Raw genomic sequence first — 47,919 nt, 5'->3', positions numbered from 1 at the left:
CGCTCGGCCGAGGCGGCCAAGGAGATCAAGCAGCTGATCGGCGCCAGCGTGGACAGCGTGCAGGCCGGCTCGGCGCAGGTCGAACAGGCCGGCCAGGGCATGCACGGCATCGTCGAGGGCGTGCGCCGGGTGGGCGAGCTCATTGCCGAGATCACGGCGTCCTCAAGTGAACAGGCCAATGGCATCGGCCAGGTCAACCAGGCGGTGGCGCAGCTCGACCAGATGACGCAGCAAAACGCGGCGCTGGTCGAGCAGTCCAGCGCGGCGGCGGCGGCCATGCACGAGCAGGCGCAGCGCCTAGCGCAGGTGGTGGCGGTGTTCAACGTAGGTGCGGCGGATAGCCAGACAGCAGCAGCTGTGGCCACCACGGCGGCGCTGGCGCGCGCGCGAGCCCAGGACGCGCGGCCGGCGCGCGCCGCAGCGACGGGCCTGCAGCCCGTAGCTGGCGTGCAGCTGGCACCGCCGGCGCACACTGCAGCGCCCAGTGCCGCAGCCCTGCGCACTGCGGCGTCTGCGCGCGTTGCGCTGGCCGCGTCCGCGGCCACGGCCGGTGTCCAGGGCGACGATTGGGAAAGCTTTTGACGGCGCTACAGGTTTGATGGCTGGTGGCGTTTGCCGGGCAAGGGCCAGAGGCCGAAAACGCTATAAACCCAGCGCCTCGGCCAGCGCGTCCATGCGCGCCTGCACGGCAGCGTTCATGGCCATCGGCCGGCCCCACTCGCGCTGGGTCTCGCCGGGCCACTTGTTGGTCGCGTCCAGCCCCATCTTGCTGCCTAGGCCGGCCACGGGCGAGGCGAAGTCCAGGTAGTCGATGGGCGTGTGCTCGATGAGGAGCGTGTCGCGCGCCGGGTCCATGCGCGTGGTCATGGCCCAGATCACGTCGGGCCAGTGGCGCGCGTCCACGTCCTCGTCCACGACGATGATGAACTTGGTGTAGAGGAACTGGCGCAGGTGGCTCCATACGCCCATCATCACGCGCCGCGCGTGGCCGGGGTAGGCCTTCCTGATGCGCACCACCGCCATGCGGTAGCTGCAGGCCTCGGGCGGCAGGTGGAAGTCCAGGATCTCGGGGAAGGCGCGCTGGATCAGCGGCACGAACAGCTCGCCCAGCGCCAGGCCCAGCATGGCCGGCTCGTCCGGCGGCTTGCCGGTGTAGGTGCTGTGGTACAGCGCGCCTTCGCGCTGCGTCATGCGCTGCACGGTGAGCACCGGGAACTCGGCGCGCTCGTTGTAGTAGCCGGTGTGGTCGCCGTAGGGCCCCTCCAGCGCATGCTGCCAGCCGCTGGGGTGCTGCGCGTCGGGCAGGATGTGGCCCTCCAGCACGATCTCGGCGTGCGCCGGCACCTTCAGCGGCACGCCAAGGGCCGCCGCCACCTCGGTGCGCGCGCCACGCAGCAGGCCGGCGAACTGGTACTCGGACAGCGCATCGGGCACCGGCGTCACCGCGCCCAGGATGGTCGCCGGGTCGGCGCCGATGGCCACCGCCACCGGATACGGCTGGCCCGGGTGCTGGCGGCAGTGCTCGGCGAAGTCGAGCGCGCCGCCGCGGTGCGGCAGCCAGCGCAGGATAAGTTCATTTTTCGACAACAGCTGCTGGCGGTAGATGCCCAGGTTCTGCCGGCGCTTGTGCGGCCCGCGCGTGATGGTCAGGCCCCAGGTGACCAGTGGCGCCACGTCGCCCGGCCAGCAGTGCTGCACCGGCAGGGTGTGCAGGTCCACATCGCCGCTCTCGACCACTACCTGCTGGCACGCCGGGCGCTGCACGGTGGACGGCGTCATATGCCACAGCGAGCGCACCAGGTCGCGCCGCTGCCACAGCTCGCGCACGCCGCGCGGCGGCTCGGGCTCCTTCAGTTGCGCCAGCACCTCGCCGAAGGCGCGCACTTCGGTCATCTCGCGTACGCCCATGGCGCGCGCCACGCGCGCCACGCGCGCCGGCGTGCCGAACAGGTTGGTCAGCACCGGCATGTGGTGGCCGGTGGGGCGCTCGAACAGCAGCGCCGGGCCGCCGGCGCGCAGCACGCGGTCGGACAGGGCCGTCATCTCCAGGTGCGGCGAGACCGGCTCAGCGATGCGGCGCAGCTCGCCGTCCGCCTCCAGCTGGGCCAGGAAATCGCGCAGGTCGCGGTAGGGCATGGGTCGTGAGGGGAGGGGGATGCGGCGCAGGCTCCCTCACCTGGGCGGTGAGGGCGAAGGGGGGGTGGTTCGGGCGGGGCGCCCGGCTCGGGCAGGCCCTCACCCCGGCCCTCTCCCGCGTGCGGGAGAGGAAGTGATGCACGGAAATATCAGATTTTTGATCAAAATCCTTGAAAGCCCATATGGATAAAAGGATGGGGGCTATGTTTTCAATAGCGCCGGCTCGGCCGGCAGGCCCTGCCAGCGCGGCGACAGCGTGTGCTCCACGCCCAGCAGGTCCAGCGCGCGGCCGACACAGTGGTCGACGATCTCGCCGACGCTGGTTGGGCGCTGGTAGAACGCCGGCATGGGCGGGCAGACGATGGCGCCCATCTCGGTGGCGGTGGTCATGTTGCGCAGATGCACCAGGTGCAGGGGCGACTCGCGCGTCATCAGCACCAGGCGGCGGCGTTCCTTCAGCGCCACGTCGGCGGCGCGCGTCAGCAGGTTGTCGGCCAGGCCGTGGGCGATGGCCGCCAGCGTGCGCATGGAGCACGGCGCCACCACCATGCCGTGCGCGTTGAACGAGCCGCTGGCGATGCTGGCGCCGACGTTGTCCAGCTCGTGCACCACATCGGCCAGCGCGCGCACCTCGGGCGGCTCCATGTCCAGCTCGTGGCGCAGGTTGCGCCAGCCGGCGCCGGACACCACCAAGTGCGACTCGACATCGGGCACGTCGCGCAGCGCCTGCAGCAGCCGCGCGCCATAGACGGCGCCGCTGGCGCCCGAGACGCCGACGATGATGCGGCGGGGGGAAGGGGTCATGGTGATCGCTCGTCCTGCAGGGGGTGGGCACGCAGCTGGGACTCTACCTGCTGCAATACCTGCTGCGCCTGCGCGGGGTCGAAGTCCTGATGGCTGCGCTTTTTCACACCGTATTCGTGCAACTGGTAGTGCCGCGCCGGCGCCAGGCCGTGGCGCGCCAGGGTGCTTTTCACGCACACCAGCGGGCAGCCGTCCAGGGCCACGATGGGCCGGCCAGATTTCGCCAGCTTCACCAGCTTGGGCACGTCGCCGCCGACGCCGGCGATGCACGACATCTCGGCCACGCCGCGCCGGTCCAGCTGCAGCGCGACATGGTTGGCCAGCTGCGCGGCGCTGGAACAGCCCGAGCAGGAATAGACCAGCGGCAGGGCCGCCGCCGCGCAGGGCTGTTGGTCGTCCGGGACCGGCTCGGCGTCGCCGGTCATGGCTGCTGGCGCAGGAAGGCGGGCAGCGGTGGCAGCGGCAGGCGCTGCGCCAGGCGCGGCGCGCGGCGCGCCAGCACGGCGTGCGGCGTCCAGTGCGCGGGATCGAGCACCGGCAGCTCCAGCGCGTCCAGTGCGTTCTTCACCAGCAGGCCCAGCTCGGTGTCGCCCTCCATCACCAGGCGGCGGTTGAAGAACAGCGTGTCCGGGTCCTGGCGGCGCTGCGCCAGCAGCACGAAGTCCTGCGCGTTGGCGCTGATGGCCAGGTCGGGCGTGGCGTGCGGGCGGCTGGCGGCGAAGCGGGTGCCGTCCCAGGTGAAGTCGAACGCCACACGCGCGTCGCGCACGCGGATCGAGATCTTCCTGCCCTGCAGCAGCGTGCGCACGTCGTCCGGCAGGTGGCGCGCCAGCGCCAGGTTGATGGCCGCCACCAGCAGGCGCGAGCCGGGGTAGGCAGGCAGGCGCGCCAGCGCGGCGCCGACCGGGCGCGGCAGGGTGTAGGGGGCAGGTGGGGTGGTGTGCATGGGCGGGGTTCCTGGGGTGTGGCGCGGCAGAGGGACGACAGACAAGGGGTGGCGAGGGGGCTGGGATCGGGTAGCTGGGTGCGGCAGAACGCGGGCGGCGAAGCGTGCTGCGCGCCGTGCCTCAGGCGCCCGCCGCGTCCTCGACCAGTTCCAGCCCCGGCTTGCCGTGCCAATAGCCGTTGCACGGCGCCTCGGGCATCAGCGGGCGCAGGCGCTGCAGCGCGCCGGCGTCGGGTACCGCGGCGCGGCGCGCGGCGTCGAATTCGGCCACCACCTGCGCCATGTGCTGCGACTGCGGCGACAGGCGCAGGATGTCCACGCCCGCGGCGGCCAGGGCGGGCACTTCCTGGATCAGGTTGTGCACGCGCGCCGACTGCGTCTGGATGCCGTTGAGCACCAGGAAGGCCTCGCCCTCGCGCGTCGTCAGCAGCTGCCCATCAGGATGGTGGATGCAGGAAAAGCCGCAGTCGTCCTTGGGCAGGTTGTAGTGCCGCGCGGTGAAACAGCGCGCCGAGAACGCCAGCGGCATGCGGCCGTAGGCGAACACCTCGGCCTGCAGCCCCGCCGGGCGCTGCGCCAGCAGCGTGGCCACGTCGGCGCCGGTCATCTCCAGCGGAGCCACCCAGCGCTGCGCGCCCAGCCCGGCCATCCATTCCAGGGCATCGGCGTTGAACAGGTTCAGCTGCGGCCCGGCGACGAAGGGCGCGCGGCGCTGGTGCAGCTGGTGCACGGCGCCCATGTCGTTCGCCTCGACCAGGAAGTCGCCCTGCTGGGCGATGCGGCGCATCACGGTGACATCGGCGACCGACTCCAGCAGCACCATGGTCGAGAGCACCGGCTGCTTGCCGGCGTCCTGCAGCAGGCGCGCCACGTCCAGCCAGTCTTCGGCGCGCAGCTCGTGCCGGCGCGAGCACACGGCCTCGCCCAGGTACACGATGTCCAGCGGCATCTCGGCGACCGCCTGGTAGAACTCGAACACGGTCTCGCGCGGCCAGTAGTACAGCAGCGGGCCCAGGGCCAGTTTCATGGGAGAGGTGTAGGGCATGGCTTTGTTTCTTTGATAGCAATCGGCCGTTGTTCCATCAGGGCTTCAGCCGGTTTTGCTCCCTCTCCCCCGTGGGGAGAGGGCCGCGGTGAGGGGTGCGTTCGAGCGCAGTGCCCTGGCCCAGCGCCCTCACCCCGGCCCTTTCCCGCGCGCGGGAGAGGGAGAAGGAAAAGAGGGCGCACGGTGTGGCTGCCTGGCCCCCTCTCCCGCTGGCGGGAAAGGGGGGTGAGGGCGGTGGTTCGGGCGCTGCGCTTCAAACAAACCCCCTCACCCCGGCCCTCTCCCGCACGCGGGAGAGGGAGGATAAGAGCGCGGCGCGCGCTGGAGCGGTCGCGGCGCATCACTTCCACGGCCGGTGGTAGGCCCCCAGCGTGTGCTGCTGGCCTTCCGCCAGTTGGTCCAGGCTGGCCATCCAGGCGGTCTTGGGCGTATACAGGTGCCCCTGCGCCAGGCAGTGGTCGATGGCCTCGCGCCACACGCGCGTCACCTGCGCCACGTAGGCGGGGCTGCGCTGGCGGCCCTCGATCTTGAAGGCGCGCACGCCCATGCGGATCAGCTGGGGCAGCAGCTCCAGCGTGTTCAGGCTGGTGGGCTCCTCCAGCGCGTAGTAGTTCTTCTCGCCGTCCACGTCGAAGCGGCCCTTGCACAGGGTCGGGTAGCCGGCGTTCTCGCCCGGCGTGTAGCGGTCGATCAGCACGCCGTTCAGGCGCGCGTGCACGCCCTGCGGCGTTTCCTGCCAGCGCACGGCCTTCGGGGGTGAGCACACGCCGTGGGTGTTGGGCGACTCGCCGGTGGCGTACGACGACAGCGCGCAGCGCCCCTCGACCATCACGCACAGGCTGCCGAAGCCGAAGACCTCGATCTCCACCGGCGTCCTTTGCACCAACTGGCGCACCTGCTCCAGCGCCAGCACGCGCGGCAGCACCGCGCGCTGGATGCCGAACTGCTGGTGGTACAGCGCGATCGCGTCGTGGTTGGTTGCCGAGCCCTGCACCGACAGGTGCAGGCGCAGCTGCGGGTGTTGGTCGCAGGCATAGCGCATCAGCCCGGGGTCGGCCAGGATGACGGCATCCACGCCCCAGGCGGCGGCGCGGTCCAGCGCGCGCCGCCACGGCGCGGGGTCGCGCGCCTGCGGATAGGTGTTGAGCGCCAGCAGCACCTTGCGGCCCCGCTGGTGCGCATAGGCGATGCCGCTTTGGATGGCCGCCTCGTCGAAGTTCAGCCCGGCGAAGTTGCGCGCGTTGGTCGCGTCGCGCAGGCCGAGATAGACGCAGTCGGCGCCGCCGTCGATGGCGGCCTTCAAAGCGGGCAGGCTGCCCGCGGGGCAGACCAGCTCGGGCGCGGCAGGGGCCGGGGCGGTGGTGGGGGAGGGGTTCAGCGAAGCGGCAACAGCAACCATCGTGGGGTGGCCCGCCAAGGCGGTCGGTCAATCGTTGTTCGGTCAGTAAAGAGGGTCAGGCGCTCGCAGAGCGCGACCCGAGCGCCGCACCTTAGGCCGCCGCAGGTGCCAGGCTCTGACATTTCTCAAGCAGGCGCGTGCATGCCCGAAGCAAACGCCTAGGTCTTGACGCCGATCGACTGTTTTGCCCCTGCGTTGCAAATAACCGACACCACGACCTGCTGGCCCGCACTACCTTGCGCGCCATCGTCCGCACCTGACCTTGAAAGGAACCCCATGCCCAAGACCCTGATCGAGCCCTTCCGCATCAAGAGCGTCGAGCCCATCCGCATGACCACCCGCGCCGACCGCGAGCGGCTGCTGCAGGAAGCGCACCTGAACGTCTTCAAGCTGCGCGCCGAGGACGTGCTGATCGACTGGCTGACTGACTCGGGCACCGGCGCCATGTCCAGCCGCCAGTGGGGCGCCATCATGGAAGGCGACGAGAGCTACGCCGGCGCGCGCAGCTACTACCGGCTGGAGAAGGTGATCCAGGACATCACCGGCATGCCGCACTTCGTGCCCACGCACCAGGGCCGCGCGGCCGAGAAGGTGCTGTTTTCCGCCGTCTGCAAGGCGGGCGACGTGGTGCCGAACAACTGCCACTTCGACACCACGCGCGGCAACCTCGAGTTCATGGGCGTCACCGCGCTGGACCTGGTGATCGCCGAAGGCCTGCAGCCGGCGACCCTGCACCCGTTCAAGGGCAACATCGACCTGGAACGCGCGGAAAGCCTGCTGAAAAGCGAAGGCGCGCGCATCCCGTTCGGCATGCTGACGGTGACCAACAACACCGGCGGCGGCCAGCCGGTGTCGATGGCCAACATCCGGGCGTATTCGCAGCTCCTGAAAAAGTACGGCAAGCCGCTGGTCATGGACGTGTGCCGCTTCGCCGAGAACGCCATGTTCATCAAGATGCGCGAGGCCGGCTACGAGAACACGCCCATCCCCGAGATCGTGCGCGAGATGTTCTCGTACGCCGACGGCGCCACCATGAGCGCCAAGAAGGACGGCATGGTCAACATCGGCGGCTTCATCGTGCTGCGCACGGACGAGTGGCTGGACGGCGTGAGGAACGGCCTGATCATGATGGAGGGCTTCCCGACCTACGGCGGCCTGGCCGGGCGCGACCTGGAGGCGCTGGCCGTCGGGCTGCAGGAGGGCATGGAGGAAGACTACCTGCGCTACCGCCTGCGCACCGCCGAATACCTGGGGGAGCGGCTGGAGGCGGCCGGCGTGAACTTCGTCAAGCCCACCGGCGGCCACGCCGTCTATATCGACGCGCGCAGCGTGCTGCCCGACATGCCCATCGCGCACTACCCCGCCTGGGCGCTGTGCAACGCGCTGTACCTGGAGGGCGGCATCCGCGGCGTGGAGATCGGCTCGGTGATGTTCGGCAAACGGCTGGAGGATGGCACCGAGACCTTCCACAGTATGGAGCTGGTGCGCCTGGCCTTTCCGCGCCGCATGTACACGCAAAGCCACTTCGACTACGCCGCCGAGGTGATCGCCGAGGTCAAGGACAGGGCCGCCAGCATTCGCGGCGTGAAGATCACCAAACAGCCGAAGTTCTTGCGGCACTTCACCTGCGAGTGTGCGTGGGTGTGAGGCAATGGGCCATGGCAGGGTGGTGCTGGTGTCGCAGGACGAATGCGCGGGCGGCCTGAAGCGCCCACCGTGCGCGCCCCTGCCCATAATCGCCGCCAGCCCCCGTCCAGTCCCCACCCGCGCCCATGACCGACTTCAGCCTCGCCACCCCTGCCAGCCTTGATGCCGACCGGCCCGCCGAGGACGCCGCCGCCCACGCCTTCATCGCCCGCTGGCAGGGCGTGGCCGCCAGCGAGCTGGCCACGGCGCAAAGCTTCGTGATCGAGCTGTGCGAGCTGCTGGGCGTGCCGCGCCCGCACGCCACGCCCGAGCAGGACTACATGTTCGAGCGCCCCGTCACCTTCCAGCACGGCGACGGCAGCACCAGCAGCGGGCGCATCGACTGCTACCGGCGCGGCTGCTTCGTGCTGGAGGCCAAGAAACTGCGGGCCGCCGGCCATACCAAAGGTTTTGACGACGGCATGCTGCGCGCGCACAGCCAGGCCATGGGTTACGCCCGCGCGCTGCCCGTGGCCGAGGGGCGCCCGCCGTTCGTGCTGGTGGTGGACGTGGGCCACGTCATCGAGCTGTACGCCGAGTTCAGCCAGAGCGGCGGCGCCTACACCCCGTACCCGGATGCGCGCAGCCACCGCCTGGCGCTGGCCGACCTGGGGGATGCGCGCGTGCGCCAGCGGCTGCGCCAGGTGTGGCTGGAGCCGCACCGGCTCAACCCGGCGCTCATCAGCGCCGAGGTCACGCGCACCGTGGCGGCGCTGCTGGCGCGCCTGGCGCGCTCGCTGGAGGCCAGCCTGGGTTTTGAGTCAAATCGGCCTCAAGCCTATATAAACAAAAGGCATGCAGCTCCTGAAATAGTAGCAAACTACCTGACCCGCTGCCTGTTCTCGATGTTCGCCGAGGACGTGCAGCTGCTGCCCGAGGGCAGCTTCCAGGGCCTGCTGCAAAAGCACCGCGATCATCCCGCCCGGCTGCGCGACGTGCTGCGCGCGCTGTGGTGCGACATGGACCGCGGCGGCTTCAGCGGCGTGCTGTCCGAGCATGTGCTGCACTTCAACGGCAAGCTGTTCAAGGGCGCGGACGAGGACGGCTACAGCCTGCTGCTCACCCCCGAGCAGGTGGACCTGCTGATCGAGGCCGCGCGCGCCAACTGGCGCCAGGTCGAGCCGGCCATCTTCGGCACGCTGCTGGAGCGCGCGCTCGACCCCGCCGAGCGCCACGCCCTGGGCGCGCACTACACGCCGCGCGCCTACGTCGAGCGGCTGGTGCTGCCCACTGTGATCGAGCCGCTGCGCCGCCGCTGGCAGGACGCGCGCGCTGCCGCCCTGGTGCTGGCGCGCGAGGCCGCCGCGCTGCAGGGCAAGGCCGCGCAGACCAAACTGGAGCAGGCCCGCGCCGAGCTACGGGCCTTCCACCACCACCTGTGCAGCGTGCGCGTGCTCGACCCGGCCTGCGGCAGCGCGAATTTTCTGTACGTGACGCTGGAGCATTTGAAGCGCCTGGAGGGCGAGGTGGTGGACGCGCTGCAGCAGCTCGGCCAGACGCAGGACCAGCTCGGCTTCGAGGGCGAGACGGTGACGCTGCAGCAGCTGCTGGGCATCGAGCTGAACGCGCGCGCCGCCGCGCTGGCCGAGCTGGTGCTGTGGATCGGCTGGCTGCAGTGGCACATCCGCGCCCGCGGCCGCGCCAGCGTGGCCGAGCCGGTGGTGCACGCCTACGGCAACATCGAGTGCCGCGACGCCGTGCTGGCCTGGGACACGCGCGAGCCCGCGCTGGACGCCGCCGGCCAGCCCCTGAGCCGCTGGGACGGGCAGACCTTCAAGCCGCACCCGGTCACCGGCCAGGCCGTGCCCGACGAGGCGGCGCGCGTGCCGCAGTGGCGCTATGCGGGCGCGCGCAAGGCGGCATGGCCGCAGGCGGATTACATCGTGGGCAATCCGCCGTTCATCGGAAAACTGCGCATGCGCGAAGCCCTGGGCGACGGCTATGTCGAGGCGCTACGCGGGGCTTGGCCCGAAGTACCCGAGAGCGCGGACTTCGTCATGTACTGGTGGCAGCACGCCGCCGCGCAGGTGGCGGCGGGCCGCACGCAGCGCATGGGCCTCATCACCACCAATAGTGTGACGATGATCTTCAACCGGCGCGTGGTGCAAACGGCTTTAGATGCGGGCACACACTTGGTAATGGCCATTGCCGATCACCCTTGGGTGGATGGCAAAGGCGGAGCTGCTGTGCGCATTGCCATGACCGTTTTGGCTGCCGGGAGTGACGAGGGCGAGCTTCAAGTGGTACGTGCTGAAATGCCACAAGAGCACGGCGAGATGGCCGTTGATCTCAATGCTCAACGGGGTGCGATCCACGCTGATCTGAAAATCGGCGCCAATGTCGCTGCTGCACTGCCCTTGCGCTCCAGTCAGCGCTTGTCAAACACAGGTTACCTACTGGGTGGTCGGGGTTTCGTGTTGACCGCTGAAGAGGTGGCGACGTTGGTAGCTCGGCCAGAAAACGCGCCTTGGATATTCCCGTTGTTTAACGGAAAGGACATCACTGGGATCCCTCGGGGTTACTCAGTCATTGACGCCCACGGCGCCAGTTCAGAGAGTTTGCGCAGCGACGCGCCGCAAGTCTGGCAGAGGCTGCATGACACCGTATGGCCTGAACGGCAGGTCAACCCCGATCCCAAGGTTCGCGCCAATTGGTGGCTCTTTCGCCGCAGTAATGAGCAACTGCGCGCTGCAACGCTCGGCTTGCAGCGGGTAATTGTCACCGTCGAGACGGCGAAACATCGCGTGTTTAGTTTCATCGCTGGCAATAGCCGCCCGGAGCACAAGCTGGTAGTCATCGCGCTGGACGACGCCTATTCGTTAGGCGTGCTTTCCAGCCAGCTGCATGTGGATTGGGCAATGGCGACTGGTGGTCGGCTGGGTGTTGGGAACGATCCCGTCTATAGCAAATCCCGCTGCTTCGAAACCTTCCCCTTCCCCGCCGACGACACCGGCCTGACCGAGGCCCTGCGCCAGCGCATCGCCGCCCTGGCCGGGCAGATCGACGCGCACCGCAAGCAGGTGCTGGCCGCCGGCCACGCCGGCCTGACGCTGACCGGCCTGTACAACGTGCTGGCCGCGCTGCGCGAGGGCCGGGCGCTGAACCCGAAGGAGCAGGCGCTGCACGCCCAGGGCCTGGTCGGCGTGCTGCGCGAGCTGCACGACGAGCTGGACGCCGCCGTGCTCGCCGCCTATGGCCTGCCGGCCGCTGCCGACACGCAGCAGGTACTGGCGCATCTGGTGCAGCTGAACGCGCGCCGCGCCGCCGAAGAGGCCGCCGGCCAGGTGCGCTGGCTGCGCCCGGACTTCCAGAACCCACAGCAATCGCTATCGAATCAGGAGCTGGAGGCCGTTGAATCCAAAGGGCTGGAGGCCGATTTGGCTCCAAACCCCGCCGCCGCCCCGGCCGCGCCCGCCGCCCAGCCCTGGCCCGCGTCCCTGCCCGAGCAGGTGCGCGCCGTGGCCGATGTGCTGGCCGCCAGCGGCGCGCCGCTGCGCCTGGCCGACCTGGAGGCGCGCTTCAAGGGCCGGGGGCCGTGGAAGAAAGGCCTGCCCCTGCTGCTGCAGACGCTGGAGGCCCTGGGCCGCGCGCAGGCCGTGGCGCTGCCTGGCGGCGTGGCCGCCTGGCGCGGCTGACACCGCGCGCGAACGACCGGGCGGCGCCCTGCCGGGCGGCAGGGCTACGGCCTGGCGTGCGGGCTTCAGCGCGCGCTGCCCGGCGGCGCCGCTGCCGCATCGGCCGGCAGCGCCTCGCGCACCAGCCGCAGACCGACCAGCGGGTAGCGCGTCTGCGGCGTGTTCCAGTTGCGGAACGCGCAGCGCGCATACAGCGCCCAGGTGTGCCACGAGCCGCCCCGGCGCACGCGCACCTGGCCCTGCGCCGGGCCGGTGGGGTCTTGCGCGGGCGATTGCGCATAGGCCGTCTCGCCGTACCAGTCGGCGGTCCATTCCCAGGCGTTGCCCAGCATGTCGTACAGGCCGAAGGCGTTGGGCGCGAAGCGGCCTACCGGGGCGGTGAAGGCAAACCCGTCGCGGCCGGCCAGCGCATGCGCGCGCCAGTGCGGCCAGTGCGCGGCGCTGTCCGCATCGAACGTGTTGCCCGCGCCCAGCAGCCCGGCCGGGTCGTCGCCGTGCGGGTGGCGGGTCTCGGTGCCGGCGCGGCAGGCGTACTCCCACTCGGCCTCGGTCGGCAGGCGGTAGCGCACGCCCTCGCGCGCGCTCAGCCAGGCGGCCAGGGCCTGCGCATCGTTCCAGGTCACGTTGACCACCGGGTGGTCGTCCCCTTGTGCGAAGCCGGGGTTGCGCCAGGAGTAGCGCGGCGAGCGGCCCTCGAAGGCATCGCCGCGCGCGCTGGTGGCCGGGTCGTACACCGGGTTGAAGCCGTAGCCGCCGGTGCCGTCGGCATCCGCCTCGGCCACATGGCCCGACTGCTCGACAAAGCGGCGGAACTGGCCCACGGTCACCTCGTGCCGGCCCAGCCAGAAGGCGCGGGTGATGCGCACCCGGTGGCGCGGCGCCTCGTCGGCCAGGGCGGTGAAGCGGGCGCGCTCCAGGCCGGGGTAGTCGCGCACCAGGGCGTCGGGGCGCTCGTCGCTGCCCATCCAGAAGCTGCCTGCGGGGATCAGCACGAACTGCATGCCCAGGGTGTTGGTGAGTACCAGCGGCGACGGCTGTGGCGCTGCGCAGGCGGCGAGCAGCAGCGCCAGCGCGCCCGCTGCCATGCGTGTGGCGTGCGCGGCGGCACGGTGAATGGGCGAGGGCAGGGGCATGGCGCCTTCCGAAGGGGCAGCGGGGCCGGCCAGCGTAGCGCCGGCGCGCCGGTGCGGCAACGGGGCCGGCCCGGGGCAGGAGGGCCCTGCCCTGGCAGCGTTGTCAGCGGCCCGCGCCCGGGCGTTCGAAGGCGTGAAAGAACACCCAGGCCGCGCAGAAGTACACCAGCGGGTAGCCCAGCACCCAGCCGGCCAGCGCCAGCCAGGCGGCGGTGCGATCGGCGGCCACGACCACGGCATGCGCCAGGGCCAGCGCCAGGCCGGCGCTGTAGCCCAGCAGCGCCAGGTAGGCCGCGGCGGCCGCCACGCCCCGCAGCGTGCGCCGCCCTTGCGCCAGCCGCAGGCTGCCGCGCGCCATCTGCCGCGCAATGCCGACCAGGCGCCGCAGCGCCAAGGCGAAGACCAGGGGGAGCAGCAGCAGGAACACCATGGCGCAGGGACGGAAAGAAAAAAGCCCCGCGCCAGGGCCGCTGGCGGCAGGGCTGGGAGCCGGGCAGGGCAGGCCAGGCGCCCGCGTCAGCTGAAGAAGCTCTTGAGCTTATCGGTCCAGCTGTCGGTCGAGGGTGAGTGCTTGGCGCCGCCTTTTTTCAGCGACTCGTCGAACTCCTTGAGGATCTTGCGCTGGTACTCGGTCAGCTTCACCGGCGTCTCGACCACGATGTGGCAGTACAGGTCGCCGGGGTAGCTGGACCGCACGCCCTTGATGCCTTTGCCGCGCAGGCGGAACTGCTTGCCGGCCTGGGTGCCCTCGGGGATGTCGATGGCGGCCTTGCCCTGCAGCGTCGGCACCTCGATCTCGCCGCCCAGCGCGGCGGTGGTGAAACTGACCGGCACCTCGCAGTGCAGGTCGTCGCCGTCGCGCTCGAAGATGTCGTGCTTCCTGATGCGGATTTCGATGTAGAGGTCGCCGGGCGGTCCGCCATTGGTGCCGGGCTCGCCGTTGCCGGTGGAGCGGATGCGCATGCCATCGTCGATGCCGGCGGGGATCTTCACCTCCAGCGTCTTTTGCTTCTTGACTTTGCCCTGCCCATGGCAGGTGGTGCAGGGCTCGGGAATGATCTTGCCCGTGCCGCGGCACTGCGGGCAGGTCTGCTGCACGCTGAAGAAGCCCTGGCGCATCTGCACCGCGCCGGCACCCTGGCAGGTGCCGCAGGTCTTGGCGCTGGTGCCCGGCTTGGCGCCCGAGCCGTGGCAGGTCTCGCAGCTCTCCCAGCTGGGAATGCGGATCTGCGCCTCCTTGCCGTTGGCGGCTTCCTCCAGCGAGATGTCCATGGCATAAGACAGGTCGCTGCCGCGGTACACCTGCCGCCCGCCGCGCGCGCCGCCGCGCTGGCCGCCGAACATGTCGCCGAAGATGTCACCGAAGGCCTCGGCAAAGCCGCCGAAGCCTTCGCCGCCCATGCCGCCGCGCATGTTTGGGTCCACGCCGGCATGGCCGAACTGGTCGTAGGCTGCGCGCTTTTGCGGCTCCGACAGGATCTCGTAGGCTTCCTTGGCTTCCTTGAAAGCTTCCTCGGCCTTCTTGGCGGCATCCCCCTGGTTGCGGTCGGGGTGGTGCTTCATGGCCAACTTGCGGTAGGCCTTCTTCAGCTCGTCGTCCGAGGCGTTCTTGGGAACACCCAGCACTTCGTAGTAATCGCGTTTGGACATGGTGTAGTGACTTCAACCCAATAGGTGCATACCGATGTACGCCGGCCGGCATGTGGCGCCGCCGCGCCAGCCCGCGCCGGTGACGGCGGGGGCTGGCGCGGCGGCGGGTGGCATGCGCCTGCGGCGCCTGAACGGCGCGCCGGAGAAAAAGGTCAGTCCTTCTTGACTTCCTTGACTTCGGCATCGACGACATTGTCGTCATCGCCGCCACGCGAGGCGGAAGACTGGCCGCCGCCGGCAGATGCGCTGCCTGCGGCGCCCTGCGCGGCGCCAGCGTCACCGGCTGCGCCCTGGGCGGCGGCCTGCGCATCGGCATAGACCTTCTCGCCCAGCTTCTGGCTGGCGTTCATCAGCGCGGTGGTCTTGTCGTCGATGGCGGCCTTGTCCTCGCCCTTGAGCGCGTCCTCCAGCTCCTTGACGGCGGCCTCGATCTTTTCCTTCTCGCCGGCCTCCAGCTTGTCGCCGTGCTCGGAAAGGCTCTTGGTCACCGAATGCACCGCCGCCTCGCCTTGGTTGCGCGCCTGCACCAGTTCCAGCTTCTTCTTGTCGTCAGCGGCGTTCAGCTCGGCATCCTTGACCATCTTCTGGATCTCGTCCTCGGACAGGCCGGAGTTCGCCTTGATGGTGATCTTGTTCTCCTTGCCCGTGCCCTTGTCCTTGGCGCCGACGTGCAGGATGCCGTTGGCGTCGATGTCGAAGGTCACTTCGATCTGTGGCGTGCCGCGCGAGGCCGGGGCAATGCCCTCCAGATTGAACTCGCCCAGCAGCTTGTTGGCGGTGGCGATCTCGCGCTCGCCCTGGTAGACCTTGATGGTCACGGCCGGCTGGTTGTCCTCGGCGGTGGAGAAGGTCTGCGCAAACTTGGTCGGGATGGTCGTGTTCTTGGCGATCATCTTGGTCATCACGCCGCCCAGGGTCTCGATGCCCAGCGACAGCGGGGTGACGTCCAGCAGCAGCACGTCCTTGCGGTCGCCCGACAGCACTTGGCCTTGGATAGCGGCGCCCACGGCGACGGCCTCGTCCGGATTCACGTCCTTGCGCGGCTCCTTGCCGAAGAACTCCTTCACCTTCTCCTGCACCTTGGGCATACGGCTCATGCCGCCGACCAGGATCACGTCGTTGATGTCGGACACGCTGATGCCCGCATCCTTGATGGCGGTGCGGCAGGGCGCCAGCGTGCGCTCGATCAGGTCGTCCACCAGGCTCTCCAGCTTGGCGCGAGTGAGCTTGATGTTCAGGTGTTTCGGACCCGAGGCATCGGCGGTGATGTAGGGCAGGTTGATGTCGGTCTGCGCGCTGTTGGACAGCTCGATCTTGGCCTTCTCGGCGGCTTCCTTCAGGCGCTGCAGGGCCAGCACGTCCTTGGACAGATCGACGCCCTGGTCCTTTTTGAACTCGGTGATGATGTAGTCGATGATGCGCTGGTCGAAGTCCTCGCCGCCCAGGAAGGTGTCGCCGTTGGTGGCCAGCACCTCGAACTGCTTCTCGCCATCGACATCGGCGATCTCGATGATCGACACGTCGAACGTGCCGCCGCCCAGGTCATACACGGCAATCTTGCGATCCGCCTTGTCCTGCTTGTCCAGGCCAAAGGCCAAGGCCGCGGCGGTGGGCTCGTTGATGATGCGCTTGACGTCCAGACCGGCGATGCGGCCGGCGTCCTTGGTCGCCTGGCGCTGGGCATCGTTGAAGTACGCGGGCACGGTGATGACAGCCTCGGTCACGGGCTCGCCAAGATAGTCCTCGGCGGTCTTCTTCATCTTGCGCAGCACCTCGGCGCTGATCTGCGGCGCGGCCAGCTTCTGGTCGCGCACCTGCACCCAGGCGTCGCCGTTGTCGGCCTTGACGATCTGGTAGGGCATCAGGTCGATGTCCTTTTGTACTTCCTTTTCGTCGAACTTGCGGCCGATCAGGCGCTTGGCAGCGTAGATGGTGTTCTTGGGGTTGGTGACCGCCTGGCGCTTGGCAGAAGCGCCGACGAGGATCTCGCCGTCGTCCTGGTAGGCGACGATGGACGGCGTGGTACGCGCACCTTCGCTGTTCTCGATCACGCGCGTGGTGTTGCCTTCCATGATGGCCACGCAGCTGTTGGTGGTGCCCAGGTCGATACCGATGATTTTTGCCATGTTCTCTCTCCGCTGTCTGTATTAGGAATGAAGGGGGAATGTTCGGACCAGTGGTTACATGTGGTTAAGGCGCCGGTCTTCAAGCGGCAGGGCACGGGAAATCCCTGAAATCCGCCAGGCGCGCTTATCCGCGCAGCCTTACTTGGGCGCGGCCACCGTCACCAGCGCCGGGCGCAGTACCCGGTCGAAGATCAGATAGCCCTTTTGCAGCACGCCGACGATGGTGTTGGCTTCCTGCTCGGCCGGCACCATGCTGATCGCCTGGTGCTGGTGCGGGTCGAACCTGGTGCCAGGCTCGGGATTGACCACGACCACCTTGTTGCGCTCGAGCGCGCTGATCAGCTGGCGGCGCGTGGCATCCGAGCCCTCGCGCAGCTGCTCGGCGGTGGCGCTCTCGATGGCCAGCGCAGCGTCCAGGCTGTCGCACACCGGCAGCAGGCTTTCGGCAAAGCTCTCGATGCCGAACTTACGCGCCTTGGCGACCTCGTCGTCGGCGCGGCGGCGGGCGTTCTCGGCTTCGGCCTTGGCACGCAGGTACTGGTCGGCCAGGTCGGCGCTCTTGGCCTTCAGCTCCGCCAGTTCGCCTTGCACGCGCGCCAGCTCGTCGGCGGCGTTGGTGGCCATCGCGGCCTCGAGTTCTTCGGGAGCAGGGTTGGTTTGGGGCTGATCGGACATGTGCATGTTGTAGGAAGGGTTGAACACAAGGGTATGCGGCGGGAGGTGGGTGCGGGCGGCGCGGTTTTCAAGCGCCGGGCACTGACACAGGTGCGGGCGCGCTGCCACGCACGGCGGCAGCAACCCACGCGCCGCAGGCCTTCATGCGGCGGGCAGTGTACAAGGCCGGGCAGGGCGTCATATAATCGCGCGTTTTGCCTTGCCATACTGCTTGCCTGGAAGGGGTCTGCTCTTTCGGCTGACGCGGCAGGTGGCTTCATCCAAAAGGAGTGTGCATGCGTCACTACGAAATCATCTTGTTGATCCACCCGGATCAAAGCGAGCAGGTCCCCGCCATGCTCGAGCGCTACAAGGGCATGATCACCGCCGGCGGTGGCCAGATCCACCGCGTGGAAGACTGGGGCCGCCGCCAGCTGGCCTACCTGATCAACAAGCTCGCCAAGGCCCACTACCTGTGCCTGAACATCGAGGCCGATCAGGCCGTGATGGCCGAGCTGGAGCACGCCTTCAAGTTCAACGACGCCGTGCTGCGCCACCTGACGGTACAGCGCAAGCAGGCCGACACCGGCCCGTCCTCGATGATGAAGACCGTCGAGCGCGAGGAAGCCCGCAAGGCCAGCCAAGCCGAAGCCGCCGCCGCCGGCGAGCGTGGTGAGCGTTCCGACCGTGGCGAGCGTTCGGAGCGCGGCGAGCGCGCTGGCGCCGAGCGCTGATCCGCCCGGCAGGAGTGGACACCAACCAGCTGCACCTGCACGCGACGCTGGCCGAGGCGCAGCCGCTGCGCTACACGCCCGCCGGTCTGCCGGCCATCGACATCGTGCTGGCGCACGAGTCGGTGCAAAGCGAGGCCGGCGGCCCGCGCCAGGTGAAGCTGACCGCCAAGGCGATCGCCTTCGGCACGTTGGCCGAACGGCTGGCGCGGCAGGCGGTCGGCAGCCAGTGGCGCTTTGGCGGCTTCATGGCCGCGGGGCGCAACGGCAAGGGGCTGGTGTTCCACATCCAGGACATGCAACAGGAATAAATTTTCAAGAGGTCCAATATGGCCACGTTCAAGAAATTCAACAAGGACAAGCGTCCCAAGCGCAACACCCAGTCGCTGCTGTTCAAGCGCAAGCGCTTCTGCCGCTTCACCGTCGCCGGCGTCAAGGAAATCGACTACAAGGATGTCGACACCCTGCGTGACTTCATCGCCGAGAACGGCAAGATCATCCCCGCGCGCCTGACCGGCACGCGCGCCATCTACCAGCGTCAGCTCAACACCGCCATCAAGCGCGCGCGCTTCCTGGCCCTGCTGCCGTACTCCGACCAGCACAAGATCTAAGGAGCACGCACCATGCAAATCATCCTGCTCGACAAGGTCCAGAACCTGGGCAACCTGGGCGAGATCGTCAAGGTCAAGGACGGCTACGCCCGCAACTTCCTGATCCCCACCGGCCGCGCCCGTCGCGCCACCGCCGCTGCCAAGGCCGAGTTCGAAGCCAAGCGCGCCGAACTGGAAAAGGCTGCCGCCGAGAAGCTGGCAGCTGCCCAGGGCGAAGGCGAGAAGCTGGCCGGCTCCACGGTCAAGCTGACGCAGAAGGCCGGCGTCGACGGCCGTCTGTTCGGCTCGGTGACCAACCAGGACATCGCCGAAGAGCTGAACCGCCAGGGCTACAAGCTGGTCAAGAGCCAAGTGCGCCTGCCCAACGGCCCCCTCAAGACCACTGGCGACACGACCATCAACGTGGCACTGCACACCGACGTGGTGGTCGAGGTGACTGTGGCCGTGTACGGCGAAACCGCCTGAGTCGCGCGTCCTCCGCGTGCCTTCGAAAAAACCGCCTTCGGGCGGTTTTTTCATTCTGGGGCCGGGCAGTTGTGCACCCTGCGCCCACCGCTTGTCCACAGGGTTGTGCAATGACGCGCGGCGCCAGCCTCGCTAGCATCGCGTTCCCTTCGTTCCTTTGTGCGGTATGTGCCGAGTGTTCCCCGGCCCCCGCCTGCCTGCCAGCCCTTCATGTCCGCCGTCCTGTCCATTCCCGCCGCCGACTACGAATTTCCTCCTCCGCTGGACCAGGAGGTGGCGCAGTTGCGCGTGCCGCCGCATTCGGTCGAGGCCGAATCCAGCGTGCTGGGCGGTCTGTTGCTGGACAACATGGCCTGGGACCGGGTGGGCGACTTGCTGAACGAGGGCGACTTCTACCGCCACGAGCACCAGCAGGTCTATGGCGCCATCAGCGCGCTGGTGAATGCCGGCAAGCCGGCCGACGTGATCACCGTGCACGAACACCTGCAAAGCCTGGGCAAGGCCGACGGCATGGGCGGGCTGGCTTACCTGAACGGCCTGGCGCAGTATGTGCCCAGCGCCAGCAATATCCGCCGCTACGCCGAGATCGTGCGCGAGCGTGCCATTCTGCGCAAGCTGGTCACGGCCAGCGACGAGATCGCCACCAACGCCTTCAATCCCCAGGGCAAGGCCGTCGAGCGCATCCTGGACGAGGCCGAGCAGAAGATCTTCGCCATCGGCGAAGAGGGCTCGCGCATGAAGCAGGGCTTCCAGCCGCTGGACACGCTGGTGGTGGACCTGCTGGACCGGGTGCAGGAGATGGCCGACAACCCGATGGACGTAACCGGCGTGCCCACCGGCTTCGCCGACCTGGACCGCATGACCAGCGGCCTGCAGGCGGGCGACCTGGTGGTGCTGGCGGCGCGCCCATCCATGGGCAAGACCTCGTTCGCGGTGAACATCGCCGAGCACGTGGCGCTGAACGAGGGGCTGCCGGTGGCGGTGTTCTCGATGGAAATGGGCGCGGCCCAGCTGGCGGTGCGCATCGTCGGCTCCATCGGCCGGGTGAACCAAGGCAACCTGCGCACCGGCAAGCTGACCGACGACGAATGGCCGCGCCTGACCGAGGCCATCGAGCGGTTGCGCAACGTCTCGCTGCATATTGACGAGACGCCGGGCCTGACGCCTTCGGAATTGCGTGCCAACGCGCGCCGTCTGGCGCGCTCGTGCGGCAAGCTGGGCCTGATCGTGGTCGACTATCTGCAGCTGATGAGCGGCTCGGGTGCCAGCAGTAGCGAGAACCGCGCCACCGAACTGGGCGAGATCTCGCGCGGGCTGAAGATGCTGGCCAAGGAGCTGCAATGCCCGGTGATCGCGCTGTCGCAGCTGAACCGCTCGGTCGAGCAGCGCACCGACAAGCGGCCGATGATGAGCGACCTGCGCGAGTCCGGCGCCATCGAGCAGGACGCGGACATCATCATGTTCATCTACCGCGACGATTACTACAACAAGGACTCCAAGGAGCCCAACGTCGCCGAGATCATCATCGGCAAGCAGCGCAACGGCCCCACCGGCACCGTCAAGCTGTTCTTTCAGAAGAACCAGACGCGCTTCGAAAACCTGGCCATGGGCTACGGCGGCGACGATTATTAAGCGCCAAAAATGGCGCAGGCCCTTTATATCAAAGGGTCTCCAGCTATTGTTTAAATAGCAAAATCAATGCGACAGCACCCAGGCCAACAGGCCGGTGCTCGCCACTCCCAACAGGGCACAGGCCAGCGCCAGCCAGCGCGACCGCACGCGCAGCGCCTCCACCGCCCGTACCACCTGCGCGTTCTGCTCGGCCAGCGAGCGGATCAGCACTGCACTGGCGCGCTGTTCCTCCTGCAGCTGATTGACGCGCTGCTGCAGCGCCGCCAGCTGCTCGCCAAGAACATCACGCGGCTCGCCGCCCAGATGCACCGCCGCCGGCGCGGCAGGTGGCTGGGGAGTGTTCTCGTCGCCGCGGCGCATGAGCTTGCGCGCGCCCTGCACGATCTGCGGGGCGGCGTCGATGACCTGCCCCCAGGGTACGAACTTCAGCGCGGACAGCCAGCCGGCCATGCCTACAGCACCTCGCTGGCGAAATCGGCCAGGCGCGAGCGCTCGCCGCGCGCCAGCAGGATGTGGCCGCTGTGCGGCCAACCCTTGAAGCGGTCGACCACGTAGGTCAGGCCCGAAGAGCCTTCCGTCAGGTAGGGCGTGTCGATCTGCGCCAGGTTGCCCATGCAGATGATCTTGGTGCCGGGGCCGGCGCGGGTGATCAGCGTCTTCATCTGCTTCGGGGTCAGGTTCTGCGCCTCGTCGATGATGACGTATTTGTTCAGGAAGGTGCGCCCGCGCATGAAGTTCAGGCTCTTGATCTTGATGCGGCTCCTGATCAGCTCGTTGGTCGCGGCGCGGCCCCACTCGCCCGCGTTGCCGCCATCGCCCTTGGCGAGAAATTCGAGGTTGTCGTCCAGCGCGCCCATCCACGGGCCCATCTTCTCTTCCTCGGTGCCGGGCAGGAAGCCGATGTCCTCGCCTACGCTCACGGTGGCGCGGGTCATGATGATCTCGGTGTAGCGACGCTCGTCCAACACCTGCGTCAGGCCGGCGGCCAGCGCCATCAGCGTCTTGCCGGTGCCAGCCGTCCCGGTCAGGGTGACGAAGTCCACTTCCGGGTCCATGAGCAGGTTCATGGCGAAGTTCTGCTCGCGGTTGCGTGTGTTCACGCCCCACACCGTGTGCTTGGACGAGCCGTAGTCCTTGAGTGTCTCCAGCACCACCGTCTTGTCGCGGATCTCGGTCACGCGCGCATACAGGCTGGGCTCGCCCGGCGCCTCGAAGTACACGAACTGGTTGATCATCAGCTGCGCCGCCAGCGGGCCGCCGATGCGGTAGTACGTATGTGCGCCGCTCTGCCAGCTCTCGACCTTCTTGCCGGCCTTGTTCCAGAAGTCCGGCGGCAGCGCCAGCGCGCCGGTATAGAGCAGGTCGACGTCGTCGATGGTCTTGTCGTTCTGGTAGTCCTCCGCCACCAGGCCCAGCGCACGCGCCTTGACGCGCATGTTGATGTCCTTGGACACCAACACCACCTCGCAGTCGGTGCGCACGCGGCGCAGTGCGGCCACCACACCCAGGATCTGGTTGTCGGCCTTGCCCTGGGGCAGGCTGGCGGGCAACTCGTAGTCCAGCGGCTCAGTCTGGAAGTACAGGCAGCCCCCCGCCGCGGTATGACCGGTGGCGTTCAGCTTCAGGCCTTCGACGATGTCGGCGCTCTGCGCATCGACCAGCGCATCCAGCGTACGGCTGGCTTGGCGGCCGTTGCGCGCCACCTCGGTCATGCCCTTCTTGTGGCCGTCGAGCTCCTCCAGCACCACCATGGGCAGGAAGATGTCGTGCTCCTCGAAGCGGAACAGGCTGGTCGGGTCATGCAGCAGCACGTTGGTGTCCAGCACGAACATCTTGCGCAGGCCGCTGGCCGCGCGCTGGCGCGTGGCCGGCTTCGGCGTCGCCGTCTTGACGGGTACAGAGGCAGCCGGTGGCGTAGCAGCGGTTGGCGCTGCCACGGGCCTGGCGGCGGCAGGCTTCGGCGCCGCGGTGCGCTTGGCTGCCGGAGCACGGGCCGGTGCTGCCGGCGGCGGGGCCGGCACGGCCGTGCTGGCCTGCTCCTGAGTAGCGGCAGGGACTGTCGCCTTGGCGCGTGTCTTGCGTGCCGGGCGGCCGGCAGCGGGCTTGGCGGCGCTGGCCGTCACCTCGCGGGCGGGCAGCTCCTCGGGCTCATCCTCGCCGACGGTCTGGCGATAGGCGCTGGGCGCCAGCAGGGCGGCACGCTTGTTCGGGGCAGGGGGCAGGGGCATGGGGAAACAGCCTGGGAAGAAGAAGGGGCGCGACGGGCGGGGCGGCGGAGCCTGGGCTTACGCCTCTCGCAGGTGCAACCGGGCGCAAAAAAGCCGCCCGGCGAACCAGGCGGCTTGGCGTGAAAGGGTAGGGGTAGCGCAGCGGTCCGTCAGCGGCATTGAACCATTATGCATGCTGCCCATGGCGCCTCCTGTCGGCGCGCCGTCACTCTCGCCGTGGGGTTCAGGCGGCTTCCTGAACCGGGGTTTCCTTGGCTGGCTTGTCAGTGGCTTCCTTGGCCGGGGCAAGCTTCTTGCCGCTCTTGAGGGCCTTAACAGACTTCAGCACCTCGTCGACGTGGCCGGGCACCTTCAGGCCGCGCCACTCCTGCGCCAGCAAGCCGTCGACGCCCACCAGGAAGGTGCTGCGCTCGATGCCCTTGACCTTCTTGCCGTACATGATCTTGTTCTTGACCACGCCGAACATGTGGCACATCTTCTCCTCGGTGTCGGCGATCAGCTCGAAGGGCAGCTCCAGCTTGGCCTTGAAGTCGTCGTGCGACTTCATGTTGTCGCGCGAGACGCCGAACACCACGGCACCGGCCTTTTCAAAATCCTTGAACTTGTCACGGAATTGCATGGCCTCGGTGGTGCAACCCGGTGTATTGTCCTTGGGGTAGAAATACAGGATCAGGATCTGCCCCAGGTGCGAGACGTTGGACACCTTGACTCCACCAGTCGCGTTGGCTTCGAATTCAGGAAGGGGTTTGTTGACAACGATCGCCATGGCGCTTCTACTCTCCTGGAATTGGTCGACGAAAGCCGGGGGAATGGGAGGATGAGGTGCCCCGCAAAGCACAGGCGCTGCCCCCGACCGCAACCGATAATTTTACCCGCAATGGGCCTTTTCGGCCTAATCGACGGCCAAATACTGGTCGGATATGCAGTGGTTCTTGACAGCCGCTGCGGTGCGGTTTCTCACTCTTCCAGCAGTAGCGCGGCCACCACATGCCGGCCTTCGCCAGCCAGGATGTTGTAGGTGCGGCAGGCGGCCTGGGTGTCCATGCTTTCCACGCCCACCTGCTGGCGCGTGAGTGGCGCCAGCCAGGCCGGCGGCGCAAAGCGCAGGCGCGCTCCGCTGCCGAATACCACCACTTCGGCACCGAGTTCGGCCAGTTGGGCGAAGTGTTCGGCCGTCAGGTCCTCGAAGCGGCTGCAGTTCCACTCGAAGCGCTGGCCGCGCGAGCTGAGCACGGTGCTGGTGCTGGTCTTCTCGCCATCGATGGCGACCCAGCCGGGGCCGTAGGCGGTGATGGCGTTGGCTTCGAAGCGGTCGGGCTGGAATTTCATGCGCAGTAGGCAGTCGGGCGGACGGCCGCGCGGCGGCCCGGGGTGGCAGGGGAACTGTGGTCAAATTATAGGTTTCGCCCGGGCGCCGCGCCTGCCGTGCAGCAATGGCATGGCGCCGTGCCTGCCGTTTTGGTCCCGCAGCCAGCAGCCTTTGTTTCCGCGCATGAAGCCCATCAAGAAGTCCGCCAAGCTCAACAACGTGCTCTACGACGTGCGCGGCCCGATCGTGGACGCGGCCAAGCAGATGGAGGACGAGGGCCAAAAGATCATCAAGCTGAATATCGGCAACCTGGCGCCGTTCGGCTTCGATGCGCCCGAGGAAATCCAGCAGGACATGATCCGCAACCTGCCCAACTCGGCGGGCTACTCGGACAGCAAGGGCATCTTCGCCGCGCGTAAGGCGGTGATGCACTACACGCAGGAGCAGGGCGTGGCCGGCGTGACGTTGGACGACATCTACCTGGGCAACGGCGCCAGCGACCTGATCGTCATGGCCACCAACGCGCTGCTGGACGATGGCGACGAGCTGCTGGTGCCCGCGCCCGACTACCCGCTGTGGACGGCCGCGGCCAGTCTGTCCGGGGGCAAGCCGGTGCACTACCTGTGCGAGGAAGACAACGGCTGGATGCCCAGCCTGGAGGACATCCGCGCCAAGATCACCCCGCGCACGCGCGGCATCGTGGTCATCAACCCGAACAACCCGACCGGCGCGCTGTACTCCGACGAGCTGCTCAAGGGCATCGTCCAGATCGCGCGCGAGCACGAGCTGGTGATCTTCGCCGACGAGGTGTACGACAAGGTGCTGTACGACGGCGTGCGCCACACGCCGCTGGCGCGCCTGTCCACCGACGTGCTGACGCTCACTTTCAACTCGCTGTCCAAGGCCTACCGCTCGTGCGGCTATCGCGCCGGCTGGATGGTGGTCTCGGGCGACAAGGTGGCCGCGCGCGACTACATCGAAGGCATCAACATGCTGGCCAACATCAAGCTCGGCTCGAACGTGCCGGGCCAGTGGGCCATCCAGACCGCCCTGGGCGGCTACCAGAGCATCCAGGACCTGGTGAAGCCCGGCGGCCGGCTGTGCCGCCAGCGCGACCTGGCGTACGAGCTGATCACGCAGATCCCGGGCGTCACCTGCGTCAAGCCGCGCGCGGCGCTGTACATGTTCCCGCGCCTGGACCCCGATCTGTACCCGATCGCGGACGACCGCGAGTTCTTCATGCAGGTGCTGCGCGCCACACGCGTGATGCTGGTGCAGGGCTCGGGCTTCAACTACCCGGACCAGCAGCACTTTCGCATCGTGTTTCTGCCGCACGAGGACGACCTGCGCGAAGCCATCCACCGCCTGGCGGGCTTTCTGGCGCAGTACCGCCAGCGCCACGCGCGCGTAGCCGCCTGAACGCCTTCGATAACTCATTTCTTGATAGCTGCATGCCCTTATAGATAAAGGGCTGCAGCGCTATTTGACTGGTAATTGTTATGAAACCGATCCAGGTAGGCCTGCTGGGCATTGGCACCGTGGGCAGCGGCGTGTTCAACGTGCTGGCGCGCAATCAGGACGAGATCCGCCGCCGCGCCGGCCGCGCCATCCAGATCGCCGCCGTGGCCGACTTGGACACGGCACGCGCGCGCGCCATCGTGGGCGAGGGCGCGCGCGTGGTGGCCGATGCGCGCGAGCTCATCGCTAACCCGGACATCGACGTGGTGGTCGAGCTGATCGGCGGCTACGGCATCGCGCGCGCGCTGGTGCTGGAGGCGATCGCCGCCGGCAAGCACGTGGTGACGGCCAACAAGGCGCTCTTGGCAGTGCACGGCACCGAGATCTTCCAGGCCGCGGCCGAGCGCGGCGTGATCGTCGCCTTCGAGGCGGCGGTGGCCGGCGGCATCCCGATCATCAAGGCGCTGCGCGAAGGCCTGACGGCCAACCAGATCCAGTGGGTCGCCGGCATCATCAACGGCACGACCAACTTCATCCTGTCCGAGATGCGCGACAAGGGCCTGGATTTCGACGTGGTGCTCAAGGAAGCGCAGCGCCTGGGCTACGCCGAGGCCGACCCGACCTTCGACATCGAGGGCGTGGACGCGGCGCACAAGGCAACCATCATGTCGGCGATCGCCTTCGGCATCCCGGTGCAGTTCGACAAGGCGCACGTCGAGGGCATCACCAAGCTTTCCTCCGCCGACATCCGCTACGCCGAGCAACTGGGCTACCGCATCAAGCTGCTGGGCATCACGCGCCGCCGCGCCGAGGGCGTCGAGCTGCGCGTGCACCCGGCGCTGGTGCCGGCCAAGCGCCTGCTGGCCAACGTCGAGGGCGCGATGAACGCCGTGGTAGTGCACGGCGACGCCGTGGGCACCACGCTGTACTACGGCAAGGGAGCGGGCTCCGAGCCCACCGCCAGCGCGGTGATCGCCGACTTGGTGGACATCGCCCGGCTGATGGACGCCGACGTCGCGCACCACGTGCCGCCGCTGGCCTTCCAGAGCCACACCCTGGCGGCGGCCGGCACCGAGCTGCCGGTGCTGCCGATGAGCGAGGTGGTGACCAGCTACTACCTGCGCATTCGCGTGGCCGACGAGGCCGGTGTGCTGGCGCGCATCACCGGCATCCTGGCGGATGCCGGCATCAGCATCGACGCGGTGCTGCAGCGCGAGGCCGAGGAGGTGGGCGGCGAGGGCTCGGTGCAGACCGACCTGATCATCCTGACGCATGACACGCGCGAGGGCGGCATGGACGCGGCGCTGGCGCAGATCCAGCAGCTGCCCACCGTGCTGGCGCCGATCACGCGCGTCCGCAAGGAAGCGCTGTCCTGACGACCGCGGCCGCCGGCGGGCCGCGAGAGCCGGCACGCTGAACCACCGCGCATGGCGGCAGGCCGATCGCTCTCCAGTCGCCTGTCCGCCCCCTTGTTCCTGCGAGGCCTTCCGATGCATTACCTCTCCACCCGCGGCGACGCCACGCCGCGCAAATTCTGCGACATCCTGCTGGCCGGCCTGGCGCCCGACGGCGGTCTGTACCTGCCCGAGCATTACCCGCAGATCGACGCGGCACGCCTGCAGCAATTGCGCGAGGTGTATCGCGGCCAGGGCTACGCGGCGCTGGCGTTCGAGATCCTCTCGCTCTATATCGACGACATCCCGCCCGCCGACTTGCGCGCGCTGTGCGAGAAGACATACACGCGGGAAGTCTTCGGCACGCCCGAGATCGTGCCGCTGCGCAAGCTGGAAGACGGCCTCTGGCTGCAGGCGCTGTCCAACGGCCCGACGCTGGCCTTCAAGGACATGGCGATGCAGCTCTTGGGCAACCTGTTCGAGTACGAACTGGTGCGCCGCGGCGAAGAGCTGAACATCCTGGGCGCCACCAGCGGCGACACCGGCAGCGCCGCCGAATACGCCATGCGCGGAAAAAAAGGCATTCGCGTCTTCATGACCAGCCCGCACGGGCGCATGAGCCCGTTCCAGCAGGCGCAGATGTTCTCGCTGCAGGACGCGAACATCCACAACATCGCCATCGAAGGCGTGTTCGACGACTGCCAGGATATCGTCAAGGCGGTCAGCAACGACCATGCCTTCAAGGACAAATACCGCATCGGCACGGTGAACTCCATCAACTGGGCGCGGCTGCTGGCGCAGGTGGTGTATTACTTCGCCGGTTACTTTCAAGCCACGGAACTGGCCCCCACGCTCCCCGCTGCGCAGGGTTCGCTGCCCCCCGAGGTGGCTGGTTCGCCTTGGGGCGGCCCGGCGGCGAACCGCAAGGCGCAAAAGGTTAGCTTCACGGTCCCCAGCGGCAACTTCGGCAATGTCTGCGCCGGCCACGTGGCGCGGCAGATGGGCCTGCCGATCGACCGGCTGGTGGTGGCGACCAACGAGAACGATGTGCTCGACGAGTTCTTCCGCACCGGGGTGTATCAGGTGCGCGGCGCGGCCGACACGCACGAGACGTCCAGCCCGTCGATGGACATCAGCAAGGCGAGCAATTTCGAGCGTTTCGTCTTCGACCTGATGGGCCGCGACGGCGCCGCCACGCGCGCGCTGTTCGAGGACGGCGTGGGCCGCGCCGGTCGGTTCGATCTGAGCGCCGACGCGCGCTTTGCCGAGGTCCCGGCGCGCTTCGGCTTCGCCAGTGGCAAGAGCACGCACGCCGACCGGCTGGCGACCATTCGCGACACCTGGGAGCGCTTCGGCACCATGATCGACACCCACACCGCCGACGGCGTGAAGGTGGCGCGCGAGCAGCGCGGCGGCGACGCGGGCGTGCCCATGGTGGTGCTGGAGACGGCGCTGCCCATCAAGTTCGAGGCCACCATCGTCGAGGCCCTGGGCCGCCCGCCCGAGCGCCCGCCGAAGTTCGACGGCATCGAGCAGCTGCCCAAGCGCTTCAGCGTGCTGCCGGCCGACGCCGAGCAGGTCAAGGCCTACATCGCCGCGCATTGCGGCTGAGTCCGGCCCGCCGGATGGCGCCTGCCCGGCGCAGGGCCGGTTTTTGAATGAAAAAGGAATATTTTCCTGACAAACAAAGCGCCTGCAGCTATTGAAATAGGAGCAAACGGCATGAAGGTCGCATGCTTTGCCGGCTACTCCGGCAGTGGCAAGACCACGCTGGTCGAGCAGGTCATCGCGCACCTGGTGGCGCGTGGTCTGGGGGTCTCGGCGATCAAGCACGCGCACCACGGCTTCGACATGGACCGGCCCGGCAAGGACAGCTGGCGCCACCGTCAGGCCGGCGCGCGCGAGGTGCTGGTCGCCTCCGACCAGCGCATGGCGCTGCTGCGCGAGTTCGACGCCGGCCAGGCGCCCGACGTGCACGGCCTGCTGGCGCAACTGCAGCCGGACGTGGACTGGGTGCTGGTCGAGGGCTTCAAGGCCAGCTCGCTGCCGCGCATCGAGGTCTGGCGCGCCGCCGCGCCGGGCGAGCCGGCGCGTCCGGTACGCTACCCGGACGACGGCGGCATCGTCGCCGTCGCCACCAGTACCCCGCAGCAGCTGCCCGAGGCCGCGCGCCAGCCGGTGCTGGACCTGAACGCGCCCGCGCAGGTGGCCGACTGGCTGCTGGCGCACGCCGCGCTCTTCGACTACGTTGCGCACGCCCACCGCGGCGTGCCCTGCCTGAAGGACTGACACGCCATGGCCCGACCGCCTTTGAAATCCCTGGACGACGCGCTGGCCCAGCTGCTGGCTTCCGCCACGCCCCTGGCCGGCAGCGACACGGTGGACACGTTCGACGCCGACGGCCGCGTGCTGCTGGCCGACGCCGTCTCCGCGCTGCAGGTGCCGGCGCAGGACAACAGCGCCATGGACGGCTATGCGCTGCGCTGCGCCGACATGGCCGCCGCCGGCGCCGCGCTGCCGGTGTCACAGCGCATCCCGGCCGGCAGCGTCGGCACCGCCCTGCAGCCCGGCACCGCCGCGCGCATCTTCACCGGCGCGCCGGTGCCGCCCGGCGCCGACGCGGTGGTCATGCAGGAGGACTGCGAGGCGCTGGAGGACGGCCGGGTGCGCGTGCGCGCCGTGCCGCGCGCCGGACAGAACATCCGCCGCGCCGGCGAGGACATCCGCCTGGGCGCCACCGTGCTGGCCGCCGGCACGCGCCTGACACCGCCCGCCCTGGGCCTGGCCGCCAGCATCGGGCTGGCCCGGCTGCAGGTGGCGCGGCGCCCGCGCGTGGCGCTGTTTTCCACCGGCGACGAGCTGGTCATGCCTGGTCAGGTGCCGCCGGCGCAGATGCCGCCGGGCGCCATCTACAACAGCAACCGCTTCTTCCTGCGCACGTTGCTGCAGCGCCTGGGCTGCGAGGTGACGGACCTGGGCATCGTCCCCGACCAGCTGGACGCGACCATCGCCGCGCTGCGCGGCGCCGCCACCCGGCACGACCTGATCCTGACCAGCGGCGGCGTGTCGGTGGGCGAGGAAGACCACGTCAAGCCGGCCGTGCAGCGCCTGGGCACGCTCGAGCTGTGGCTGCTGGCGATGAAGCCGGGCAAGCCCTTCGCCTACGGCCGCATCCAGGGCGGCGAAGGTGACAAGGACGGCGCCACGGGCGCGCACTTCATCGGCCTGCCGGGCAATCCGGTGTCCAGCCTGGTGACCTTCCTGGTGCTGGTGCGCCCGTTCCTGCTGCGCCTGCAGGGCGTGCGGGACGTGACGCCGCGCGCCGTCGCCGCGCGCGCGGCCTTCGAATGGCCGCGGGGCGACGCGCGGCGCGAGTTCCTGCGTGCGCGCCTGAACGACGCGGGCGAGCTGGAGCTGTTCGCCAACCAGGGCTCGGGTGTGCTCACGTCCACCGTCTGGGGCGACGGGCTGGTGGACAACCCGCCGGGCCAGACCATCGCGCCCGGCGACCGCGTGCGCTTCATCCCGTTCGGAGAGCTGCTATGAGCACCGCCGCCGCACCCAAGACCGTCCATGTGCGCTACTTCGCCTCGATCCGCGAGGCGCTGGGCACGGGCCAGGAAACGCTGCAGACCACGGCCGCCACGCTGGGCGCGCTACGCGACGAGCTGATCGCGCGCGGCGAGCCCTGGGCGGGCTGCCTGGCGCGCGGCCGGGCGGTGCGCATGGCGCTGAACCAGGACATGGCGCGCGACACCGACGCCCTGCCCGATGGGGCCGAGGCCGCGTTTTTCCCGCCCGTCACCGGCGGCTGAGGCGTTTTTCAGTCCGGTGGGGGCAGCGGCGGCAGGTCCGGGCTGCGCCAGGCCAGCAACTCGGCCAAGCGCAGCGTGATCCAGCGCGCCTCGCCCACGCTCACACCGGCTTCCCCGGTGCACAACCCGGCATGGATGCCGGCCAGCACGCCGGTCTCGGACGCACCCTCGCGGTGGTACAGCAGCTGCGCCTGCTCGACCAGGTGGCTGGCCAGGTCCTCGCACAGCTCGTAGCGCGCGCGCAGCGCGTCCACCCGCTCGCGCAGCCGCCCGCGCGCGTCGCTGTGCACCTGCACGAACGAGGGCGGGACCACGATCTGGTTGTCATCTTCTTGCATGGCGCGATTGTCGGGCCGCGCAGGCAGCGCACAAAACGACGCGCCTGCCGCAAGGGCAGGCGCGAGGTGGGCAGCCGGTGCGTGAGGGGCGTCAGCGGGGCGTCTTGTGCGCCGCGGGCGCGTCGTCGCGCATGAACAGCCGCAGGAAGAACACCCCCATGCCGAGCATGAAGACGATGCCCACGGCGGAGAACAGGCCGACGTCGGTGGTGAAGAGTTCTTGCAGCAGTCGCATGGCGCTTTCCTTCCTGGCTGGGATTGTCCGAAATCCAATGCCCCTATTGCAGACCAAGTCTCTAGGATGGATATTGCGGCAGGTCAAGGTCGGATGCCGGACTTACCCTGGCAGGGCAGCCAGGAACAGGGCCGCGGCCTCTGCGCGCCGGTCAGTCGGGCACGAACTCGCGCTCGAAGCGCAGGCGGTCCACGTCCAGCTCAAACGTGACCAGCTGCCCCATCTTGCCGTCGGCCTTGCGGTAGGCGGCGAACAGGCTGTAGCGGCCCTGCAGCCGCAGGCTCGGCAGATCGATCAGGGCATACGGCTGCAGCACGAAGGCCTGGTACAGGAAGATCTCGCGGTGCAGGTTCTGCGGCGACGGGTACAGCGTGTAGTCGTCGGTGTGAAGGGCTTGCTGGGCCATGGGCGGGGAGCAGGGTTACAGTGCCAGGCACTGTAGCAAACCCGTTGCCGAGCCTCATCTCGCCCTGCCCATGCCCCGCGTTTCCATCCAGACCGAAGATTTCGACGTTTCCCAGGAGCTGGCCGCGCTGCGTGCCGGCGACGGCCGCGTGGGCGCCGTGTGCTGCTTCGTCGGCACCGTGCGCGATCGCAGCGACGGCGCGCACATCGCCTCGATGGAGCTGGAGCACTATCCCGGCATGACGGAAAAGTCCATCGAGGCCATGGTGGACGAAACATATAACCGTTTTGAACTCCATGGTGTGCGCGTGATCCACCGCGTGGGCCTGCTGGCGCCGCAGGACCAGATCGTGCTGGTGGCCGTGACGTCGGCGCACCGGGGCGTGAGTTTTCAGGCGTGCGAGTTCCTGATGGACTACCTCAAGACTCAGGCGCCTTTCTGGAAGAAGGAGCAGACACCCGGCGGCGCCCGCTGGGTCGATGCGCGCGAGAGCGACGATGCCGCCCTGAGGCGCTGGGGCATCGAACGAGATAACTGCTGAACCCGCCAGGCGGCACGTGCGTGGCCGCCTGGCCTGCCGCGGCCCGCAGGCTGCACGAAGGACCCATGCACGAGACCGCCCCCACCGCCGTGGCCGACGCGCCGCGGCCTGCGCCCGATGGCGCCCCTTCGCTCCGCGCCGTCATCTGGGGTGCGCGCGCGCTCGCGGCCTCCGCCGCGGCGCTGCTGACCCCGGCGCTGGCCACGCCGCAGCCGCAGCTGCTGGGTGCCGGCACGCAGCCGGCGCCGCGCGCGGGCACCCGCCTGCCCACGGCCGACGAATTGATGGACTGGGCGCAGCGGCAGTTCCCCGGCTTCTTCCCAACGCGCGAGCCAACGCAGCGCAGCGACGGCCTACTGTGGCGCCACTATCCCGGCACCGGCAACTACCTCGGTGTGCAGGGCGGCACGGTGCTGGTGTACGGCCCCGGCACCGGCCACCAGATCGCCAACGTCGGCACGCTGGCGCAGTTCGCCGATGTGGTGTTCGCGCCCGCGGCCAGCGGCGTGAGCGACGAGCAGGCGGCACGCCTGCTGCACCACGCAGGCTTCGGGGCGTCGGCCGCCGACATCGCCGCCGTGCGCGCGCACGGGCTGGCGCCTTGGCTGGACGCGCAGCTGGCTCTGCCGCCGGGGCAGGGCGCGTGGGACTGGCTGGTCGGCCAGGGCTATTCGGCGGTGGACGAGCACACCTACTTCTTTTCCGACTATTTCTACCAGTACGCCATCTGGCGCGACCTGCTGAGCGCGCCCGACATGGTGCGCAAGCGCTGGGCGCTGGCCCTGTCCGAGTTCTTCGTGATCTCGATGGACGGCATTGGCGGCTCCATCAAGTGGGCCGGCCTGGCGGGTGCGCACTACTGGGACCTGCTCGGCCGCCTGGGCTTGGGCAACTTCCGCCAGCTGCTGGAGGCGGTGACGCTGCACCCTGCCATGGGGGTGTTCCTAAACACCCACGGCAACCAGAAGGAAAACCCGGCCACCGGCCGCGTGCCGGACGAGAACTACGCGCGCGAGGTGATGCAGCTGTTCACCATCGGCCTGTCCCTGCTGAACCCGGACGGCACGCCGCGCCGTGGTCCCGATGGCCAGCCGATCGAGAGCTACATCCAGTCCGACGTGAGCCAGCTGGCGCGCGTCTTCACCGGCTATCTGGTGGACTACCAGGGCGTGCCCTCGTCGCCCAACCCGCTGGCGCCGCAGCAGTCCATCGTGCACGCGGACTTCCTGCTGCGCCCGATGCGCTTCGAGCCGGCGCGCCATTCGATGCTGGACAAGAGCTTCCTGGGCACGACCATCCCCGCTGGCACGCCCGGGCCCGAGGCGCTGCGCATCGCGCTGGACACGCTGTTTGCGCACCCCAACGTCGGCCCGTTCTTCGCGCGCCAGATGATCCAGCGGCTGGTCACCAGCGACCCCGATCCGGCCTACGTGGGGCGCGTGGCCGCCGTGTTCGACAACAACGGCGCGGGCGTGCGCGGCGATCTGAAGGCGGTGCTACGCGCCATCGTGCTGGACGGGGCGGCGCGCGGCGACGCGGGCCTGTCTGCGCCCACCTTCGGCAAGCTGCGCGAGCCGGTGCTGCGCGTGGCCAACTGGGGGCGCGCCTTCGGGGTGCGTTCGCTCAAGGGCACCTGGAAGAACCAGGTGGGCGCCTGGAACGTCGAGCAGGACCTGCAGCAGGTGCCGCTCAACCCGCCGTCGGTGTTCAACTTCTTCCGCCCCGGCTTCGTGCCGCCGGGCACCGGCATGGCCGCGCGTAGCGCCACGGCACCGGAGTTCCAGCTCGTCAGCGAAAGCTCTGTCGCCGCCTACCTCAATTACCTGCAGAGCATCATCCAGCGCGGCATTTATGTGTACCAGCCGGAGGTGCCCGGCCAGCCGCGCGGCGGCCCGCCGGCGGGCGCCACCTATGTGCCCGACCTGGTGCCCGACTACAGCACCGAGCTGGCCCTGGTGGGCGATTCGGACGCGCTGGTGGCGCGGCTGAACCTGCTGCTGTGCGCCGGCCAGCTCTCGCCCGCGACGTGCGGCTTCATTGCCAATGCGCTGCGCATCGACCAGGTCTCGGCCAGTTCCAACGACGACTTCAAGCGCATGCACGTGGTGCGCGCCATCCTGTTCGTGATGGCGTCGGCCGAATATCTGGTGCAAAAGTAGCGCCCTTCCGCGGAGCCCTGTTCCATGCATGTCCTGCACACCGACACCCTGGCGCGCCGCGCCTTCCTGCGCCGCTGCGGCCAGCTGGCGATGATGGGCGCAGCCGCGCCGCTGTCGCTCAACCTGGCGGCCATGGGCGAGGCCGCCGCCATGACCGCCAGCGACTACAAGGCGCTGGTCTGCGTGTTCCTGTTCGGCGGCAACGATTACGCCAACACCGTGGTGCCGTTCGACGCCGCCAGCCACGCCAGCTATGCGCGCATCCGCGCCGGCATCGCGCTGCCCCATGATCAGCTGCAGGCCACGCGGCTGCTGACCGCTCAGCCGCTGCCCGGCGGGCAGGAGTACGCGCTGCACCCGACCATGGCAGGGCTGGCCGGCCTGTTCAACGACGGCCAGGCGGCGGCCCTGCTCAACGTCGGCCCGCTGGTCGTGCCGACCACGCGCGCGCAGTACGAGGCGCGCGCGGTGCCGCTGCCGCCCAAGCTGTTCTCGCATAACGATCAGCAGTCGGTCTGGCAGTCGCAGGCCGCCGAGGGCGCCACGCACGGCTGGGGCGGGCGCCTGGGCGACTTGGCGCTGTCGAGCAACGGCGGCTCGCTGTTCTCCTGCGTGTCGCTGTCGGGCACCAGCGCGCTGCTGTCCGGGCACGACACGGTGCAATACCAGTGCACGCCGGCTGGGGCGATTGCGGTGAATGCGCTGTCCAACAAGTTCTTTTCCCAGCCGGCGATGCGCGGAGCGTTCGCCGAACTGCTGCAGCAGCCACGCGCGCACCAGCTCGAGGACGCCTACACCCAGGTCATGCGCCGCGGCATCGGCGCGCAGCAACAGGTGGCACAGGCGACGGCGGGCGTGGCGCTGAACACGCCGTTTCTCGCGGGCAACCGCCTGGCCGCGCAGCTGCGCATGGTGGCACGCATGATCGGCGCGCACGCCGCGCTGGGCGTCAGGCGCCAGGTGTTCATGGTCTCGCTGGGCGGCTTCGACCTGCACGACAACCTGGTGCAGCGCCAGCCGGCGCTGCTGCGCCAGGTCAGCGACGGCATCACGGCTTTCCATCAGGCCACGCAGGAGATGGGTCTGGCCCGGCAGGTCACGACCTTCACCGCGTCCGACTTCGGCCGTACACTGAGTTCGAACGGCGACGGCGCCGACCACGGCTGGGGCAGCCACCATCTGGTGGTGGGCGGCGCGGTGCGCGGGCGTGCCTTCTATGGCACGCCGCCGCCGGTGAGCGTGGGCAACACCGGCGCGCCCGAAGATGCCTGGCACGTCGGGCAGGGGCGGCTGCTGCCGACCACTTCGGTGGACCAGTTCGCCGCCACGCTGGCCAGCTGGTTCGGCGTGTCGGATGCCGAACTGCCCTTGGTGTTGCCCAATATCGGGCACTTCGGCGGCGCCGCGTATCCAGTGAACCTGGGGTTCCTGCACGTCTGAGCGCAGTCGCATGCCTTGAAATGATTCGCCGGGCGCCTCAAGTGTTTTGCGATACGGAGGACATCACGCCATGCGTCTCGACAAATTCACCACCAAGTTCCAGGAAGCCCTGTCCGATGCCCAGTCGCTCGCACTCGGGCACGACAACGCCTATATCGAACCCACGCACCTGCTGGTCGCCATGCTGCGCCAGGACGAGGGCCCGCGCGCGCTGCTCGAGCGCGCCGGCGTGAACGTCGGCGGCCTGCTGACAGCAGCCGAGGCCGCCATCAAGCGCCTGCCGCAGGTGCAGGGCCACGACCAGGTGCAGGGCAGCCCCGAGCTGGGCCGCGTGCTGCAGGCCACCGAGAAGGAAGCTATCCAGCGCGGCGACCAGTTCGTCGCCAGCGAGCTGTTTTTGTTGGCGCTGGTCGACAGCAAGGGCGAGGCCGGCGACATCGCGCGCACCCACGGCCTGTCGCGCAAGAGCCTGGAGGCGGCCATTGCCGCCGTGCGCGGTGGCCAGAAGGTGGACAGCCCCGAGGCCGAGGGCCAGCGCGAGGCTTTGAAGAAGTACACGCTCGACCTGACCGAGCGCGCGCGCGCCGGCAAGCTTGATCCGGTCATCGGCCGCGACGAGGAGATCCGCCGTACCATCCAGGTGCTGCAGCGGCGCAGCAAGAACAACCCGGTGCTGATTGGCGAGCCCGGTGTGGGCAAGACCGCCATCGTCGAGGGCCTGGCGCAGCGCATTCTGGCTGGCGAGGTGCCCGAGACACTGAAGAACAAACGCGTGCTGGTGCTGGACATGGCGGGCCTGCTGGCCGGTGCCAAGTTCCGTGGCGAGTTCGAGGAGCGCCTGAAAGCCGTGCTCAAGGAGGTCGCGCATGAGGAAGGGCGCATCATCCTGTTCATCGACGAGATCCACACCATGGTCGGCGCCGGCAAGGCCGAGGGCGCGATGGATGCGGGCAATATGCTGAAACCCGCGCTGGCGCGCGGCGAGCTGCACTGCATCGGCGCGACCACGCTGGACGAGTACCGCAAGTACATCGAGAAAGACGCGGCGCTGGAGCGGCGCTTCCAGAAGGTGCTGGTTGAGGAGCCCAGCGTCGAGGACACGATTGCCATCCTGCGCGGCCTGCAGGTGCGCTACGAGGCGCACCACGGCGTGGACATCACCGACCCGGCGATCGTCGCCGCGGCCGAGCTGTCGCAGCGTTACATCACCGACCGTTTCCTGCCCGACAAGGCCATCGACCTGATCGACGAAGCCGCGGCCAAGATCAAGATCGAGATCGACTCCAAGCCCGAGGAACTCGACCGCCTGGAGCGGCGCATGATCCAGCTCAAGATCGAGCGCGAGGCGGTGAAGAAGGAACAGGATGAGGCCTCGCAAAAGCGTTTGCAGCTGATCGAGGAGGACCTGGGCAAGCTCGAGCGCGAGTACGCCGACCTGGAGGAAATCTGGAAGGCCGAGAAGGCCAGCGCCCAGGGCAGCGAGCAAATCCGCAAGGAGATCGACGCCATCGGCACGCAGATCGAGGACCTGAAGCGCAAGGGCGACTTCAACCGCGTGGCCGAGCTGCAGTACGGCAAGCTGCCCGAGCTGGAAAAGCGCCTGAAGGAGGCGCAGGACAGCGAGACCGCCAGCGGCGGCGAGGGCCCGAAGCACCGGCTGCTGCGCACACAGGTCGGCGCCGAGGAGATCGCCGAGGTGGTCAGCCGCGCCACGGGCATTCCGGTGTCCAAGATGATGCAGGGCGAAAAGGACAAGCTGCTGCGCATGGAGGACAAGCTGCACGAGCGCGTGGTTGGCCAGGACGAGGCGATATCGGCCGTGGCGAATGCCATCCGCCGCTCGCGCTCGGGTCTGTCGGATCCGAACCGGCCGCTGGGCAGCTTCCTGTTCCTGGGCCCCACGGGCGTCGGCAAGACCGAGCTGTGCAAGGCGCTGGCGGGCTTTCTGTTCGACAGCGAGGACCACCTGGTGCGCATCGACATGAGCGAGTTCATGGAAAAGCACTCGGTGGCCCGCCTGATCGGCGCGCCGCCCGGCTACGTCGGCTACGAGGAAGGCGGCTACCTGACCGAGACCGTGCGGCGCAAGCCCTATTCGGTGATCTTGCTCGACGAGGTGGAGAAGGCCCACCCGGACGTGTTCAACGTGCTGCTGCAGGTGCTCGACGACGGCCGCCTGACGGACGGGCAGGGCCGTACGGTGGACTTCAAGAACACCGTGATCGTCATGACCAGCAACATCGGCTCACACCTGATCCAGAGCATGGTCGGCAGCGACGCGCAGGAAATCAAGGACGCAGTGTGGGGTGAGCTGAAGGCGCATTTCCGGCCCGAGTTCCTGAACCGCATCGACGAGACGGTGGTGTTCCACGGCCTGGACGCGCGGCACATCGAGGCCATCGCCCGCATCCAGCTGCGCCAGCTGGAGGCCCGCCTGGCGAAGATGGACCTGAACCTGCAGGTCTCGCCGGCGGCGATGGAGGAGCTGGCCAAGGTCGGCTTCGATCCGGTGTTCGGTGCGCGCCCGCTCAAGCGGGCCATCCAGCAGCGCATCGAGAACCCGCTGTCCAAGTTGCTGCTGGAGGGGCGCTACCCGCCCAAGAGCATCATCCCGGTTGGTGTCGATCCGGTACGCGAGCCAGGGGTATTCCAGTTCGGCGAGGCCGAAGTGGCGCCCTGAGGTCTACCATGGACTGCAGGCGTGGCGCATAGGCGTGGCGCCTGCAATCCGCCTAGAAAGGGGCAAGTTTTGAACGACATGCTGACCGGGCTGGCCCGGTGGACCCTGCGCTTCGTGGTCGTGGCCATGGGCGTGATCCTGTTTCTGAGCATCCTGGCCATGGGCTGCGTACTGGCCCTGGCTTGGGGACTGCGGCTGGTGTGGTCGCGGCTCACGGGCCGGCCGGTGGCGCCCTGGATGCGTGTCGATCCGCGCGGCGCCTGGAGCCAGGCCACGCGCAGCACCGCGCGCTGGACGGCGCATGCCGCCGGCACCGCGCGTGCCGGCGGGGCGCGGTTGCGCGAAGTGACAGATGTGACCGACGTACAGGTACGCGAAGTCCGCTGAAACCCCGGCGCCCCCGCATGCCGCGCCTATGATGGCCGGCATGCCGCCCGATGCCATTCGTGAGATTTTCCAGCGCCAGCACGAAGCCAGCCGCGCCCAGCCGCAGGTACCGCTGACGCTGCGGCGTGAACGCCTGCTACGCCTGGGCAAGCTGCTGCAAGAACATGCACCGGTGCTGGCAGCGGCCGTGCAGGCCGACTTCGGCATGCGCTCGCCGCACCTCACCGAGGTGGCTGACTTCTTTGTGCTGCGTGCGCAGCTGGCGCACACCCTGCGCCACCTGGCGCGCTGGAGCCGTCCGCAGCGCGTACGCACCCCGCTGGCGCTGCAGCCCGCGCGCGCCTTCATCGAGCGCCAGCCGCTGGGCGTGGTTGGCGTGATCGCCCCCTGGAACTACCCCGTGCAACTGTCGCTGGCGCCCGCTATGAGTGCGCTGGCCGCCGGCAACCGGGTGCTGCTGAAACCCAGTGAGCTCACGCCGCACACCTCGGCGCAGCTGGCCGCGCTAGTGGCGCAGTTCTTCGCGCCCGAGGAATTTGCCGTGGCACAAGGCGATGCGGCCACGGCGGCGCTGGTGGCGTCGCTGCCCTTCGACCACCTGGTGTTCACCGGCTCGACCGCCGTCGGCCGCAAGGTGGCGCAGGCCGCCGCGGCCAACCTGACGCCGACCACGCTGGAGCTCGGCGGCAAGTCGCCGTGCATCATCGACGCCGACTGCGACCTGCAAGACGCGGTCTTGAAGATCGCCCACGGCAAGCTGCTGAACGCCGGCCAGACCTGCATCGCCCCCGACTACGTGCTGCTGCCGCGCGGCAGCGAGGCGGCCTTCGCCGATGCCTACCAGGCAGCGGTGGCGCGGCTGTTCCCGTATTTCGAGGGCAACCCCGACTACGCCTCCATCATCAACACCCGCCACCTGGCGCGGCTGCGCACCATGCTGCAGCAGGCGCAGACACTGGGCGCGCAGCTGCGCGTGCTGCAGCCGGTGCCCGGCAGTCCGCCCCGTCCGCCGCAGAGCATCGGCGATGGCGTGGGGCGGCAGATGGCGCCGGTGCTGGTCTTCGGCGCCACCGCACAGATGCAGCTGATGCAGGAGGAAATCTTTGGCCCGGTGCTGCCGGTGCTGGGCTATGAACGGCTGGACGACGCGGTGGCGCACATCAATTCCCAGCCCCGGCCGCTGGCCTTGTACTGGTTCGGCCGCAACAACGCCGTGCGCGACGAGGTGCTGGGCCGTACGGTCAGCGGCGGGGTGTCGGTGAACGACACGCTGCTGCACGTCGCGCACGACAACCTGCCGTTCGGCGGGGTGGGCGACAGCGGCTGGGGGGCCTACCATGGCGAGGCCGGCTTCCTGCGCTTTTGCCATCAGAAAAGCGTGCTGGTGCAGTCGCGCTGGAACCTCGGCCAGCTGCTGTACCCGCCTTACGGGGCAAGGTTCGAGCGGGTGCTGGCATTGCTCAAACGGCTCGCCTGAAGCGGCGCAAACAGGGCCCGCATCCTGGTTCAGGCAGTGTTGCTAAGGGCTTGAAACCCTGCCCCTGGCGCACCTGGGGTCGTTTGCGTAAAAATAGCGGGTTTTCCCTTTGTCACCCGTCTTCGTTTGTCCATGTCCAGTATCCAGGTCCGCCCTGCCACCCTCCGCGATGCCAAGGCCATCGCCCAAGTCCACACCCACGCCGCACTGGAGGCCTACCGTGGTCTGGTGCCGGACGATCAGCTGAAATCCATGACGTCCGTGGAAAAGCGTCAGGCCTACTGGCGCGAGGCCATCGAGTACTGCGAGCCCCAGGTGCAGGTGGCCGTCGATGGCGACAAGATCGTCGGCTTCGTCGGCTTCGATCGCTCGCGCGATGCCAAGACCCGCCCGACCACCGGCGAGATCTGGGCCATCTATGCCGCCCCCAGCCACTGGAGCCAGGGCGTGGGCGTGGCCCTGTGGGACGCCGCGCGCGACGGCCTGTCCGAGGAAGGCTGCACCACCGTCACCGCCTGGGTGCCGCTGCGCAACGAGCGTGCGCTGCGCTTTCATGAGATGGCCGGCTTCAAGCGCGAGATGACCACCGCCAAGACCGCCGTGATCGGCGGCGTGAAGATTGAGGAAGTGCGCCTGAAGCGCCCGCTAAACTGATCGAAAAACTCACTTTTTGATAGCTGCAGGCCTGCTGCCCGCAAGGGCCAGCGGGCTTTTTTGTCTGAATTTGCGCTGCGGCACATGCCAGGGCTGTGCTAGTCCCATCAGACGATTCCCGACGCGCGCGGGCTTTGAACAATCGGCTGCATCGACGCGCCTGCACGGGCGCGTTGCCACTTTCATTGACCGCAGGAGAGGGACGCAGCACACATGAACTTCCAACCATCGCGCACCGCACTGGCCCTGTGCCTAGGACTGCTGGCCGCGCCGCTGGCGCAGGCCAAGGTGTCCGCCGCCGAGGCCGACCGCCTGGGCAAGGAGCTGACCTGCATGGGCGGCATCAAGGCCGGCAACGCCGAGGGCACCATCCCACCCTTCACCGGCAAGTACCTGGGCGCGCCAGCCGGCACCAAGTTCACCAAACACGCCGGCCAGTTCCAGCCCGACCTGTACGCCAACGAAAAGCCGCTGGTGGAAATCACCGCCGCCAACATGGCGCAGTACGCCGACAAGCTGAGCGACGGGCAAAAGGCGTTGCTCAAGCGCTTTCCGAACTCCATGCGCCTGCCGCTGTACCCGGGCCACCGCGACTTCCGCTACGACGACGAGGTCTGCGCCGTGGCGAAGAAAAACGCCCTGGAGGCCGAGCTGGTCAACGACGGCAACGGCGTCAAGGGCTACATGGGCGCGGTCAGCTTCCCGATTCCGAAGAACGGACTGGAGGCCTTCTGGAACAACCTGATGCCCGCGCGCGCCGCCACCGAGACGGTGCGGCGCGACCTGGCGGTGGTCACCGAAAAGGGCGATATCACCTGGGGCCGCACCATCTATTCGCAGCTGAGTTACTACGACAGCCCGGGCAACCTGGGCAAGCCCAATGGCGAGCAGTACGCCTCGGCCACCAACATCACCGAGCTGCCCGAGCGCGAGAAGGGCGGGGTGGTGTTGTCCAACGAGCCGATCAACTTCGCCACGCACAAGCGCCTGGCGTGGATGTACGACCCAGGCACGCGCCGCGTGCGCCAGATGCCCGAGTTCGGCTTCGACCAGCCGATCCCCGGCTCCAGCGGCAAGGTGACCATCGACTCCGATCGGCTGTTCAATGGCTCGCCCGAGCGCTACGAGTGGACGCTCAAGGGCAAGCGCGAGATGGTCATCCCGGCCAATGCGCTGCGCCTGCACCAGCAGATCAAGTACACCGACCTGATCCAGCCCGGCCACCCGAACCCGGCCTACACCCGCTACGAGCTGCGCCGCGTGTGGGTGCTGGAGGGCGCGCTCAAGCCCAGCTACCGCCACCTGTTCGCCAAGCGCGTGATGTTCCTGGACGAGGACACGGGCCATGCCGTCGCCACCGACCTGTACGACGCGCGCGGCCAGCTGTGGCAGCACGGCGAGACGCACTACTACTACTCGTACGACATGAACCGCTGGCACGCCGGCACGTCGTTCTTCTACGACCTGAACTCGGGCACCTATGTGGGCATGAACATGTACCAGGGTCGCGACCAGGGGCCGATCCTGAACAAGAACGACCTGAAGTCGACGCAGTTCACCCCGGAATACATCCGCAACCTGGCCAACTGACCGCCTGCGCCTGCGCCGGCACGCTACAGCTGCCCTGCCATGCAGGCGGCCGTTTTTCGTGCCCGCTGCGGCGGCGCCCGCGAATGGGTTAAGGTGCGCGCCCTCCCGATCGCACCGCCCGCCTGGCCCGTGGGTGCCTTTTTCCATGACGCTGCTGCTCGCCCCGATGGAGGGGCTTCTCGACTTCGTGCTGCGCGACGTGCTCACGCGCGTGGGTGGCGTGGACCGCTGCGTGTCCGAGTTCATCCGCGTCACCGGCAGCCTGCTGCCGGACAAGGTCTTCCACCGCTTCATCCCCGAACTGCAGCACGGCGGGCGCACCCTGGCCGGCGTACCGGTGCGCGCGCAGCTGCTGGGCTCGGACCCGGTGAGCATGGCCGAAAACGCCGCGCGTCTGGCGCAGCTGGGGCCGGAAGGGATCGACCTGAACTTCGGCTGCCCGGCCAAGACCGTGAATCGGCACGGTGGCGGCGCCTCGCTGCTGCGCGAGCCCGAGCGCATCGCCGCCGTGGTGGCGGCCGTGCGCCGGGCCGTGCCGGCGCACCTGCCGGTGTCGGCCAAGATGCGGCTGGGCTACGACGACCCCGGCCGGGCGCTGGAATGCGCTCTGGCCATGCAGGACGGCGGCGCCTGCGAGGTGGTGGTGCACGCGCGCACCAAGACCGACGGCTACCGTCCGCCGGCGTACTGGGAACTGGTCGCGCCCATCCGCCAGGCGTTGCGCGTGCCGGTGGTGGCCAACGGCGAGATCTGGAGCGTGCAGAACGCGCTGCGCTGCCGCGCGGCCAGCGGCTGCGACGCGCTGATGCTGGGGCGCGGCATCGTCGCCGATCCGGGCCTGGCGCTGGCCATTCGCGCTCACGATGCAGGGCATGCGCCCGAGCCGCTGCCCTGGACGGCCATGGCGCCACACCTGGCGCGCTTCTGGGATCTGGTGTGCGAACACCTGGAGCCACGCCAGCGCGCCGGCCGGCTCAAGCAATGGCTGGCGCTGCTGCGCCGGCACTATCCGCAGGCCGAGGAGGCCTTCCAGCAGGTGCGGCGGATGACCGAGCAGCGCGACGTCAGCGCCTGGGTGGCGCGGCTGCAGGACACGGCGGCCTGCAGCGCCGGCTGACTGCTGCGGTCACAGCAGCCGGTCGGGCGCCAGCGGGCCCAGCAGACGGAGCATCAGGCGCAGCCACAGGCTGCTGTCGGGATCGTGCGTGGCGTCCGGCAGGTCGCTGCCCTGCGGCGCGCGCCATACCAGTCCGCTGCCGTCTGGCTGCTGCTCGATATGCCAGGCACCTGCGCGCATGGCGTTGTCGATCTGGTGCGCGGCCTGCTCGGACAGCTTGCGGCTGCGGATCACCAGCGCGATCTCGGTGTTCTGCAGCTGCGAGCGCAGGTCCAGGTTCATGGAGCCCACCACCAGCAGGTTGCGGTCGGAGACCAGCACCTTGGAGTGCAGCATGGAGCGCGATGCGCCGGGCGCGCCGCCCGAAGTGCTGTCCTCGCCCGTGGCCGACTTGCTGCCGGCCACACCCTTGCCCGACGAGGCGCCGGCGCCGGAGTCGCCGAAGGCCGAGCGCAGCCCAGCCTGCTCGCTGCGCAGCTCGTACAACTCGACTCCCATTTCCAGCAGCTCGCGCCGGTGGCGCGCGTAGCCGACGTGGGCGATGGGCGCGTCGTTGGACGCCAGCGAGTTGGTCAGGATGCGGACCCGCACCCCGCGCGCGCGGGCCTCGGCGAAGGCGCGCTTCATGTCGTCGCCCGGCACGAAGTAGGGCGAGATGATCAGCAGCTCGCGCTGCGTCAGCTGCATCAGCTGCAGCAGGCCATCGACCACGGTCTCGGCGTCGCGCGCCCCGGCGGCCGCCGGGCCAGGAGCCGCGCTGACGGGCGCGTCGCGGCGCAGCAGCGGGGCATCGGGTGTGGCGTCCGCTTCGCTTGGTGAGGTGGCTGCGGCAGCGGGCAGGCTGTCGCTTTCCAGCGGCACCTTGGTCGGCTTGTCGGCCAGCATGGCCGCCGGCGCCCAGGTCCACTGTACGGCCTGCAGGTTCATGGGTTGCTGGTTCCAGACCTGCACCGCCTTGTCCAGGTGCGCGGCCTCGGGCGGCGGCGCCAGGTCGGCCGCGGCACCGGCCTTGGCGCTGGAGCGGGCAGCCGCAGCGGCCGCCTTGGCGGCTTCCTTGGGCGTCACCAAGGGCGGCGGCTGGGGGGCTTGGGCGGCATCCTGATTGGCATCCTGGACCTCCTCCTGGGCCTTGCGATCCACCTGCTGGCGCAGGCGCTCCAGTTCCTCACGCGTGATCAGCGACTGCACCGGGTAGGAGCGCGGGTTGTTCCAATAGCTGTCGAAGCTGCGCGACATGTCGGCCACGATGGGACCGGCGGCCAGCACGTCCATGTCGACGAAGTTCTCGCCCGTGCCTTGGCCGAAGTACGAGTCGCCCAGGTTGCGCCCGCCGGTCACGCCTACCACGTTGTCGGCGATGAACAGCTTGTTGTGCATGCGCTGCTGCACGCGCGAGAAGTCGGTCACCGAGCCCCACAGCCGCCCCAGCATCGAGGCGCGCGTGCCGGCCACCGGGTTGAACATGCGCATCTCGATGTGCGGCTCGAACGCCAGGCCCATGACCAGTGCGTTGCGCCCGGTGCTGTGGAAGTCGTCCAGCAGGATGCGCACCCGCACGCCGCGCCGCGCCGCCTGCACCACGCCCTGCAGCAGCCGGGCGGTGCTGGCATCGGCGTGGATCGCGTAGTACTGCAGGTCCAGCGTCTTCTGCGCGGCCTGCACCATCGCCAGGCGGCTGCCGTACGCGTCCTGCGGCCCGCTGAGCAGCATGAAGCCCGACGCCGAGCGCGCCCCGGCCGCGGCGCGCCTCTGGGCCACCAAGGCGGACAGGGCGGTGGGCTGCTGGGCGACGTCGATGGCGTTGGAGACGGGACGGTCCACGTCCTTGGGCAGTCCGGCGCAGGCGCTGCACACCATCACGAGGGTAGTGGCGATCCAGCCGCGCGCGGCAAGGCCGGCGCGCGCGCGACGGGTCGAAAGGGTAGGGGCAGGCATGTGGTGGAGCGCACGAGGCGCGCTGTAAGCGGATGCAAGCTTATAGCCCGGCTCCCCGCCTGCGGGCTGTCAGACACCCACGCGCCGCGGGGTGGGCGGGCCGTCGCCCTCAGCCGCCGGCGCGGCCCTGTACCCGGGCCACCAGACGCAGGTCGGGGCCGACGCGCTGCACGTCGTGGAACTGCAGGGACAGGCCCTCTTGCAGCGACTGCAGCGGCCCCCAGTGCGCCAGAGGGCGGGTCTGCGCGCCCAGCAGGGTCGGCGCCATGTAGACCAGCAACTCGTCCACCAGGCCCTCGCGCAGCAACGAACCATTCAGCCGGTGGCCGGCCTCGACGTGCAGCTCGTTCGCGCCGCGCGCCGCCAGGTCGCGCAGCAGCGCCGCCAGGTCCACCTTGCCGCGCGCATCGGGCAGCTGGACCAGCACGGCGCCGCGCGCGCGCAATGCCTCGGCCCTGGGGTCGTCCTGCGCTGCAGCGGTGTAGATCAGCACCTCGCGCCCCGGTACGTCAAAAAGGCGTGCTGTGGCAGGAGTGTCCAGGCGGCTGTCGACCAGCACCAGGCGCGGCTGGCGCGGGGTAGCTGTTTCGCGCACGTCCAGGCGCGGGTCGTCGTCCAGGACCGTGCCCACGCCCGTCAGCACAGCGCAGGCGCGCGCGCGCCAGGCGTGGCCGTCGGCGCGCGCGGCAGGCGAGGTGATCCACTGGCTCACGCCGTTACCCAGCGCCGTCGCGCCATCCAGCGACACGGCGGCCTTCAGCCGCACCCAGGGCAGGCCGCGCAGCATGCGGCTGAAGAAACCGATGTTCAGCTCGCGCGACTCCTCGGCGCCCGGTCCCACATCCACGGCGATCCCGGCCGCGCGCAGGCGCGCGAAACCCTGGCCAGCAACCCGTGGGTTGGGATCGGCCAGCGAGGCCACCACGCGCCCGATGCCAGCCTCGATCAGCGCATCGCAGCAGGGACCCGTGCGGCCGTGGTGGGAGCAGGGCTCCAGCGTCACATAGGCGGTGGCGCCGCGGACCCCGTACCCCTGAGCCGCCGCATCGCGCAGCGCCATGACCTCGGCATGCGGGCCGCCGGCCTGCTGGGTGAAGCCCCGGCCCAATACTTGGCCATTCGGGGCGGTGATGACGCAGCCCACTCGCGGATTCGGGCTGGAAATAAAAAGCGCCTGGGCGGCGAGCCCAAGCGCTTGCTGGATGTATGCGCAATCCGTGGAGGCAGTCATGGCGTCGGCCGCAGCAGCACGCCGGCGAGAGACCAGGAGGCTGCTGGTGCGCGGCTGCCAGCGAAGGTGCTGGTGGCGGAGACTGTGAGATTCGAACTCACGGACGGTTGCCCGTCGGCAGTTTTCAAGACTGCTGGTTTAAACCACTCACCCAAGTCTCCAGCGGGAAGCGGCGCATTGTAAGCGCCGCTGCGGGTGCGAAGACAGGCCGACGGCGTCAGCCGCCCACGGCCTTGGCCAGCTGGGCCTTGTTCATCTTCGAGCGACCGGCGATGTTCTTGCGCTTGGCCTCTTCGTACAGCTGCTCGCGCGTGCGGCCCTGGGCGCCGGAGTGCGAGCGGTGCCCACCACGCACCGGCGCCGGGGTGTCGTGCAGCGTTTTGGGGTTGGCGGTCCTGGACTCGCCGTGCTGGGCGCGTTCCTTGTTGACCGTGCGTGCGGCGATCTCCTCGGCGCGCTCGGTGCTTTCGCCGCGCTCCTTGGCGCTGCTCTTGATGTGCTGATACTGGCGCTCGCGCTTGGCGCTCCAGGCGGCTTGGGGCATGTGGCACCTCCGTGCAAAAGGGGATGCCCCGCAGGCTAGGCGCTGGTCGCCGCCGCGCTGTCGGTGGTTGCAGGCCGCCTCTGTAGGAATTGAATGAAAAGCGCCTTGAGCCCTTGTTCTTCAATGGCCTTCAGCTATTTTTTCAGTAGCGAAATGGCGCAGCTCTCACATGCCCAGCGAGCGCAGCAGCGACTGGGTGTCGTCGTCATCGCCGCCACTGCCGGCCGCGGGCGTGGAGCGCGTCGCCTGGCCGGCAGCGTCCCTGGCGACCTGGGCCATCACCACGTCCGGGTCGGGGGCGTCCTGGGGTTCGAAGTCGTGCAGCTTG

The 47,919-nt window shown here is 68.9% G+C and carries 45 protein-coding genes and 1 tRNA gene (1 of these 46 running past the window's edge); 23 read left to right on the top strand and 23 right to left on the bottom strand.

Annotated elements, in window-relative coordinates; translation table 11 throughout:
* A partial coding sequence (locus tag BLQ61_RS12895; protein ID WP_245704047.1) for a methyl-accepting chemotaxis protein occupies positions 1-582 on the top strand: 582 nt, incomplete at its 5' end.
* A 60-nt stretch (positions 583-642) separates the two neighbouring features.
* Here the strand turns inward: BLQ61_RS12895 and BLQ61_RS12890 are convergent.
* The 6 genes from BLQ61_RS12890 to ubiU all read right to left on the bottom strand — a co-directional run bounded on the left by BLQ61_RS12890 (position 643) and on the right by ubiU (position 6,330).
* Positions 643-2,136 (bottom strand): UbiD family decarboxylase, encoded by a 1,494-nt coding sequence (locus tag BLQ61_RS12890; protein ID WP_091570947.1) that lies wholly within the window; start codon positions 2,134-2,136, stop codon positions 643-645.
* Between the two features lie 201 nt (positions 2,137-2,337).
* Positions 2,338-2,940 (bottom strand): UbiX family flavin prenyltransferase, encoded by a 603-nt coding sequence (locus BLQ61_RS12885; protein WP_091570944.1) that lies wholly within the window; start codon positions 2,938-2,940, stop codon positions 2,338-2,340.
* On the bottom strand, positions 2,937-3,365 hold the full coding sequence (locus BLQ61_RS12880) for a putative zinc-binding protein (protein ID WP_091570941.1): 429 nt from the start codon (positions 3,363-3,365) through the stop codon (positions 2,937-2,939). Before BLQ61_RS12880 ends, BLQ61_RS12885 begins: the two co-directional genes overlap by 4 nt.
* Positions 3,362-3,886, bottom strand: coding sequence for a ubiquinone anaerobic biosynthesis accessory factor UbiT (ubiT, locus tag BLQ61_RS12875; protein ID WP_091570939.1), 525 nt, complete (start codon positions 3,884-3,886; stop codon positions 3,362-3,364). Before ubiT ends, BLQ61_RS12880 begins: the two co-directional genes overlap by 4 nt.
* A 121-nt stretch (positions 3,887-4,007) precedes the next feature.
* Positions 4,008-4,913, bottom strand: a complete 906-nt coding sequence (locus tag BLQ61_RS12870; RefSeq protein ID WP_091570936.1) for a U32 family peptidase — start codon at positions 4,911-4,913, stop codon at positions 4,008-4,010.
* A 358-nt stretch (positions 4,914-5,271) separates the two neighbouring features.
* A complete protein-coding gene (gene ubiU / locus BLQ61_RS12865) occupies positions 5,272-6,330 on the bottom strand; it encodes a ubiquinone anaerobic biosynthesis protein UbiU (RefSeq protein WP_091571000.1) in 1,059 nt (352 codons plus the stop codon).
* Positions 6,331-6,606: 276 nt separating this feature from the next.
* Here ubiU and BLQ61_RS12860 point away from each other — a divergent pair, with 276 nt between their 5' ends.
* Both BLQ61_RS12860 and BLQ61_RS12855 read left to right on the top strand, forming a co-directional pair.
* Positions 6,607-7,977 (top strand): tryptophanase, encoded by a 1,371-nt coding sequence (locus BLQ61_RS12860; protein ID WP_091570933.1) that lies wholly within the window; start codon positions 6,607-6,609, stop codon positions 7,975-7,977.
* A 125-nt stretch (positions 7,978-8,102) separates the two neighbouring features.
* Complete coding sequence (locus tag BLQ61_RS12855; RefSeq protein WP_091570931.1) at positions 8,103-11,651, top strand: class I SAM-dependent DNA methyltransferase; 3,549 nt, start codon at positions 8,103-8,105, stop codon at positions 11,649-11,651.
* A 65-nt stretch (positions 11,652-11,716) separates the two neighbouring features.
* On the opposite strand, the gene BLQ61_RS12850 is transcribed toward BLQ61_RS12855, so the two are convergent.
* The 5 genes from BLQ61_RS12850 to grpE all read right to left on the bottom strand — a co-directional run bounded on the left by BLQ61_RS12850 (position 11,717) and on the right by grpE (position 17,235).
* Positions 11,717-12,784: a formylglycine-generating enzyme family protein gene (locus BLQ61_RS12850; protein WP_425415621.1), complete on the bottom strand. Its 1,068-nt coding sequence runs from the start codon at positions 12,782-12,784 to the stop codon at positions 11,717-11,719.
* 103 nt (positions 12,785-12,887) lie between these two features.
* Positions 12,888-13,214 (bottom strand): hypothetical protein, encoded by a 327-nt coding sequence (locus BLQ61_RS12845; protein WP_091570928.1) that lies wholly within the window; start codon positions 13,212-13,214, stop codon positions 12,888-12,890.
* An 86-nt stretch (positions 13,215-13,300) separates the two neighbouring features.
* Positions 13,301-14,434: a molecular chaperone DnaJ gene (gene dnaJ / locus BLQ61_RS12840; protein WP_091570926.1), complete on the bottom strand. Its 1,134-nt coding sequence runs from the start codon at positions 14,432-14,434 to the stop codon at positions 13,301-13,303.
* A gap of 152 nt (positions 14,435-14,586) precedes the next feature.
* On the bottom strand, positions 14,587-16,560 hold the full coding sequence (dnaK, locus tag BLQ61_RS12835) for a molecular chaperone DnaK (protein WP_091570924.1): 1,974 nt from the start codon (positions 16,558-16,560) through the stop codon (positions 14,587-14,589).
* Between the two features lie 138 nt (positions 16,561-16,698).
* A complete protein-coding gene (gene grpE / locus BLQ61_RS12830; RefSeq protein WP_091570921.1) occupies positions 16,699-17,235 on the bottom strand; it encodes a nucleotide exchange factor GrpE in 537 nt (178 codons plus the stop codon).
* Between the two features lie 275 nt (positions 17,236-17,510).
* On the opposite strand from grpE, the gene rpsF reads away from it, so the two are divergent.
* The 5 genes from rpsF to dnaB all read left to right on the top strand — a co-directional run bounded on the left by rpsF (position 17,511) and on the right by dnaB (position 20,653).
* Positions 17,511-17,948 (top strand): 30S ribosomal protein S6, encoded by a 438-nt coding sequence (gene rpsF, locus BLQ61_RS12825; protein WP_091570918.1) that lies wholly within the window; start codon positions 17,511-17,513, stop codon positions 17,946-17,948.
* Between the two features lie 14 nt (positions 17,949-17,962).
* Positions 17,963-18,256 (top strand): primosomal replication protein N, encoded by a 294-nt coding sequence (gene priB, locus BLQ61_RS12820; protein WP_245704046.1) that lies wholly within the window; start codon positions 17,963-17,965, stop codon positions 18,254-18,256.
* 18 nt (positions 18,257-18,274) lie between these two features.
* Positions 18,275-18,556 (top strand): 30S ribosomal protein S18, encoded by a 282-nt coding sequence (rpsR, locus tag BLQ61_RS12815; protein ID WP_091570915.1) that lies wholly within the window; start codon positions 18,275-18,277, stop codon positions 18,554-18,556.
* 12 nt (positions 18,557-18,568) lie between these two features.
* Entirely contained in the window at positions 18,569-19,021 is a 453-nt protein-coding gene (gene rplI / locus BLQ61_RS12810; RefSeq protein ID WP_091570913.1) for a 50S ribosomal protein L9, read from the top strand.
* A 210-nt stretch (positions 19,022-19,231) separates the two neighbouring features.
* The gene (dnaB, locus tag BLQ61_RS12805; RefSeq protein WP_091570910.1) at positions 19,232-20,653 is read left to right on the top strand and encodes a replicative DNA helicase; all 1,422 of its coding nucleotides are present in this window, start codon (positions 19,232-19,234) and stop codon (positions 20,651-20,653) included.
* A gap of 63 nt (positions 20,654-20,716) precedes the next feature.
* Here the strand turns inward: dnaB and BLQ61_RS12800 are convergent, their stop codons facing one another.
* The 4 genes from BLQ61_RS12800 to BLQ61_RS12785 all read right to left on the bottom strand — a co-directional run bounded on the left by BLQ61_RS12800 (position 20,717) and on the right by BLQ61_RS12785 (position 24,210).
* A complete protein-coding gene (locus BLQ61_RS12800; protein ID WP_091570907.1) occupies positions 20,717-21,103 on the bottom strand; it encodes a hypothetical protein in 387 nt (128 codons plus the stop codon).
* Between the two features lie 2 nt (positions 21,104-21,105).
* Positions 21,106-22,881 (bottom strand): PhoH family protein, encoded by a 1,776-nt coding sequence (locus BLQ61_RS12795; protein WP_091570905.1) that lies wholly within the window; start codon positions 22,879-22,881, stop codon positions 21,106-21,108.
* Positions 22,882-23,104: 223 nt separating this feature from the next.
* Positions 23,105-23,647 (bottom strand): peroxiredoxin, encoded by a 543-nt coding sequence (locus BLQ61_RS12790; RefSeq protein ID WP_091570902.1) that lies wholly within the window; start codon positions 23,645-23,647, stop codon positions 23,105-23,107.
* 191 nt (positions 23,648-23,838) lie between these two features.
* A complete protein-coding gene (locus BLQ61_RS12785; protein WP_091570900.1) occupies positions 23,839-24,210 on the bottom strand; it encodes an Mth938-like domain-containing protein in 372 nt (123 codons plus the stop codon).
* A gap of 163 nt (positions 24,211-24,373) precedes the next feature.
* Here BLQ61_RS12785 and BLQ61_RS12780 point away from each other — a divergent pair, with 163 nt between their 5' ends.
* The 6 genes from BLQ61_RS12780 to moaD all read left to right on the top strand — a co-directional run bounded on the left by BLQ61_RS12780 (position 24,374) and on the right by moaD (position 30,857).
* Complete coding sequence (locus BLQ61_RS12780) at positions 24,374-25,609, top strand: pyridoxal phosphate-dependent aminotransferase (protein ID WP_091570993.1); 1,236 nt, start codon at positions 24,374-24,376, stop codon at positions 25,607-25,609.
* Between the two features lie 80 nt (positions 25,610-25,689).
* The gene (locus tag BLQ61_RS12775; protein WP_091570897.1) at positions 25,690-27,024 is read left to right on the top strand and encodes a homoserine dehydrogenase; all 1,335 of its coding nucleotides are present in this window, start codon (positions 25,690-25,692) and stop codon (positions 27,022-27,024) included.
* A 114-nt stretch (positions 27,025-27,138) separates the two neighbouring features.
* A complete protein-coding gene (locus BLQ61_RS12770) occupies positions 27,139-28,653 on the top strand; it encodes a threonine synthase (RefSeq protein ID WP_091570894.1) in 1,515 nt (504 codons plus the stop codon).
* 111 nt (positions 28,654-28,764) lie between these two features.
* A complete protein-coding gene (gene mobB / locus BLQ61_RS12765) occupies positions 28,765-29,331 on the top strand; it encodes a molybdopterin-guanine dinucleotide biosynthesis protein B (protein WP_091570892.1) in 567 nt (188 codons plus the stop codon).
* A gap of 6 nt (positions 29,332-29,337) precedes the next feature.
* A complete protein-coding gene (locus BLQ61_RS12760; RefSeq protein WP_091570889.1) occupies positions 29,338-30,588 on the top strand; it encodes a molybdopterin molybdotransferase MoeA in 1,251 nt (416 codons plus the stop codon).
* Positions 30,585-30,857, top strand: a complete 273-nt coding sequence (gene moaD / locus BLQ61_RS12755; RefSeq protein ID WP_091570886.1) for a molybdopterin converting factor subunit 1 — start codon at positions 30,585-30,587, stop codon at positions 30,855-30,857. The genes BLQ61_RS12760 and moaD overlap by 4 nt, the downstream gene beginning before the upstream one ends.
* 8 nt (positions 30,858-30,865) lie before the next feature.
* On the opposite strand, the gene BLQ61_RS12750 is transcribed toward moaD, so the two are convergent.
* From BLQ61_RS12750 to BLQ61_RS12740, 3 genes are all read right to left on the bottom strand, one after another.
* The gene (locus BLQ61_RS12750; protein WP_091570884.1) at positions 30,866-31,195 is read right to left on the bottom strand and encodes a hypothetical protein; all 330 of its coding nucleotides are present in this window, start codon (positions 31,193-31,195) and stop codon (positions 30,866-30,868) included.
* A 91-nt stretch (positions 31,196-31,286) separates the two neighbouring features.
* Complete coding sequence (locus tag BLQ61_RS12745; protein WP_091570881.1) at positions 31,287-31,430, bottom strand: DUF3149 domain-containing protein; 144 nt, start codon at positions 31,428-31,430, stop codon at positions 31,287-31,289.
* A 151-nt stretch (positions 31,431-31,581) separates the two neighbouring features.
* Positions 31,582-31,836: a hypothetical protein gene (locus tag BLQ61_RS12740; protein ID WP_091570879.1), complete on the bottom strand. Its 255-nt coding sequence runs from the start codon at positions 31,834-31,836 to the stop codon at positions 31,582-31,584.
* A gap of 70 nt (positions 31,837-31,906) precedes the next feature.
* Here BLQ61_RS12740 and BLQ61_RS12735 point away from each other — a divergent pair, with 70 nt between their 5' ends.
* The 9 genes from BLQ61_RS12735 (at position 31,907) to BLQ61_RS12695 (ending at position 43,881) form a co-directional block, all read left to right on the top strand.
* Positions 31,907-32,377, top strand: a complete 471-nt coding sequence (locus BLQ61_RS12735; RefSeq protein ID WP_091570877.1) for a molybdenum cofactor biosynthesis protein MoaE — start codon at positions 31,907-31,909, stop codon at positions 32,375-32,377.
* Positions 32,378-32,442: 65 nt separating this feature from the next.
* The gene (locus BLQ61_RS12730; protein WP_091570874.1) at positions 32,443-34,536 is read left to right on the top strand and encodes a DUF1800 domain-containing protein; all 2,094 of its coding nucleotides are present in this window, start codon (positions 32,443-32,445) and stop codon (positions 34,534-34,536) included.
* A 24-nt stretch (positions 34,537-34,560) separates the two neighbouring features.
* Complete coding sequence (locus BLQ61_RS12725) at positions 34,561-35,976, top strand: DUF1501 domain-containing protein (protein ID WP_091570872.1); 1,416 nt, start codon at positions 34,561-34,563, stop codon at positions 35,974-35,976.
* A gap of 70 nt (positions 35,977-36,046) precedes the next feature.
* On the top strand, positions 36,047-38,656 hold the full coding sequence (gene clpB, locus BLQ61_RS12720; protein ID WP_091570869.1) for an ATP-dependent chaperone ClpB: 2,610 nt from the start codon (positions 36,047-36,049) through the stop codon (positions 38,654-38,656).
* 78 nt (positions 38,657-38,734) lie between these two features.
* Positions 38,735-39,043 (top strand): hypothetical protein, encoded by a 309-nt coding sequence (locus BLQ61_RS12715; protein ID WP_245704053.1) that lies wholly within the window; start codon positions 38,735-38,737, stop codon positions 39,041-39,043.
* Positions 39,044-39,083: 40 nt separating this feature from the next.
* Positions 39,084-40,520, top strand: coding sequence for an aldehyde dehydrogenase family protein (locus BLQ61_RS12710; RefSeq protein ID WP_091570987.1), 1,437 nt, complete (start codon positions 39,084-39,086; stop codon positions 40,518-40,520).
* Between the two features lie 132 nt (positions 40,521-40,652).
* The gene (locus BLQ61_RS12705) at positions 40,653-41,174 is read left to right on the top strand and encodes a GNAT family N-acetyltransferase (protein WP_091570866.1); all 522 of its coding nucleotides are present in this window, start codon (positions 40,653-40,655) and stop codon (positions 41,172-41,174) included.
* 213 nt (positions 41,175-41,387) lie between these two features.
* Entirely contained in the window at positions 41,388-42,764 is a 1,377-nt protein-coding gene (locus BLQ61_RS12700) for a DUF1329 domain-containing protein (protein WP_091570863.1), read from the top strand.
* Between the two features lie 145 nt (positions 42,765-42,909).
* The gene (locus BLQ61_RS12695; protein ID WP_091570860.1) at positions 42,910-43,881 is read left to right on the top strand and encodes a tRNA dihydrouridine synthase; all 972 of its coding nucleotides are present in this window, start codon (positions 42,910-42,912) and stop codon (positions 43,879-43,881) included.
* A 9-nt stretch (positions 43,882-43,890) separates the two neighbouring features.
* Here the strand turns inward: BLQ61_RS12695 and BLQ61_RS12690 are convergent, their stop codons facing one another.
* From BLQ61_RS12690 to BLQ61_RS12670, 5 genes are all read right to left on the bottom strand, one after another.
* Positions 43,891-45,816 (bottom strand): phospholipase D family protein, encoded by a 1,926-nt coding sequence (locus BLQ61_RS12690; RefSeq protein ID WP_091570857.1) that lies wholly within the window; start codon positions 45,814-45,816, stop codon positions 43,891-43,893.
* 109 nt (positions 45,817-45,925) lie between these two features.
* Complete coding sequence (ribD, locus tag BLQ61_RS12685) at positions 45,926-47,047, bottom strand: bifunctional diaminohydroxyphosphoribosylaminopyrimidine deaminase/5-amino-6-(5-phosphoribosylamino)uracil reductase RibD (protein ID WP_091570854.1); 1,122 nt, start codon at positions 47,045-47,047, stop codon at positions 45,926-45,928.
* Between the two features lie 73 nt (positions 47,048-47,120).
* A tRNA-Ser gene (locus tag BLQ61_RS12680) sits at positions 47,121-47,208 on the bottom strand.
* Between the two features lie 56 nt (positions 47,209-47,264).
* Positions 47,265-47,591: a plasmid stabilization protein gene (locus BLQ61_RS12675; RefSeq protein WP_091570852.1), complete on the bottom strand. Its 327-nt coding sequence runs from the start codon at positions 47,589-47,591 to the stop codon at positions 47,265-47,267.
* A 165-nt stretch (positions 47,592-47,756) separates the two neighbouring features.
* On the bottom strand, positions 47,757-47,919 hold the 3' portion of the coding sequence (locus BLQ61_RS12670; RefSeq protein ID WP_175488288.1) for a DUF3334 family protein. The gene runs 551 nt beyond the window's last position; 163 of the gene's 714 nt are visible here — the last part of the coding sequence; the start codon falls outside the window, past its right edge; it ends in the stop codon at positions 47,757-47,759.

The organism is Oryzisolibacter propanilivorax (assembly GCF_900103645.1).
In the GTDB taxonomy this organism is placed as follows: Bacteria; Pseudomonadota; Gammaproteobacteria; order Burkholderiales; family Burkholderiaceae_C; genus Melaminivora; species Melaminivora propanilivorax.
Note: the sequence above shows the minus strand (reverse complement) of the source record. Positions and strands in the feature narration are given on the sequence as shown.

Bases quoted from the DNA above. Each gene is read 5' to 3' on its own strand.
- BLQ61_RS12890 (WP_091570947.1), bottom strand. From the start codon at position 2,136: ATGCCCTACCGCGACCTGCGCGATTTCCTGGCCCAGCTGGAGGCGGAC.
- BLQ61_RS12885 (WP_091570944.1), bottom strand. From the start codon at position 2,940: ATGACCCCTTCCCCCCGCCGCATCATCGTCGGCGTCTCGGGCGCCAGC.
- BLQ61_RS12880 (WP_091570941.1), bottom strand. From the start codon at position 3,365: ATGACCGGCGACGCCGAGCCGGTCCCGGACGACCAACAGCCCTGCGCG.
- ubiT (WP_091570939.1), bottom strand. From the start codon at position 3,886: ATGCACACCACCCCACCTGCCCCCTACACCCTGCCGCGCCCGGTCGGC.
- BLQ61_RS12870 (WP_091570936.1), bottom strand. From the start codon at position 4,913: ATGAAACTGGCCCTGGGCCCGCTGCTGTACTACTGGCCGCGCGAGACC.
- ubiU (WP_091571000.1), bottom strand. From the start codon at position 6,330: ATGGTTGCTGTTGCCGCTTCGCTGAACCCCTCCCCCACCACCGCCCCG.
- BLQ61_RS12860 (WP_091570933.1), top strand. From the start codon at position 6,607: ATGCCCAAGACCCTGATCGAGCCCTTCCGCATCAAGAGCGTCGAGCCC.
- BLQ61_RS12855 (WP_091570931.1), top strand. From the start codon at position 8,103: ATGACCGACTTCAGCCTCGCCACCCCTGCCAGCCTTGATGCCGACCGG.
- BLQ61_RS12850 (WP_425415621.1), bottom strand. From the start codon at position 12,784: ATGCCCCTGCCCTCGCCCATTCACCGTGCCGCCGCGCACGCCACACGC.
- BLQ61_RS12845 (WP_091570928.1), bottom strand. From the start codon at position 13,214: ATGGTGTTCCTGCTGCTGCTCCCCCTGGTCTTCGCCTTGGCGCTGCGG.
- dnaJ (WP_091570926.1), bottom strand. From the start codon at position 14,434: ATGTCCAAACGCGATTACTACGAAGTGCTGGGTGTTCCCAAGAACGCC.
- dnaK (WP_091570924.1), bottom strand. From the start codon at position 16,560: ATGGCAAAAATCATCGGTATCGACCTGGGCACCACCAACAGCTGCGTG.
- grpE (WP_091570921.1), bottom strand. From the start codon at position 17,235: ATGTCCGATCAGCCCCAAACCAACCCTGCTCCCGAAGAACTCGAGGCC.
- rpsF (WP_091570918.1), top strand. From the start codon at position 17,511: ATGCGTCACTACGAAATCATCTTGTTGATCCACCCGGATCAAAGCGAG.
- rpsR (WP_091570915.1), top strand. From the start codon at position 18,275: ATGGCCACGTTCAAGAAATTCAACAAGGACAAGCGTCCCAAGCGCAAC.
- rplI (WP_091570913.1), top strand. From the start codon at position 18,569: ATGCAAATCATCCTGCTCGACAAGGTCCAGAACCTGGGCAACCTGGGC.
- dnaB (WP_091570910.1), top strand. From the start codon at position 19,232: ATGTCCGCCGTCCTGTCCATTCCCGCCGCCGACTACGAATTTCCTCCT.
- BLQ61_RS12800 (WP_091570907.1), bottom strand. From the start codon at position 21,103: ATGGCCGGCTGGCTGTCCGCGCTGAAGTTCGTACCCTGGGGGCAGGTC.
- BLQ61_RS12795 (WP_091570905.1), bottom strand. From the start codon at position 22,881: ATGCCCCTGCCCCCTGCCCCGAACAAGCGTGCCGCCCTGCTGGCGCCC.
- BLQ61_RS12790 (WP_091570902.1), bottom strand. From the start codon at position 23,647: ATGGCGATCGTTGTCAACAAACCCCTTCCTGAATTCGAAGCCAACGCG.
- BLQ61_RS12785 (WP_091570900.1), bottom strand. From the start codon at position 24,210: ATGAAATTCCAGCCCGACCGCTTCGAAGCCAACGCCATCACCGCCTAC.
- BLQ61_RS12780 (WP_091570993.1), top strand. From the start codon at position 24,374: ATGAAGCCCATCAAGAAGTCCGCCAAGCTCAACAACGTGCTCTACGAC.
- BLQ61_RS12775 (WP_091570897.1), top strand. From the start codon at position 25,690: ATGAAACCGATCCAGGTAGGCCTGCTGGGCATTGGCACCGTGGGCAGC.
- BLQ61_RS12770 (WP_091570894.1), top strand. From the start codon at position 27,139: ATGCATTACCTCTCCACCCGCGGCGACGCCACGCCGCGCAAATTCTGC.
- mobB (WP_091570892.1), top strand. From the start codon at position 28,765: ATGAAGGTCGCATGCTTTGCCGGCTACTCCGGCAGTGGCAAGACCACG.
- BLQ61_RS12760 (WP_091570889.1), top strand. From the start codon at position 29,338: ATGGCCCGACCGCCTTTGAAATCCCTGGACGACGCGCTGGCCCAGCTG.
- moaD (WP_091570886.1), top strand. From the start codon at position 30,585: ATGAGCACCGCCGCCGCACCCAAGACCGTCCATGTGCGCTACTTCGCC.
- BLQ61_RS12750 (WP_091570884.1), bottom strand. From the start codon at position 31,195: ATGCAAGAAGATGACAACCAGATCGTGGTCCCGCCCTCGTTCGTGCAG.
- BLQ61_RS12745 (WP_091570881.1), bottom strand. From the start codon at position 31,430: ATGCGACTGCTGCAAGAACTCTTCACCACCGACGTCGGCCTGTTCTCC.
- BLQ61_RS12740 (WP_091570879.1), bottom strand. From the start codon at position 31,836: ATGGCCCAGCAAGCCCTTCACACCGACGACTACACGCTGTACCCGTCG.
- BLQ61_RS12735 (WP_091570877.1), top strand. From the start codon at position 31,907: ATGCCCCGCGTTTCCATCCAGACCGAAGATTTCGACGTTTCCCAGGAG.
- BLQ61_RS12730 (WP_091570874.1), top strand. From the start codon at position 32,443: ATGCACGAGACCGCCCCCACCGCCGTGGCCGACGCGCCGCGGCCTGCG.
- BLQ61_RS12725 (WP_091570872.1), top strand. From the start codon at position 34,561: ATGCATGTCCTGCACACCGACACCCTGGCGCGCCGCGCCTTCCTGCGC.
- clpB (WP_091570869.1), top strand. From the start codon at position 36,047: ATGCGTCTCGACAAATTCACCACCAAGTTCCAGGAAGCCCTGTCCGAT.
- BLQ61_RS12715 (WP_245704053.1), top strand. From the start codon at position 38,735: ATGCTGACCGGGCTGGCCCGGTGGACCCTGCGCTTCGTGGTCGTGGCC.
- BLQ61_RS12710 (WP_091570987.1), top strand. From the start codon at position 39,084: ATGCCGCCCGATGCCATTCGTGAGATTTTCCAGCGCCAGCACGAAGCC.
- BLQ61_RS12705 (WP_091570866.1), top strand. From the start codon at position 40,653: ATGTCCAGTATCCAGGTCCGCCCTGCCACCCTCCGCGATGCCAAGGCC.
- BLQ61_RS12700 (WP_091570863.1), top strand. From the start codon at position 41,388: ATGAACTTCCAACCATCGCGCACCGCACTGGCCCTGTGCCTAGGACTG.
- BLQ61_RS12695 (WP_091570860.1), top strand. From the start codon at position 42,910: ATGACGCTGCTGCTCGCCCCGATGGAGGGGCTTCTCGACTTCGTGCTG.
- BLQ61_RS12690 (WP_091570857.1), bottom strand. From the start codon at position 45,816: ATGCCTGCCCCTACCCTTTCGACCCGTCGCGCGCGCGCCGGCCTTGCC.
- ribD (WP_091570854.1), bottom strand. From the start codon at position 47,047: ATGACTGCCTCCACGGATTGCGCATACATCCAGCAAGCGCTTGGGCTC.
- BLQ61_RS12675 (WP_091570852.1), bottom strand. From the start codon at position 47,591: ATGCCCCAAGCCGCCTGGAGCGCCAAGCGCGAGCGCCAGTATCAGCAC.